General features: G+C 71.8%; 57 protein-coding genes, 1 tRNA gene and 3 pseudogenes (2 of these 61 running past the window's edge). 41 read left to right on the forward strand and 20 right to left on the reverse strand.

Annotated features, from left to right (window positions below):
• The 4 genes in view from lanM to ACZ5WC_RS09610 are tightly spaced (at most 38 nt apart) and all read left to right on the forward strand, a layout consistent with a single transcriptional unit that may run on beyond the window.
• On the forward strand, positions 1-303 hold the 3' end of the coding sequence (gene lanM / locus ACZ5WC_RS09595) for a type 2 lanthipeptide synthetase LanM (protein ID WP_468540272.1). The gene continues 2,547 nt to the left of window position 1, outside the view; only the last 303 of its 2,850 coding nucleotides appear in the window; its start codon lies off the left edge, out of view; its stop codon occupies positions 301-303.
• Positions 304-314: 11 nt separating this feature from the next.
• Positions 315-2,465: a peptidase domain-containing ABC transporter gene (locus tag ACZ5WC_RS09600; RefSeq protein ID WP_468540273.1), complete on the forward strand. Its 2,151-nt coding sequence runs from the start codon at positions 315-317 to the stop codon at positions 2,463-2,465.
• Between the two features lie 38 nt (positions 2,466-2,503).
• Positions 2,504-3,244 carry an ABC transporter ATP-binding protein gene (locus tag ACZ5WC_RS09605; protein WP_468540274.1) on the forward strand — a complete coding sequence of 247 codons (741 nt, stop codon included), beginning with the start codon at positions 2,504-2,506 and terminating at the stop codon, positions 3,242-3,244.
• Entirely contained in the window at positions 3,241-4,089 is an 849-nt protein-coding gene (locus tag ACZ5WC_RS09610) for an ABC transporter permease (protein WP_468540275.1), read from the forward strand. Before ACZ5WC_RS09605 ends, ACZ5WC_RS09610 begins: the two co-directional genes overlap by 4 nt.
• Positions 4,090-4,193: 104 nt before the next feature.
• Here ACZ5WC_RS09610 and ACZ5WC_RS09615 read toward each other — a convergent pair whose 3' ends face one another.
• The 4 genes from ACZ5WC_RS09615 to ACZ5WC_RS09630 form a co-directional block, all read right to left on the reverse strand.
• On the reverse strand, positions 4,194-4,388 hold the full coding sequence (locus tag ACZ5WC_RS09615) for a hypothetical protein (RefSeq protein ID WP_468540276.1): 195 nt from the start codon (positions 4,386-4,388) through the stop codon (positions 4,194-4,196).
• Positions 4,389-4,438: 50 nt separating this feature from the next.
• A complete protein-coding gene (locus tag ACZ5WC_RS09620; protein ID WP_468540277.1) occupies positions 4,439-5,062 on the reverse strand; it encodes a helix-turn-helix transcriptional regulator in 624 nt (207 codons plus the stop codon).
• 260 nt (positions 5,063-5,322) lie between these two features.
• Complete coding sequence (locus tag ACZ5WC_RS09625) at positions 5,323-6,504, reverse strand: sensor histidine kinase (protein ID WP_468540278.1); 1,182 nt, start codon at positions 6,502-6,504, stop codon at positions 5,323-5,325.
• Positions 6,501-7,151 carry a response regulator gene (locus ACZ5WC_RS09630; RefSeq protein WP_468540279.1) on the reverse strand — a complete coding sequence of 217 codons (651 nt, stop codon included), beginning with the start codon at positions 7,149-7,151 and terminating at the stop codon, positions 6,501-6,503. The genes ACZ5WC_RS09625 and ACZ5WC_RS09630 overlap by 4 nt, the downstream gene beginning before the upstream one ends.
• 457 nt (positions 7,152-7,608) lie before the next feature.
• On the opposite strand from ACZ5WC_RS09630, the gene ACZ5WC_RS09635 reads away from it, so the two are divergent.
• From ACZ5WC_RS09635 to ACZ5WC_RS09700, 14 genes are all read left to right on the forward strand, one after another.
• Positions 7,609-8,937: an ATP-binding protein gene (locus ACZ5WC_RS09635; RefSeq protein WP_468540280.1), complete on the forward strand. Its 1,329-nt coding sequence runs from the start codon at positions 7,609-7,611 to the stop codon at positions 8,935-8,937.
• Positions 8,934-9,338 carry a roadblock/LC7 domain-containing protein gene (locus ACZ5WC_RS09640; protein WP_468540281.1) on the forward strand — a complete coding sequence of 135 codons (405 nt, stop codon included), beginning with the start codon at positions 8,934-8,936 and terminating at the stop codon, positions 9,336-9,338. Before ACZ5WC_RS09635 ends, ACZ5WC_RS09640 begins: the two co-directional genes overlap by 4 nt.
• Positions 9,335-9,709 carry a DUF742 domain-containing protein gene (locus ACZ5WC_RS09645; protein ID WP_096626484.1) on the forward strand — a complete coding sequence of 125 codons (375 nt, stop codon included), beginning with the start codon at positions 9,335-9,337 and terminating at the stop codon, positions 9,707-9,709. The genes ACZ5WC_RS09640 and ACZ5WC_RS09645 overlap by 4 nt, the downstream gene beginning before the upstream one ends.
• Positions 9,684-10,274, forward strand: coding sequence for a GTP-binding protein (locus ACZ5WC_RS09650; protein ID WP_311120357.1), 591 nt, complete (start codon positions 9,684-9,686; stop codon positions 10,272-10,274). Before ACZ5WC_RS09645 ends, ACZ5WC_RS09650 begins: the two co-directional genes overlap by 26 nt.
• Positions 10,275-10,339: 65 nt before the next feature.
• Entirely contained in the window at positions 10,340-11,755 is a 1,416-nt protein-coding gene (locus ACZ5WC_RS09655; RefSeq protein WP_468540282.1) for a cytochrome P450 family protein, read from the forward strand.
• Positions 11,756-12,036: 281 nt separating this feature from the next.
• Positions 12,037-13,167 (forward strand): cytochrome P450, encoded by a 1,131-nt coding sequence (locus ACZ5WC_RS09660; RefSeq protein WP_468540543.1) that lies wholly within the window; start codon positions 12,037-12,039, stop codon positions 13,165-13,167.
• Entirely contained in the window at positions 13,164-14,009 is an 846-nt protein-coding gene (locus tag ACZ5WC_RS09665; protein WP_468540283.1) for an enoyl-CoA hydratase/isomerase family protein, read from the forward strand. Before ACZ5WC_RS09660 ends, ACZ5WC_RS09665 begins: the two co-directional genes overlap by 4 nt.
• 31 nt (positions 14,010-14,040) lie before the next feature.
• Complete coding sequence (locus ACZ5WC_RS09670) at positions 14,041-15,042, forward strand: TerC family protein (protein ID WP_468540284.1); 1,002 nt, start codon at positions 14,041-14,043, stop codon at positions 15,040-15,042.
• Between the two features lie 60 nt (positions 15,043-15,102).
• Complete coding sequence (locus ACZ5WC_RS09675) at positions 15,103-15,303, forward strand: hypothetical protein (RefSeq protein ID WP_468540285.1); 201 nt, start codon at positions 15,103-15,105, stop codon at positions 15,301-15,303.
• Between the two features lie 86 nt (positions 15,304-15,389).
• Positions 15,390-16,193 carry a VOC family protein gene (locus tag ACZ5WC_RS09680; RefSeq protein WP_468540286.1) on the forward strand — a complete coding sequence of 268 codons (804 nt, stop codon included), beginning with the start codon at positions 15,390-15,392 and terminating at the stop codon, positions 16,191-16,193.
• Positions 16,194-16,383: 190 nt separating this feature from the next.
• Positions 16,384-16,779, forward strand: a complete 396-nt coding sequence (locus ACZ5WC_RS09685; RefSeq protein ID WP_103509654.1) for a TOBE domain-containing protein — start codon at positions 16,384-16,386, stop codon at positions 16,777-16,779.
• A gap of 79 nt (positions 16,780-16,858) precedes the next feature.
• Positions 16,859-17,668, forward strand: coding sequence for a molybdate ABC transporter substrate-binding protein (gene modA / locus ACZ5WC_RS09690; protein WP_468540287.1), 810 nt, complete (start codon positions 16,859-16,861; stop codon positions 17,666-17,668).
• 84 nt (positions 17,669-17,752) lie between these two features.
• On the forward strand, positions 17,753-19,699 hold the full coding sequence (locus ACZ5WC_RS09695; protein ID WP_468540288.1) for an ABC transporter permease: 1,947 nt from the start codon (positions 17,753-17,755) through the stop codon (positions 19,697-19,699).
• Positions 19,700-19,832: 133 nt separating this feature from the next.
• Positions 19,833-20,198: a PH domain-containing protein gene (locus ACZ5WC_RS09700; protein WP_096626497.1), complete on the forward strand. Its 366-nt coding sequence runs from the start codon at positions 19,833-19,835 to the stop codon at positions 20,196-20,198.
• 17 nt (positions 20,199-20,215) lie between these two features.
• On the opposite strand, the gene ACZ5WC_RS09705 is transcribed toward ACZ5WC_RS09700, so the two are convergent.
• The gene (locus ACZ5WC_RS09705) at positions 20,216-20,986 is read right to left on the reverse strand and encodes a peptidoglycan recognition protein family protein (RefSeq protein ID WP_468540289.1); all 771 of its coding nucleotides are present in this window, start codon (positions 20,984-20,986) and stop codon (positions 20,216-20,218) included.
• 172 nt (positions 20,987-21,158) lie between these two features.
• On the opposite strand from ACZ5WC_RS09705, the gene ACZ5WC_RS09710 reads away from it, so the two are divergent.
• Positions 21,159-22,694, forward strand: coding sequence for an APC family permease (locus ACZ5WC_RS09710; RefSeq protein WP_468540290.1), 1,536 nt, complete (start codon positions 21,159-21,161; stop codon positions 22,692-22,694).
• A 1-nt stretch (position 22,695) separates the two neighbouring features.
• Complete coding sequence (locus ACZ5WC_RS09715) at positions 22,696-23,121, forward strand: universal stress protein (RefSeq protein ID WP_468540291.1); 426 nt, start codon at positions 22,696-22,698, stop codon at positions 23,119-23,121.
• Between the two features lie 23 nt (positions 23,122-23,144).
• Here the strand turns inward: ACZ5WC_RS09715 and ACZ5WC_RS09720 are convergent, their stop codons facing one another.
• On the reverse strand, positions 23,145-24,371 hold the full coding sequence (locus tag ACZ5WC_RS09720) for a cation:proton antiporter (RefSeq protein ID WP_468540292.1): 1,227 nt from the start codon (positions 24,369-24,371) through the stop codon (positions 23,145-23,147).
• Between the two features lie 195 nt (positions 24,372-24,566).
• On the opposite strand from ACZ5WC_RS09720, the gene ACZ5WC_RS09725 reads away from it, so the two are divergent.
• Entirely contained in the window at positions 24,567-25,652 is a 1,086-nt protein-coding gene (locus tag ACZ5WC_RS09725; RefSeq protein WP_468540293.1) for an acyltransferase family protein, read from the forward strand.
• Between the two features lie 8 nt (positions 25,653-25,660).
• Here ACZ5WC_RS09725 and ACZ5WC_RS09730 read toward each other — a convergent pair whose 3' ends face one another.
• The 4 genes from ACZ5WC_RS09730 to ACZ5WC_RS09745 form a co-directional block, all read right to left on the reverse strand.
• A complete protein-coding gene (locus tag ACZ5WC_RS09730) occupies positions 25,661-25,864 on the reverse strand; it encodes a hypothetical protein (protein WP_468540294.1) in 204 nt (67 codons plus the stop codon).
• A gap of 132 nt (positions 25,865-25,996) precedes the next feature.
• Positions 25,997-27,583, reverse strand: a complete 1,587-nt coding sequence (locus tag ACZ5WC_RS09735) for a DEAD/DEAH box helicase (protein WP_468540295.1) — start codon at positions 27,581-27,583, stop codon at positions 25,997-25,999.
• 201 nt (positions 27,584-27,784) lie between these two features.
• Positions 27,785-27,988 carry a cold-shock protein gene (locus tag ACZ5WC_RS09740; RefSeq protein WP_015609674.1) on the reverse strand — a complete coding sequence of 68 codons (204 nt, stop codon included), beginning with the start codon at positions 27,986-27,988 and terminating at the stop codon, positions 27,785-27,787.
• Between the two features lie 302 nt (positions 27,989-28,290).
• Entirely contained in the window at positions 28,291-28,644 is a 354-nt protein-coding gene (locus ACZ5WC_RS09745; protein ID WP_468540296.1) for a MerR family transcriptional regulator, read from the reverse strand.
• A gap of 413 nt (positions 28,645-29,057) precedes the next feature.
• Here ACZ5WC_RS09745 and ACZ5WC_RS09750 point away from each other — a divergent pair.
• The 4 genes and pseudogenes from ACZ5WC_RS09750 to ACZ5WC_RS09765 all read left to right on the forward strand — a co-directional run bounded on the left by ACZ5WC_RS09750 (position 29,058) and on the right by ACZ5WC_RS09765 (position 32,180).
• Positions 29,058-29,614 (forward strand): annotated as a pseudogene (locus ACZ5WC_RS09750) (hypothetical protein).
• Positions 29,615-29,624: 10 nt separating this feature from the next.
• On the forward strand, positions 29,625-30,212 hold the full coding sequence (locus ACZ5WC_RS09755) for a uroporphyrinogen-III synthase (protein WP_468540297.1): 588 nt from the start codon (positions 29,625-29,627) through the stop codon (positions 30,210-30,212).
• Between the two features lie 67 nt (positions 30,213-30,279).
• Positions 30,280-31,542, forward strand: coding sequence for an MAB_1171c family putative transporter (locus ACZ5WC_RS09760; RefSeq protein ID WP_468540298.1), 1,263 nt, complete (start codon positions 30,280-30,282; stop codon positions 31,540-31,542).
• On the forward strand, positions 31,539-32,180 hold the full coding sequence (locus ACZ5WC_RS09765; RefSeq protein WP_468540299.1) for a hypothetical protein: 642 nt from the start codon (positions 31,539-31,541) through the stop codon (positions 32,178-32,180). Before ACZ5WC_RS09760 ends, ACZ5WC_RS09765 begins: the two co-directional genes overlap by 4 nt.
• Positions 32,181-32,240: 60 nt before the next feature.
• On the opposite strand, the gene ACZ5WC_RS09770 is transcribed toward ACZ5WC_RS09765, so the two are convergent.
• The gene (locus ACZ5WC_RS09770; RefSeq protein ID WP_468540544.1) at positions 32,241-33,791 is read right to left on the reverse strand and encodes a ParB/Srx family N-terminal domain-containing protein; all 1,551 of its coding nucleotides are present in this window, start codon (positions 33,789-33,791) and stop codon (positions 32,241-32,243) included.
• A gap of 281 nt (positions 33,792-34,072) precedes the next feature.
• Here ACZ5WC_RS09770 and ACZ5WC_RS09775 point away from each other — a divergent pair, with 281 nt between their 5' ends.
• The gene (locus ACZ5WC_RS09775) at positions 34,073-34,318 is read left to right on the forward strand and encodes a hypothetical protein (RefSeq protein ID WP_468540300.1); all 246 of its coding nucleotides are present in this window, start codon (positions 34,073-34,075) and stop codon (positions 34,316-34,318) included.
• A gap of 106 nt (positions 34,319-34,424) precedes the next feature.
• On the opposite strand, the gene ACZ5WC_RS09780 is transcribed toward ACZ5WC_RS09775, so the two are convergent.
• Complete coding sequence (locus tag ACZ5WC_RS09780; RefSeq protein ID WP_468540545.1) at positions 34,425-36,146, reverse strand: PP2C family protein-serine/threonine phosphatase; 1,722 nt, start codon at positions 36,144-36,146, stop codon at positions 34,425-34,427.
• Between the two features lie 186 nt (positions 36,147-36,332).
• On the reverse strand, positions 36,333-37,061 hold the full coding sequence (locus ACZ5WC_RS09785) for an alpha/beta hydrolase (protein WP_468540301.1): 729 nt from the start codon (positions 37,059-37,061) through the stop codon (positions 36,333-36,335).
• 80 nt (positions 37,062-37,141) lie between these two features.
• Here ACZ5WC_RS09785 and ACZ5WC_RS09790 point away from each other — a divergent pair, with 80 nt between their 5' ends.
• The 3 genes from ACZ5WC_RS09790 (at position 37,142) to ACZ5WC_RS09800 (ending at position 39,819) form a co-directional block, all read left to right on the forward strand.
• Positions 37,142-37,645 carry a peroxiredoxin gene (locus ACZ5WC_RS09790; protein WP_468540302.1) on the forward strand — a complete coding sequence of 168 codons (504 nt, stop codon included), beginning with the start codon at positions 37,142-37,144 and terminating at the stop codon, positions 37,643-37,645.
• A 105-nt stretch (positions 37,646-37,750) separates the two neighbouring features.
• The gene (locus tag ACZ5WC_RS09795; RefSeq protein WP_468540303.1) at positions 37,751-38,257 is read left to right on the forward strand and encodes a hypothetical protein; all 507 of its coding nucleotides are present in this window, start codon (positions 37,751-37,753) and stop codon (positions 38,255-38,257) included.
• Between the two features lie 110 nt (positions 38,258-38,367).
• Positions 38,368-39,819, forward strand: a complete 1,452-nt coding sequence (locus ACZ5WC_RS09800) for a flotillin family protein (RefSeq protein WP_468540304.1) — start codon at positions 38,368-38,370, stop codon at positions 39,817-39,819.
• Positions 39,820-40,002: 183 nt separating this feature from the next.
• Here ACZ5WC_RS09800 and ACZ5WC_RS09805 read toward each other — a convergent pair.
• The 4 genes and pseudogenes from ACZ5WC_RS09805 to cbiE all read right to left on the reverse strand — a co-directional run.
• A pseudogene (locus tag ACZ5WC_RS09805) lies at positions 40,003-40,488 on the reverse strand (nucleotidyl transferase AbiEii/AbiGii toxin family protein); the annotation flags it as partial.
• Complete coding sequence (locus ACZ5WC_RS09810; protein ID WP_468540305.1) at positions 40,485-40,832, reverse strand: transcriptional regulator; 348 nt, start codon at positions 40,830-40,832, stop codon at positions 40,485-40,487. The pseudogene ACZ5WC_RS09805 and the gene ACZ5WC_RS09810, both read right to left, overlap by 4 nt.
• A 183-nt stretch (positions 40,833-41,015) precedes the next feature.
• Positions 41,016-41,765, reverse strand: coding sequence for a precorrin-4 C(11)-methyltransferase (gene cobM / locus ACZ5WC_RS09815; protein WP_468540306.1), 750 nt, complete (start codon positions 41,763-41,765; stop codon positions 41,016-41,018).
• Positions 41,762-43,045 (reverse strand): precorrin-6y C5,15-methyltransferase (decarboxylating) subunit CbiE, encoded by a 1,284-nt coding sequence (cbiE, locus tag ACZ5WC_RS09820; protein WP_468540307.1) that lies wholly within the window; start codon positions 43,043-43,045, stop codon positions 41,762-41,764. Before cbiE ends, cobM begins: the two co-directional genes overlap by 4 nt.
• 209 nt (positions 43,046-43,254) lie before the next feature.
• Here cbiE and ACZ5WC_RS09825 point away from each other — a divergent pair, with 209 nt between their 5' ends.
• The 4 genes from ACZ5WC_RS09825 to ACZ5WC_RS09840 all read left to right on the forward strand — a co-directional run bounded on the left by ACZ5WC_RS09825 (position 43,255) and on the right by ACZ5WC_RS09840 (position 47,420).
• A complete protein-coding gene (locus tag ACZ5WC_RS09825) occupies positions 43,255-43,647 on the forward strand; it encodes a YciI family protein (RefSeq protein WP_096626537.1) in 393 nt (130 codons plus the stop codon).
• A 40-nt stretch (positions 43,648-43,687) separates the two neighbouring features.
• Entirely contained in the window at positions 43,688-44,935 is a 1,248-nt protein-coding gene (locus ACZ5WC_RS09830; protein WP_468540308.1) for an RNA polymerase sigma factor, read from the forward strand.
• 95 nt (positions 44,936-45,030) lie between these two features.
• Positions 45,031-45,750 (forward strand): HhH-GPD-type base excision DNA repair protein, encoded by a 720-nt coding sequence (locus ACZ5WC_RS09835; protein ID WP_468540309.1) that lies wholly within the window; start codon positions 45,031-45,033, stop codon positions 45,748-45,750.
• Between the two features lie 143 nt (positions 45,751-45,893).
• Positions 45,894-47,420, forward strand: a complete 1,527-nt coding sequence (locus ACZ5WC_RS09840) for a M28 family metallopeptidase (RefSeq protein WP_468540310.1) — start codon at positions 45,894-45,896, stop codon at positions 47,418-47,420.
• A 127-nt stretch (positions 47,421-47,547) separates the two neighbouring features.
• Here ACZ5WC_RS09840 and ACZ5WC_RS09845 read toward each other — a convergent pair.
• Positions 47,548-48,044, reverse strand: a pseudogene (locus tag ACZ5WC_RS09845) (helicase HerA-like domain-containing protein); the annotation flags it as partial.
• A 200-nt stretch (positions 48,045-48,244) separates the two neighbouring features.
• Here ACZ5WC_RS09845 and ACZ5WC_RS09850 point away from each other — a divergent pair.
• Together ACZ5WC_RS09850 and ACZ5WC_RS09855 are read left to right on the forward strand one after the other, a co-directional pair.
• Positions 48,245-48,541 carry a type II toxin-antitoxin system VapB family antitoxin gene (locus ACZ5WC_RS09850; protein ID WP_096626547.1) on the forward strand — a complete coding sequence of 99 codons (297 nt, stop codon included), beginning with the start codon at positions 48,245-48,247 and terminating at the stop codon, positions 48,539-48,541.
• Between the two features lie 176 nt (positions 48,542-48,717).
• Complete coding sequence (locus ACZ5WC_RS09855) at positions 48,718-49,317, forward strand: LytR C-terminal domain-containing protein (RefSeq protein ID WP_468540546.1); 600 nt, start codon at positions 48,718-48,720, stop codon at positions 49,315-49,317.
• Positions 49,318-49,354: 37 nt separating this feature from the next.
• Here ACZ5WC_RS09855 and upp read toward each other — a convergent pair whose 3' ends face one another.
• Positions 49,355-49,990 carry a uracil phosphoribosyltransferase gene (gene upp, locus ACZ5WC_RS09860; RefSeq protein WP_096626551.1) on the reverse strand — a complete coding sequence of 212 codons (636 nt, stop codon included), beginning with the start codon at positions 49,988-49,990 and terminating at the stop codon, positions 49,355-49,357.
• 102 nt (positions 49,991-50,092) lie between these two features.
• On the opposite strand from upp, the gene ACZ5WC_RS09865 reads away from it, so the two are divergent.
• The 6 genes from ACZ5WC_RS09865 to ACZ5WC_RS09890 all read left to right on the forward strand — a co-directional run bounded on the left by ACZ5WC_RS09865 (position 50,093) and on the right by ACZ5WC_RS09890 (position 52,607).
• Complete coding sequence (locus ACZ5WC_RS09865; protein WP_096626553.1) at positions 50,093-50,344, forward strand: hypothetical protein; 252 nt, start codon at positions 50,093-50,095, stop codon at positions 50,342-50,344.
• 239 nt (positions 50,345-50,583) lie between these two features.
• Complete coding sequence (locus ACZ5WC_RS09870; RefSeq protein ID WP_468540547.1) at positions 50,584-51,138, forward strand: tRNA adenosine deaminase-associated protein; 555 nt, start codon at positions 50,584-50,586, stop codon at positions 51,136-51,138.
• Positions 51,139-51,286: 148 nt separating this feature from the next.
• On the forward strand, positions 51,287-51,715 hold the full coding sequence (gene tadA, locus ACZ5WC_RS09875; protein WP_468540548.1) for a tRNA adenosine(34) deaminase TadA: 429 nt from the start codon (positions 51,287-51,289) through the stop codon (positions 51,713-51,715).
• A gap of 90 nt (positions 51,716-51,805) precedes the next feature.
• Positions 51,806-51,893 (forward strand) — tRNA-Ser (locus ACZ5WC_RS09880).
• 158 nt (positions 51,894-52,051) lie between these two features.
• On the forward strand, positions 52,052-52,342 hold the full coding sequence (locus ACZ5WC_RS09885) for a hypothetical protein (RefSeq protein WP_468540311.1): 291 nt from the start codon (positions 52,052-52,054) through the stop codon (positions 52,340-52,342).
• Between the two features lie 88 nt (positions 52,343-52,430).
• Positions 52,431-52,607 carry a hypothetical protein gene (locus ACZ5WC_RS09890; RefSeq protein WP_468540312.1) on the forward strand — a complete coding sequence of 59 codons (177 nt, stop codon included), beginning with the start codon at positions 52,431-52,433 and terminating at the stop codon, positions 52,605-52,607.
• A 59-nt stretch (positions 52,608-52,666) separates the two neighbouring features.
• On the opposite strand, the gene ACZ5WC_RS09895 is transcribed toward ACZ5WC_RS09890, so the two are convergent.
• On the reverse strand, positions 52,667-53,796 hold the 3' portion of the coding sequence (locus tag ACZ5WC_RS09895; RefSeq protein WP_468540313.1) for an MFS transporter. Its footprint extends 52 nt past the window's final position; the window shows 1,130 of its 1,182 coding nt (coding positions 53-1,182); its start codon lies beyond the right edge, outside the window; its stop codon occupies positions 52,667-52,669.

Raw genomic sequence — 53,796 nt, forward strand, 5'->3', positions numbered from 1 at the left:
CCCACCGGAACCGAAACCGGCACCGCGCCCGGCCCCGACCTCAGCCTCTGCCACGGTCTCGCCGGCCGCATCGCGGTCCTGTGCCACCTGGCGGACCTGCTCGGCAGGCCCGACCTGCGCGACGGGGCCGCCGCCCTGCACACCGGCTTCCTCGACCGGTACGGAGAGGGCGGCTGGTCCTGCGGGATCGGCACCGAGCCCCTCCTGCCCTCCTACTTCCTCGGCCTCTCCGGCTGGTTCGCGGCACAGCAGATGCTCGGCCACCCCGGAACGGGCCTCCCCCGCTGCCTCGGAGGCCGCTGATGGCATGGCGTATGCGCAGAGTCCGACGGGTCCGCGAGGTCCAGCAGTTCGCCCAGGCCGAGTGCGGCCTGTGCTGCATCGCGATGGTGCTCTCGGCCTACGGCTCCCGCGATTCGGTGGCCGCCCTGCGCCGCGAGCACGAGGTGGGCCGCGACGGCCTCACCATCAAGGAGATCGCGAGCATCCTGCGCGGCCGGGGCTTCCAGGTACGGGCGTTCCGGGCCGGGGTGCAGCGGCTGGAGCAACTGGCCCTGCCGCTCATCGCGTACTGGGACGACAGCCACGTCGTGATCGTCGAGGAGATCGACGAGCGGCAGGTCACGGTCGTCGACCCCGGCGGCGGGCGGCGCAAGTACAGCACGGAGGAGTTCGCCGAGCACTACTCGGGCCTGGCCCTCGAAGCCGTACCGACGCCGGAGCACCAGCCGGAACGGCACCGAGAGCCCAGCGTCTGGCGGGAGTTCGCCCGGTCGCTGACCGGCGCCCGGCGCCCGCTGCTCCAGGCGTTCCTGATGTCACTGGTGCTGTACTCGTTCACGATCTTCATGCCGATCGCGACCCAGTACGCGGTCAACGACTACGCGGGCTATCTGGAGAAGGCCCCGATCGCCCTCGTCCTGGTGGCCTTCACCGCCCCGATGACGGTGTTCTTCGTGCTCTCGCTGCTCAGAACCGTGGCGCTGGCGTCCGTGATCCGGAGCCTGGGCGAGGCGATGATGGGGAAGACGTTCAAACGGCTCCTCGACCTGCCCTACAAGTACTTCGCCAACCGCTCGCAGGGAGAGCTGTTCTACCGGCTGTCGAGCATCACGTCCGTACGGGACATGATCTCCAGCCAGTTGTCGGTCGTGCTGCTCGACCTCGGCAGCCTGATCGCGATCTTCAGCTACATGTTCTACCGCTCGTTCACCCTGGGGGCGACGGCCTTCGCGGTGTTCCTGACGATGCTGGCCGTCGCGGTGGCGACGTACCGGCCGATCCGGCGGATCACCGAGCGGGAGATCAGCGAGACGACGAAGTCCTCGTCGCTCCAGATGGAGGCGCTGTCCTCGATCGAGACGCTGAAGGTCTCCGGGATGACCGGCACGTTCTTCCGGGACTGGCAGAAGGTCTACGCGGCGGGGATGGAGCAGACCCGGCGGCGGATCGTCCTCCAGGGCGTGGCGACCAGCGGCTACGCGGTGTTCCAGGTGTTCGGGCCGCTGCTCGTGCTGGCGGTGGGGCTGTGGCTGGTGCTGAACGGTTCGCTGGACCTCGGTTCGGCGGTGGCGGCGCAGACGCTGACCGCGACGAGCCTGGGCATGGTGATGTCGCTGTCCGGCGCGTTCACCCAGCTGATCACGGCGAACGCGCAGGTGGCCCGGGTCGGCGACATCCTCCACCAGCCGGACGACCCGGGGGCGTTCGGCGACCGCCCGGCCCACGTGCGGGGCGCGGTGCGGTTGAGGAACGTGGGCTTCTCCTACCCCGGCTCCCGCACCCCGGCCCTGACGGACGTCTCGTTCGACATCCGGGCCGGGCAGCGGGTCGCGGTGGTGGGCAGTTCGGGCTCGGGCAAGAGCACGCTCGGCAAGCTGCTGATGGGGCTGTACCCGATCCAGTCCGGGGACGTCGACTACGACGGGGTGTCGATCCGCGAGATCAGCGCGGAGACGTTCTACCGGAGCGCCGCGTACGTCCCGCAGGACATCGTCCTCAGCAACCGCAGCATCGCGGACAACATCCGCTTCGGGGTGCCCGACGCCACGATGGAGGCGGTCGTGGACGCCGCGCGCCAGGCGCATGTGCACGACGACATCGCGGCGATGCCGCTGGGCTACCACACCCCGGTGCGCGAGATGGGCGGCAGCCTCTCCGGCGGCCAGCGCCAGCGGATCGCCCTCGCCCGCGCCCTGGCCCGGCAGCCCCGCGTCCTCGTGCTCGACGAGGCGACGAGCGCGCTGGACACGGTCACCGAGTCCCGGATCGCGGCCGCGCTGGAACGGCTGGAGTGCACGCGGATCATCATCGCCCACCGGCTGTCGACCATCGTGGACGCCGATCTGGTGGTGGTGCTGGAGCACGGCCGGGTCGTGCAGACCGGCCGCCACGAGGAGCTGATCACCGAGCCCGGCCCGTACCGGGAACTGGTCCGCTCGCAGGTCGACCTGAACACGGTCTGAAGAGCCGGAAGAGTCCGCAGAGAAGGAGGCGCCGACGCATGACACAGGAAGCACAGCGACAGCAGGTGATCTCGGTCCGGGATCTCCAGAAGGAGTTCCGGGGAACGAGAGCCGTCGACGGGGTCTCCTTCGACGTACGGCCGGGCCGTGTCACCGGCTTCCTCGGCCCCAACGGCGCCGGGAAGACGACGACCCTGCGCATGATCCTCGGGCTGGTCCGCCCCACCGGCGGCAGCGCGCTGCTGTGGGGCCGCCCCTACGGTGAACTGGTCGCCCCCACCCGGCGGATCGGCGTGGGCCTGGACGGCGGGGCGTTCGTCGGCCGCCGCACGGGCCGGGGCCATCTGCGCTGCTACGCCCCGGCCGCCGGGTGCACAGCGCAGCGGGTGGACCAGCTGCTGGCGGACGTGGGGCTGACCGGGGCGGCGGACCGGCCGGTCGCCGGGTACTCGACCGGGATGAAGCAGCGGCTGTCCCTGGCCTCGGCGCTGCTGGGCGATCCGGAGCTGCTGATCCTGGACGAGCCGGCGAACGGCCTGGACCCCGAAGGGATGCTGTGGCTGCGGGAGTTCCTGCGGGACTTCGCGGCCTCGGGCCGGACGGTGCTGCTCTCCAGCCATCTGCTGGGCGAGATGGAGCAGACGGTCGACGACGTCCTGCTGATGCACCACGGGCGGCTGCTGAGCAACGGCCCCCTCGACGGTCTGCTGGAGCCGGGCGAGCGCCTGGAGTCGGCTTTCCTGCGGCTGACACGGGCCGGGAACGGAGTACGGATATGAGCACGGGTACAAGCGCGGTGGCACCCGCACGTACGGGCACGGAGGCCGGGGCCGTCTCCCCGGCCGCTCTCCTGCGGTCCGAGGTGCTGAAGCTCACCACGACCCGGCTGTGGTGGGTCCTGCTGCTGGCCGTCGGTCTGTGCAGCGCGGCCCTCACGGCACTGATCGTCTTCGGCGCCCTCAACGCGCCCCGCAGCCCGCTGAGTTTCGGTACGGCGGGCGACGCCGTGCCCGCGTACAACCTGGCGGTGGCGCTCGCGTACGTCTTCCCGCTGGCCATCGGCGTCATCGTGGTCACGCAGGAGTACCACTCCCGTACGATCTCCGCCACGCTGCTGGCCGAGCCGCGCCGGGCCCGGGTCTACGGGGCGAAGCTCCTGGTGGGGCTCGGCACGGCGTTCGTGTACGGGACGGTGGCCGTGCTCTCCGGCGCTCTGGTGGCCGCCGCCCTGCTGTCGGGGCACGGGAAGCCCACGTACCTCACCGACGGCACGGTGCTCGGCGCGCTCGGCGGCAGCATCGTGGTGCTCACCCTGTGGGGCGCGATCGGCGTCGGGGTGGGGGCGCTGGTGCGCAACCAGGTGGCCGCGATCGTCGGCATCCTGCTGGTCACCCAGTTCCTGGAGCCGACCCTGCGCATCCTCGCCTCCTCGCTGGGCAACGCGGAGCTGGGCAATCTGCTCCCCGGCGGGGCGGGCGACCTGGCGGTCGGCGGCACGATCATGACGGCCGCCGCCGAGGCGGACGGCGGCTCGCAGGGCCTCGGCTTCCTGGTCCTCGCCCTGTACGCACTGGCCATCGGCGCTCTCGGCGCGGTGCGGTTCACCCGCTACGAGGCGACCTGATCGACGCCGGACGAACAGACGGAGACGCCGGGGCCGCCGCACGTATCGTGCGGCGGCCCCGGTGTTGTCGGCTCTCGTGCCCGGGCGCTCCGGGCGCCCCGGGCTCACTCGGCGCTGCCGGCGCTGCCCTTCTTCACCGCGTTCTTCTGCATCGCGACATTGGTGCACGCGAGCGTCACCGCGAGCAGAAGCGGAACCACGACGCCGGTGGGGTTGTCGCCGAAGAGCGGAGCGATCAGCGCGAGCACCACCAGAATGCCCACCGGGGCCCAGCGCAGCGCTTCCTTCTTCTTTTCCATGACAGTCTCCTAGACGTTTGGTATGTACCAGTGGCGTTGGTGCGTGCCGGTCAGCCGGCCACCGGCATACGCGCCACGAGCTGGCTGCGGTCCCGGAATCCGGTTTTCTGCAGAATGTTCGACATATGGAACTTCACGGTGCTCTCCGCGATATAGAGGGCGCCCGCGATCTCGCTGTTGTTCATTCCCCGCGACACCAGCGAGACGACTTCGTACTCCCGTGCCGTCAGGGCCGGATCGGGTGTCCGCCCCCGCCCCTGCGGGAGCACGGGGACGGCCGCCGGTGCCGGGGCCGCCACCGGTGCGGGCGCCTGGCCGCGCAGCAGGGGGCGGACGAGCGTGGGCGAGATCCACCCGTGCCCGGCCGCCACCTCCTGCACGGCCTCCAGGAAGGCCTCGTCCAGGTCGTCGCGGTCGACGACGGCCCGGACATCGGCCTGCACCGCTGCGAGATCGCGTATTTCCGAACCGTAGGTCAGCGCAACGACGGGCGCGGAATCCCGTATCTCGTCGAGCCGGTCGATATCGGCGACCAGGACATCGAAGGGCAGGAGCCCCCCGGCCCCCGCCTTCTCGGCCGCATTCCACCCGCGATGGGCGAAGAGCCTGCTGAGTCTCCGCCGCAACGACAATCTGGCGACCATCAACCCGACAGCTATACCGTCATCTGCCATTACTGCCCTACTTCCCCCGTACGGCCGCCGTCAGGGCAATCGTCACAACGGCCCCCGCACGGCGTGCGCTGGTCAAGGCGCACAGCGATCCTAGCTTTCCCAGGGAAATGACAGCAACCAGCCAATCACTTAAGCGAGATCGGCCCGAATTATCCGGCCAATCGACGGGGAGACCCCCCGCCGGTCGGCGGGGGGCAGGGTGACGGATCTCCTCCTGGAGAGGGACCGCACGGGCCGTTCCGGCAGGTGCGGACACCCCTTCAGAAAGCCCCCCGGCGGGGAAACACCGCCAGGATCCGGAATCCGCCGCCCGGCTCGCGCTCCGAGCGGAACGTACCGCCGAGCAGCTGCGCGCGCTCCCGCAGACCGGCCAGCCCGTGACCGCCGCCGGGGAGGTCCGAAGGGGCCGTGGCCCCGTCGGCCGGGGTGTTGCGGATCTCGACCCCGAGGCCGCCGTCGAGCGGCTGGACCTGTATGTCCACCTCGGCGCCGGGGGCGTGCTTGCGTACGTTGGTGAGGGCTTCCTGGACCGTGCGGTAGGCGGCCCGCTCCACCGCCCGGGGCCAGTGCCCGGCGGTCTCGGGAGCGGTGAGGGTGGCGCGCAGCCCGCTGTCGCGGACCAGGGCGGGGAGGTCGGCGAGGCGGGGCTGCGGGGCGGGGGAGGGCGGTGCGGCCCCGTCGGCGCGCAGCACGCCCACCATGTGCTGGAGCTCGGTGAGGGTCTTCGCCGAGAGGTCCCGGACGACCCCGGCGGTCGTCCGTACGGTGGCCGCGTCCGGGTCGCCGACCTGGAGCGCCCCGGCCTGGAGGCTGATCAGGCTGACCTGGTGGGCGACGACGTCGTGCATCTCACGAGCCAGCCAGGCCCGTTCGGTGGACAGGGTCCGCTCGGCGAGGAGACGGTGCTCGCGCTCCCGGGCCTCCACGATCTCCCGCTGCCGTTCGCGCCGCAGCCGTGCCGTCCGGCCCAGGACTACGGCCCCCGCGCCCAGGACACAGGAGTCCAGCGCCGCGATCAGCGTCTCCCGGTCCGGAGCGAGCTCCGGGAGGCCCGCGATCGGGTACGGCAGGAACTGGGCCAGGGCGACCGCGGCGGCCCCCACGACGCCGACGGCCACGCCGCGGCGGCGGTCGGCCAGGCAGTACAGCGCGATCAGCGGTGCGAAGGCGAGGTGGCCGACGTACATGCCGGGCAGCCCGACGAGCAGCACCAGCTCGGGCCAGCGCCGCCGCAGCACCAGCGCGCCCGCGGCGACGAGCGCCACCCAGAGGCCCGGGCCGGGCCCGAGCCCGTTGACGAGGAGCCCGTCGACCACGGCGATGCCGACGGGGACGGCGGCCCGCCCGGCGGCGCGGAGACGGCGGGAGACATGGAGCCGGGGCAGGCGGAGGCCGGGCAGGCGGAGGTGCTTCACAGCGCCGAAGGGTGTGTTGCCGGTCATACCGGGCCGACACCCCCGAGCAGTCCCGCCCGGTCCGCGATCACGGCGGCCTGGACGCGGTTGACTCCGCCCAGCTTGCAGAGCACCGAGCTGACGTGGTCCTTGACCGTGCCGTGGGACAGCCGCAGCTCACGGGCGATCTCGCGGTTGGAGAGGCCCGCGCCGACCAGGGCCAGCACCTGGCGTTCGCGGTCGGTCAGCGCCACCGTGCTGTCGGGCGTCCCCCGCGCGGCGGAGAGGTAGCCCTCGACCACCAGGCCGGTCGCCTCGGGCGCCAGAATCCTGCCGCCGGAGGCCAGGACGCGGACCGCTTGGACGAGCTGTTCCGGGGCGGTGTTCTTCATCAGTAAACCGGCCGCCCCCGCACGCAGCGCGTCGCCGACGTACTCGCCCGCGTCGAACGTGCTCAGCATCGCCACCGCGGGCGCGGACGGCAGGGCGGCCACCCGGCGCAGCACGGTCAGCCCGTCCACCTCGGGCATCCGGATGTCCAGCAGCAGCACATCGGGGCGCCCGTTCCGTACGCGGTCGACGGCCTCGGCGCCGTCGCAGCAGGCGACCACCTCGATATCGGAGGCCGCACCCAAGATCAAATTCAGCCCGGACCGGACCAGCTGCTCGTCATCCACGACGGCAACCCGAATCACGATGCGCCCCTTCACCCGGCCGACCATGCGAAGGGTACGGCAGGAGGCGGGGCCCGTCGACGGAGGCCGGAATGTCGCATTCCGGGGGTGCGGCACCCCGCGACCAGGGGTGCGGCACCCCCGACCAGGGACGCGGCACCCCGCGGCCAAGAGCGTGGCGCCCTACGGGGAGGGCACGGGCGGCGTCCTTCACATCTCCCGGATGTGAACGTTCTGCGTCAAGTGGCAACCGGCATGGCGCTCTTGACATTTCAGCGCGCGGCCGATGATAAGATCATCTCACTTCCAGTGGGCTGATGGCATATGGGGGCATTCCGGGAGGAATGGATTCCTCGGCCCCACCTTCGGAGGGGCACCTCCCGAAGCGGCGCACGGCCCCGGCGAGATCCGCCCCGGTCGCGTGCCGCCTGACGGGGTGTCAAGCCGTTTCCCAGCCATGGCACTTGAAGTGAGTCTCATGACCTTTCCACAGGGCCCCGTCATCTGGGCGCTGGCTGTCGTAGCACTGGTCGCCGTGGGTGCCGTCCTGCGGGCTCGCGCGACCAACGTCAAACTGCGCAGACAGACCACCGAGCTGCGGGGTGAGCGCGACGCGCTCCTGCGCCAGCGGGACGAGCTCCACGTCGTCCACAACGGTCTGCTCCAGCGCCAGGCCGCCGAGCTCGCGGAGGTCCGCAAGGACGCGGAGGAGGAGACGAAAGCGGTTCTCAAAGCCGCCGTCCGCACCCTCCAGGGCCTCGCCGACGAGCAGCAGGTCGTGATCGAGAAGGCCCAGCGCAAGTACGGCGACGACCCCGGCATCCTCGCCGACCTGATGGCCGTGGACCACGCCAACAGCCAGTTCGGCCGCCGCGCCCAGGGCATCGCGGTGCTCTGCGGCGGCTGGCTCGGGCGGCGCGAGACCGTGGCCTCCGTCTTCGACGTGGCCCGCAGCGCCCAGGGCCGTATCCGGCACTTCGACCGGGTCCGGGTCAACGGCCAGGTGAACTTCTCGGTGGTCAGCCGGGCGGTGGAGCCCGTCGCCGTGGTCCTCGCCGAGCTGCTCGCCAACGCCACGAACTACTCCGCCCCCGGCACCCCGGTGGAGATCAACATCCAGGCCGTGCCGACGGGCGTCTGCCTCATCGTCGACGACGCCGGTCTCGGCATGGGCCAGGAGGAGAAGGACCGCGCGGCGGCCCTCCTCTCCCCCCAGGCGGCGATCAGCGTCTCCAGCCTGGGCATCCCGCCGCAGTTCGGGTTCGCCGTCTCCGGGATGCTCGCCGCCCGCTACGGCTTCCGGGTCTCGGTGGACTCCGTTTCCCCCTATGGAGGCGTACGCGCGGTGGTCCTGATCCCCGACGAACTGCTCACCACCGAGGCGCCGCCCGCCGCGGCACCCGCCGAAGCCCCCGAAGCACCTCAGGCCTCCGGGACGTCCGAAGCCGCCGGGGCCCAGCAGTTCCCGCAGCCCCAGCAGTTCGCACAGCCCCAGCAGCTCCAGCGGCCGCAGGCGCACCAGGCGGCGGACCACCGCCAGGGCCCCGCCCCGGCCGCCCCGGCGCCCACCCCGCTCTTCCCGCCCGCTCCCCGGCCGGACACCGCCACCCAGCCACTGGCCCAGATCAGCACCACCACCGGGGGGCTGCCGAAGCGTCGTCGCAAGAGCCCGGTCGCCGCGGTGCCATCGGCCGAGCCGCAGCCCGTGCGCACCAACGAGGAGACCGCCTCCCGGCTCGGCGCGTTCCAGCGCGGCACCCGGTCCGGGCGGGACACGACGACCACGGAAGGACCCGAGTTCCAGTGAATCCCGATCTGTCCTGGGTGCTCAACGACCTGCTCCAGGTGCCCGGCGCCCGGCACGCGATCCTGGTGTCCGCCGACGGCCTGCTGCTCGCCAACTCCAGCGAGATCGGCCGGGACGACGCGGAGACCGTCGCCGCGGCCATGAGCTCCATGCAGTCCCTCAGCCGTGCGGTCGCCCCCTTCATCGGGACCCGTAACCCCGGCCGCTGGCGGCAGACGCTCCTGGAGTACGAGGACGGCTGGATCTTCCTCATCGCCGCGGGCAGCGGCGCCTATCTGGCGGCGACCGCGGCCGCCGACGTGGACATGGAGGCGATGTCCTTCCGGATGCAGCAGCAGGTCACCGCGCTGGGGAAGGCGATGACCACGCCGCCCCGCCAGAGCGCGGGCAGCGAGATATGACCGCGCCGGGCGAGGAGCAGCAGGTCAGCAGCGGGTTCGTCCGGTCCTATGTCATCACCGGGGGGCGCGGGCTGCCCGACGCGGAGGACCTCTCCCTCGTCACTCTGGTCACCCTCGCCCCCGACCGCCAGCCGCCGCCGAACCCGAGCCCCGAGGTCAAGGCGATCTGGGAGCTGTGCTCCGGCGGCTATCTGTCGGTGGCCGAGGTCGCCGGACACCTCGGCCTGCCGGTCGGGGTGGCCCGGCTGCTGCTCCAGGACTTAAACCAGCAGGGACACCTGCTGCGCCGGAAGGCGCCGCCGCCGGCCCAGCTCGTTGACAGGAAGATCCTCGAAGAGGTGTTGCATGGACTTCAGCTCCGGTTCGGCTGAGAGCATCTATGTGCCGGACGCGGTGCGGCGCGCGGCGAAGATCCTCGTCGTCGGGCACTTCGCCGTCGGCAAGACGACGCTGATCGGCACACTGTCCGAGATCACCCCGCTGCGCACCGAGGAGCGGATGACCCAGGCCGCGGCCCAGGTGGACGATCTGCGCGGGGCGCCCGACAAGAAGACGACCACGGTCGCCCTGGACTTCGGGCGGCTCACCCTCAGCGACGAGCTGGTGCTCTATCTGTTCGGTACGCCGGGGCAGCAGCGGTTCGTGGAGCTGTGGGAGGACATGGCGCGCGGTTCGCTGGGCGCGCTGCTCCTGGTCGACCCGGCCCGGCTCGCCGACACGTTCCCGGTCATCGACCTGGTCGAGACGTACGGCCTGGAGTACGCGGTCGCCGTCAACAGCTTCGACCCGTACACCCAGCACGCCGAGGACGAGCTGCGCGAGGCGCTCGACCTGCTGCCGGACACCCCGGTCGTCTTCTGCGACGCCCGGGACCAGAAATCCTCCGCGCAGGCCCTGATCACTCTCGTACGCCATCTCCTCGCGCACGCGGCCTGACGCACCACAGACGTATACCGAAGCCGGGGCCGTCCGGGCCCCGCGATCACACCGAGGAAGCCGACATGGACCCGTCGCCGGGAGCCACCCCGTACAGCCCGCCCGCCGGGTGCCCCGCGCACCAGCAGCAGACATCGCTGTACGGACCGGAGTTCGCCGCCGATCCGCACCGCGTCTACGACACCTTCCGGACGCACGGCCCCGCCGCCCCGATCGAGCTGGCCCCCGGAGTGGACGCCACGCTGATCGTGCAGCACGAGGCGGCGCTGCGGGTGCTCCAGAACCCGGCGCTGTTCGCCCGGGACTCACGGCGCTGGGCGGCGCTGCGCGAGGGCGCCGTACCGATGGACAGCCCGGTGCTGCCGATGATGGTGTACCGGCCCAACTGCCTGTTCACCGACGGCGCGGAGCACCTGCGGCTGCGCAAGGCGGTCACCGAGTCGCTGTCCCGGCTCAACAGCAGCAGACTCAGCCGGGACGTCGAGCGGATCGCCGACTACCTGATCGACCAGTTCATCGAGCGCGGCACCGCCGATCTGCTCAACGAGTACGCCAAGCTCCTGCCGCTGCTGCTGTTCAACCAGATCTTCGGCTGTCCCGGCGACATCGGCGACCGGCTGACCCGCTCGATGTCGGCCATCTTCGACGGCGAGGACGTGCTGCGCGCCAACGCCGAGCTGACGGAGTGCCTGATGGAGCTGGTCGCGATCAAGCGCCGCCAGCCCGGCGAGGACATCACCTCCTGGCTGATCCAGCACCCGGCGGGGCTGCGGGACGAGGAGCTGAAGGACCAGCTGGTGATGCTGATGGGCGCGGGCGTCGAGCCGGAGCGCAATCTGATCGGCAACGCACTGCTGCTGATGCTGGCCGGGGAGCAGCCGGGCGCGCCCGAGCGGCGCGGTTCGGGGATGCTCGTCGAGGACGCGCTGGACGACGTGCTGTGGAACAACCCGCCGATCGCCAACTACGCGACGCACTACCCGGTGCGGGACATCGAGCTGGACGGGGTGACGCTGAAGGCGGAGACTCCGGTGCTGATCAGCTTCGCCGCCGCGAACAGCGACCCGTCCCTCACCGACGCCCGCCAGACCCTGAGCAAGGGGGCCCATCTGGCCTGGGGCGCGGGCCCGCACGTGTGCCCGGCCAAGTCGCCGGCGACGCTGATCGCGCTGACCGCGATCGAGAAGATCCTCAACACCGTCCCGGACCTCTCCCTCGCCGTCCCGGCCTCCGGGGTCGCCTGGCGGCCGGGCCCCTTCCACCGCGCCCTGGTCGCGCTGCCCGTACGGTTCACCCCGACGGCCGCCCGGCGCGCGGCGGCCGGGGTGCAGCCGCCGGCCCCGGCGCAGACCTCGGCGCAGCTGCCCGATCCGTACCGGACCGCGGCGCCCGCCGCCGCTCCGGCGCACCGTCACGCTGCGGAGCCGGCCAAGAAGGCCAAGGGCTGGTGGAGTTCGTTCCTGGATGTGTTCCGCGTCTGACCGACGTTTGGCTCACAGGCCGACAATTCACTGGTGAAGACGGGCATTTGTGAACGATTGCATGTGACGGGGGCAACAGGGATCGATGCTTGGCGCAGATATCCGGAGGGGTAGGTTCAGGGCGGTAACCACGGGCCTAGGTCAAGGAACTCTGCGTGAGTATCACAGGCGGCAAGGACAGGACCCCCGACGGCCGACGCGCGGTGGTCGGCCTGCTCCGCAGACTCAACTCCGCGGAAGGGCAGGCCGATCCCTACGGAATACTCGCGGAGCTACGGACGATGGGTGACGTCGTCCGAGCTCCGTGGGACGGGTATTTCGTCACCGGATTCGACACCTGCGCCAAGGTCCTGCGCGGCCGCGACTGGCTGACCCCCGACTTCGCCTGGCAGGAGCGGCAGGAGGACAGCGAGCGCTGGGAGGCCGTCGCCACCCGGGAGATGACCGGCACGCTCTCCCGGCTCAACGCGCCCGAGCACACCTGCCAGCGGCGCAGCCTCGGCAACCTCTTCGACCGCTCCACCATCGAACGCCTCACCCCCGACGTCGAGGGCCACGCCGACCGGCTGCTGGACGAGCTGGCCGACAAACTCCGCTGGGGCGAGGCCGACTTCGTCTCCACGGTCAGCGAGCAGCTGCCGATCAGCACGGTCGGCTCCTGGCTCGGCATACCGCCCGAGGACTATCCGCGGATCCTGGAGATGACGCACAGCCAGGTGTACGCCCAGGAGTTACTGCCGACCAAGTCGCAGCTCGCGGTCTCCGCCGGGGCGACCGTACAGCTGCGCGCCTACTTCAACGGCCTGATCGCCCGCCGCCGGGCCGAGCCGCGCGACGACGTGCTGACCGGCTGGATCCACACCTGGGACGCGATGGAAGCGGACCGGGAGCGGGCGGACGAGGTCCTCTACCGCCTCACCATGTTCGTCACGATCGCCTCGCTGGAGACCACCGCCACCCTGCTCTCCGCGATGACCTCGCTGCTGCTGGCCGAGCCCGGCCGCTGGGAGTGGCTGCGGGAGCACCCGGAGCACATCGACGCGGCCGTCGACGAGGTGCTGCGCTACGACCCGCCCATCCACATCAACACCCGGATCGCCGCCGAGGACACCGTCCTGGCCGGGGTCCCGATCGAGAAGGACAGTATGGTGCACGTCCTGTACGGAGCCGCCAACCACGATCCGCGGCGCAATCCGGACCCCGGCGCCTTCGACATCCTGCGCGGCGGCAGCCACCTCACGTTCGGCGGCGGGGTGCACTACTGCCTGGGCGCCGCACTGGCCAAGCTGGAGGCCCGGACGCTGCTGACGCGCATGCTGGACCGTTTCCCCACGCTGCACACCACGTCCCCCGCGGTGTACGCCACCCGTATGGTCTTCCGCCGGGTCACCTCGCTGGGCGTGGCGCTGTGAAGCTCTCGCTGCCCGACTTCCTGAGCTCCTCCTCGCCCGCTCCCCCGCCCTCCTCGTCGGACGAGCGTCCCGCGACGGTACGCACCCGGCGCGAGGGGGCCGTTCTGCACGTGGAGCTGCACGCGCCTGCGAGCGGCAACGCGGTGACCGAGGCGATGCTCGACGAGCTGCTGGACCTCTACACCGCCCCGGACCCCGAGGTGCGGGTCGTGGTGCTCAGCGGCGCCGGGGACGACTTCTGCCTGGGCGGCGACCGTACGGAGTTCGCCCAGTGGCTGGAGGAGGACCCCGCCGGCCGGGGCATCCGGGTCTCCGGGGAGAAGGCCCGCCGGGTCTGCGAGGCGATCTCCGGCAACCGGGCGGTGACCATCGCCCGGGTCCAGGGCAAGGCCGTCGGCGCGGGCTTCGCGCTCGCCCTCGCCTGCGATCTGCGGGTCGGCGCGGACACCGCCTCCTTCCGGCTGCCGGAGCTGGCGCTCGGGCTGCCGACCGCCTGGGGCGGGCTGCTGCCCCGGCTGATCCACGAGGTCGGCGCGGCCCGGGTCCGCGAGCTGATCCTCACCGGGCGTTCCTTCGACGCCACCGAGGCGCACGGGTTCTCCGTCCTCCAGCGTGTGGTGGCCGAAGCGGAGCTGGACGAGGCGGTCGCCGCCTGGGCGAAACCGGTGGTCCGCCGCCCGGAGGCCGCCCTGCGGGTGACCAAGGCGCTGCTCAACTCCTACGCCGCCGCCACCCGGCTGGCCGACCCCTCGTTCCTCGACGCGGAGCTGATGGCCTCGGTCGCTGCCGTGAATCCGCGTTCTCCGGCGCGCAGTAGCGGCCTTGGCGGGGCACACTCTTAAGAACCCAACGGGCGAAGGGGAGGTCTCCGGCGTGGATGTACCGGTGTGGCTCTGGATCGTGTTCGCGGTAACCGTGGTCGTCTCGCTGGCGGTCGACCTGCTGGCGCATCGCAAGGCGCATGTCATCGGCTTCAAGGAGGCCGGGCTGTGGAGCGCGCTGTGGGTCGGCCTCGCGCTGGTCTTCGGCGCGGTCGTCTTCCTGACCCTCGGGACGACGGCGGGCACGGAATACACCACCGCCTGGCTGCTGGAGAAGAGCCTCTCGGTCGACAACCTCTTCGTCTTCGCACTGATCTTCGCCTATTTCAAGGTGCCCCGGGAGTATCAGCACCGGGTGCTGTTCTTCGGCGTCATCGGCGCTCTCGTCTTCCGGGCGATCTTCCTGACAGCCGGTGTCGCGGTGGTGAACCGCTTCACGTTCGTGCTGTTCCTCTTCGCCCTGGTCCTTTTCTACAGCAGCTACAAAATCCTCAGCGGCCAGGAGGAGAACTTCGACCCGGGGAAGAGCTTCGCGGTACGGATGCTGCGGAAGATCATGCCGGTGCAGAACGAGTACGCCGGCACGCACTTCGTCGTGCACAAGGAGGGGCGGCGGATCGGCACCCCGCTGCTCGCGGTGGTCGCCGCGATCGAGGCGGCCGACCTCATCTTCGCCGTCGACAGCGTCCCGGCCGTGCTCGCGGTCAGCGACGACCTCTTCATCGTCTACACCAGCAACGCCTTCGCGATCCTGGGGCTGCGGGCCCTGTTCTTCCTGCTGGCGGGGCTGCTGGACCGGTTCCACTACCTGAGCCACGGGCTGGCGATCATTCTCGCCTTCATCGGGGTCAAGCTCATTCTCCAGGCCTGCCACAAGATGATCAGCACCTCCATTCCGGAGATCCCCTCGCCGGTGAGCCTGGCGGTGATCGTCGTCATTCTGGCGGTGTCGGTGACCCTGAGCATCCGCCGCCCGCCGAGGCCCCCGGGCGAGGCGGGCGGTGCGGCCGGAACGGGCGGCACGGACGCCGGTACCGCCAATACCGACAAGTAAAGCAGCGGCAAAGCAGAGGGAAAGCCTTTCCAAAGCCCCGGTCGGGCCTATCGTGAGGAAATGGCCAGCAAAGAGCGTGAGACCCGGCAGCGGGCCGCTTTCATGTGCCCGACCTGCAAGGAAGCCGTCCCGTCCGAGATCCACCGCCACAAGACCCTGGGGATCTTCGTCCCGGTCTGGCGTCCGGGCCCCTGCCAGAACCCCGACTGCCCGGACTACGCCCCCGAGGAGCGGCAGCACCGGCACCGGTCGCGCCACTGATGTCCCGACGCGCGGTCTCACCCCCGGCTGGCTAGCGTTGGCCGTACGGGTGGGGCCGACGACCGGACGCAGGGAAGGACCGCGCCATGGCTGTACGACCGGAAGGCACTCCGTGCTGGGCGGACGCGATGTTCGCCGACACCGAGAGGGCCAAGAGCTTCTACGCGGATGTGCTCGGCTGGACGTTCGGCGAGGCCGCGCCGGAGTTCGGGGACTACACGCAGGCGTTCGCGGACGGCAAGGCGGCCGCCGCCGTCTCCCCGCCCATGCCGGGCGAGGAGGAAAGCCCTTCGGCGTGGTGTCTCTACCTCGCCTCCCCGGACGCCGCCGCGACCGCGGACAAGGTCCGCGACAACGGCGGCGAGGTGCTGGTGGAGCCGATGCAGGTCGGCGACTTCGGCACGATGGCGCTGGCCCGCGACCCGGGCGGCGCCGTCTTCGGCATCTGGCAGGCGAACAGCCACGAGGGGTTCGAGACGGAGATGGGCGCCCCCGGCGGGTACTGCTGGGGCGAGGTCTTCACCCGGGACCCGAAGGCCGTCGACGCCTTCTACCCGGCGGTCTTCCCCTACACGGCACGGAAGTTCGACGACGAGTCGATGGACTTCGCCATGTTCGACGTCCAGGGGCAGACGGTCCTCGGCCGGATGGCGATGGGCGACGACTTCCCGCCCGACGTGCCCTCCTACCTGAACGTGTACTTCTCCGTCCCGGACTGCGACGCGGCGGTGGCGAAGGCGACCGAGCACGGCGGAGTGCTGCGGTTCGGGCCGATGAACAGCCCGTTCGGCCGGTTCGCCGCGCTCAGCGATCCGCAGGGCGCCTCGTTCTCGGTGATCGACGTGACGACCACCGAGGGCGAGATGCCGGCGACGAGCCCGGTGACCTGACCGGGACTGTCACCCGCCGACCGAAACGACCGGCACCGACGGGCCGCGACCGGGGAGAACGGCGCGGCCCGTCGACGTGCCCGGCAACGCCCGCCCCTCCCCGTACGTTCCTCCGAGAGCCACCGCATCTGCGATGGACCATCGTCCAGAGAATGGCAGATACCAGCCTGATTGGCCTAGCGTGCCGCACATGCAGTCCTACACAATCGGCCAGGCAGCACGACTTCTCGGTGTCAGTCCCGACACCGCCCGCCGCTGGGCGGACGCCGGGCGGGTCGCGACCCATCGCGACGAGGCCGGGCGCCGTCTGATCGACGGCCGCGCGCTGGCCGCCTTCTCGATCGAGGTCGGCCAGGGTGCGGGCGGCGAGGACGAGGCCCCCTACACCTCGGCCCGCAACGCGTTCCCGGGCATCGTCACCGCGGTGAAGCTCGGCGATGTGGCGGCCCAGGTCGAGATCCAGGCCGGTCCGCACCGGCTCGTCTCGCTCCTGACCAGGGAGGCGGTGGAGGAGCTGGGCCTGGAGGTCGGCATGCGGGCGACCGCCCGCGTGAAGTCGACCAGCGTGCACATCGACCGCACCTGAGGCCAACCGGACCGACCGGCCGGCGGCCCGCCGCTGCCCCCGTACCGCACCGCCTACGCACGCAAGGAGCCTCAGCCTCGTGTCCCTCCTGCTCACCCGCCGCCGCGCGGCCGCCGCCCTGGCCACCGCGCTCCTCGTCCCGCTCGCCGCCTGCGGCGACGACGGTTCCGGCACGGACGAGGACAGCGGCGCGAAGCCGTCCGGCTCCGCCTCGCGCGCCCCGGCCGCCGACCTGACCGTGCTGGCCGCCGCCTCGCTCACCGACGCCTTCGAGGAGGCGGGGGCGGCGTACGAGAAGGAGAACCCGGGCACGAAGGTCACGTTCTCCTTCGCGGGCTCCCAGGAGCTGGCCGCGCAGGTGAGGCAGGGCGCCCCCGCCGACGCCCTGGTCACCGCCGATACCAGGACGATGGACGGCCTCTCCGGCGAGACCGGCACCCCGACCGTCATCGCCGGGAACCGCCTCGTCATCGCCGTCGGCGAGGGCAACCCGGAGAAGGTCGAGAACCTCAAGGACCTCTCCGACCCCCGGCTGAAGGTCGTCCTGGCCGCCCCCGAGGTGCCGGTGGGCCGCTACGGCAAGCAGATCCTCGACGCGCAGAGGGTCGAGGTGAAGCCGGTCTCCCAGGAGCCCAGCGTCCGCGCGGTCCTCAGCAAGGTCGAGCTGGGCGAGGCGGACGCGGGGCTCGTCTACGGGACGGACGCCGCGACCGCCACCGACAAGGTCGACGCGATCGACATCCCGGACGCCGAGAACGCCGTGGCCTCCTACCCGGCCGCCACGCTGAAGGCGTCCCGGCACAGCGAGGCCGCCGCCGCGTTCGTCGCCTGGCTCACCACGCCCGCCGCACAGAAGATCCTCCGGAGCGCGGGCTTCCAGCAGCCCTGACCGCACCCCGCACACCCCGGCAGGCCCGTTCCGTCCGACGGGCGAGCCGGGCACCGCACTTCCCGCCGCCCGACGAGGTCACTCATGAAACGACCGGCACCGCGCCCTACGCCCGGAGGCCGCGCCCCGCTCCTGCTGACGGTGCCCGCGCTGCTGGCCGTGGCGTTCCTGATGCTGCCGCTCGTCGGCATCCTGGCCCGTACCTCCTGGGGCGAGCTCGGGGCTCACCTCACCGCCGAGCCGACCACCCGGGCGCTCCGGCTCTCCCTGCTGGTCTCGCTCTGGTCGCTCGGGCTCTCGCTGCTGTTCGGGGTGCCGCTGGCCTGGCTGCTGGCCCGGGTGCCGTTCCCCGGCAAGGCGTTCGTCCGCTCGCTGGTGCTGCTGCCGATGGTGCTGCCGCCCACGGTCGGCGGGGTGGCCCTGCTGCTGGCCTTCGGCCGGCGCGGGCTGCTCGGGCCGTGGCTGGAGGACACCTTCGGCATCACGCTCCCCTTCCACACCGCGGGGGCCGTGCTGGCGGCGACGTTCGTCGCGATGCCCTTCCTGGTCATCTCGCTGGAGGGCGCGCTCGGCGGACTGCGCCCCCGGTACGAGGAGACCGCCGCGTCCCTCGGCGCCCCGCCGGTACGGGTGTTCCTCACCGTGACGCTGCCGATGGTCGCCCCCGGGCTCATCGCCGGAGCCGCCCTGACCTGGGCGCGGGCGCTCGGCGAGTTCGGCGCGACCATCACCTTCGCCGGGAACCTCCCGGGCACCACGCAGACCCTGCCGCTCCAGGTGTACCTGCTGCTCCAGGACTCCCCGGAGGCCGCCACCTCGGTGTCGCTGCTGCTCCTGGCCATCGCGATGATCGTGCTGATCGCCCTGCGCGGCCGCTGGACCGGTACCCCGGGCGACCACCGCGAACGGACCGCCCGCCCGGAGGAGCCGGCGAGCACCCCACCGGACGTCCTGCCCGAACCACCCCCGTACGTACGGGAGAAGGCCCCCCAGGAACGCTGGTCCCTGCACGCGGACGTCACCGGCTTCACCCGCCTCGCCCTGGACGCGGACCCCGGCACCACCATCGCGGTCGTCGGCCCCAACGGCGCGGGCAAGACCACCCTCCTGCGGGCCCTCCTCGGCCTCACGCCCCGCGCCCGCGCCCGACTGCTCCTGGGCGACAGCGACGTGTCGGAACTCCCCCCGCACCGCCGGGGCGTCGCCTGGGTCCCCCAGGACGGGGCGCTCTTCCCGCACCTGAGCGCCCTGTCCAACACGGCGTACGGGCTCCGCGCCCATGGCGTGCCGCGCGCGGAGGCCCGGCGCGAGGCCCAGGGCTGGCTGGACCGGCTCGGGGTGGGCCACCTCGCCGAGCGCAAGCCCGCCCAGCTCTCCGGCGGGCAGGCCCAGCGGGTCGCCCTGGCCCGCGCGCTGGCCGCCCGCCCGCGCCTCCTGCTGCTGGACGAACCGCTCGCCGCCCTCGACCAGAGCACCCGGGCCCGGGTGCGGCACACCCTGCGCGGGCACCTCGCGGAGTTCGGCGGGGTCTGCCTGATCGTCACGCACGACCCGGTCGAGGCGGTCTCGCTGGCCGACCGGGTCCTGGTGCTGGAGGACGGCAGGGTCCTCCAGGACGAGCCGCCCGCCGAGGTCACCCGGCACCCGCGCTCGCCGTGGGTGGCCCGGATGCTGGGCCGCAACGCCTGGCCGGGCACCGCCACCGCCGACGGCCTCGCCCTGGAGGGCGGCGGGCACCTCGTGATCGCCGAGCCCCTCCCGGCGAACACGGACGCCCTCGCGGTCATCGCCCCGGAAGCCGTCTCCGTACACCGGGAGCGGCCCACCGGCAGCCCGCGCAACGTCTGGCCGGGCACGGTCCGCGAGATCACCTCGGGCGGCAGCAGACTGCGGCTGCTGATCACCTCGGCCGAGGCCCCGGACCTGGTCGCGGAGATCACCCCGCAGGCCGCGGCCGAGCTGGGCATCGCCGAGGGGACGCCCGTCTGGACGAGCGTGAAGGCGACGGAGGTGACGGCCGTCCCCCTGTAGCGGCCCCTCGGCGGCCGGGAACCTTCGCCCCCGTCGGCACGTAGTTCCTACGACGGCCGGGAGAGGCGCGAGGCGATGCTTCGGCACGACGGCCGGAAGACGCACAGACGCACAGACGCACCCCGGGGGACCCATGGCACTGTTCGGCAACGCCCACACGATCAATCCGGCCACCGCCCAGCAGGACTACGCCCGGCTGCTCGGCCAGGGCGAGCAGGTCCACGCCGCGTTCCTGCTGATCCGCGACACGATCCTGTTCACGGACCGGCGGCTGATCCTCGTCGACAAGCAGGGCATCACCGGCAAGAAGGTGGAGTACCACTCCGTCCCGTATCGCAGCATCACCCACTTCGCCGTGGAGACGGCCGGGACGTTCGACCTCGACGCCGAGCTGAAGATCTGGATCTCGGGCAGCGCCACCCCGCTCCAGAAGACCTTCACCAAGGGCGTCGACATCTACGAGGTGCAGGCGATACTGACGCAGTTCGTCGCCCGGTAGCCACCCCGGCGCGGCGCTCAGAAGTACGGCCGCAGCCGGGCCGCCTCCGAGTGGCCCGGCACGGAGGCGCGCAGCCTCGCCGTGCGCTCCCGCAGCTGGGGCAGCAGCCCGTACAGCGCCTCCCCGGGGCAGCGGGTCTCATAGCTGTCGCGGTGGCCGGAGATGACGTGCAGCCGGGCCACCTGGCCCTCGTCGAAGCGGCTCTCGTCGTTCGTCGAGACCAGCTCGACCGTGCCCAGCGGGTCCGCCCCGGGCCGCAGCTTCCAGGCGGCGAGCCGCACCAGCGCGTCCATCATGGGCTTCGGCACCTCGGCGCCCTCGCCGAAGTCGCCGATCGCCGCGACGCCGACGGTATCGGTGTTGAACCCCTTGGTGTGGGCCCCGAGCACCGCCCGGGCGACCCCGCCGCCCCGGCCCTCGTAGATCGTGCCGCAGCGGTCGACGAGGAAGTTGTAGCCGATGTCGTCCCAGCCCTCCTGCTCGATGTGGCCGCTCTGGACGGCCCGGATCAGTTCGGGGGCGTCCGCGCAGTCGTAGTGGTTGGGGTTGCCGGTGTGGTGCACGAACAGCGCCTTCGCCGCACCGGTGTAGTGCGGCTCCTCCTTCACCAGCTCCTCGTCCGCGTGCCACTCCCGGCGGCTGACGACCGCGGGCTGCGGGAGCCCGCGCGGCGGCCGGGGCCCGGTGGCCAGCTCCGTCCGGGGCGCGTGGACCGCCGGGCCGTCCCCGAACACCAGGAGGGCCAGGGGCAGGACCAGGACGCCCAGGACGAGTCGGCGGGACCACATGGTCTCCACCCTGCGCCCCGGCCTCCGGCTTCGCAGAGGAGCGGGCCGATCGGGTGACCCCCGTCCGGCGGGGGCGTTTCGTCCGGAATGCACACCGGGGCGGGCGTTCTTACGATGAGGTCCGGATCATCCGCCGCACCCTGCGGGGGGAGCCCGGCCGGATCGAGGAACCATGGCCCACGACCGTATGCAGGACGAACCCGCGGTCGGCCTGAAGCCGAACGCCATCGGGTTCGTCGACGCCCTCGTCATCGGCCTCAACTCGACCTCCCCGGCCTATTCGCTGGCCGCCGTGATCGGCCCGATCGTGGCCCTGGCGGGGATCTACGCCCCGGGCGTCATGTTCGCCTCGTTCGTGCCGATGCTGCTGATCGCCTCGGCGTTCTACTACCTGAACAAGGTCGACCAGGACTGCGGCACGACGTTCTCCTGGGTGACCCGGGCGATGGGCCCGTGGGCGGGCTGGCTCGGCGGCTGGGCGATCACCATGACCGGTGTGCTGGTGGTCGGTTCGCTGGCCGATGTGGCGGTGAGCTTCACCCTGCTGGCCGTCGGCCTGGACGGCTGGGTCGAGAACGACTTCGTCCGCCAGCTGCTGACCGTGCTGCTGATCATCGTGATGACCGGGCTCTGTGTGATCGGCACCGAGCTGTCGGCCAGGGTGCAGAACGCGCTGATCCTTCTTCAGGTCGCGTTCCTGCTGGTCTTCGTCGCGGTGGCGCTGTACCGGGTGTACGCGGGTACCACCGGCTTCGACTCGATCGAACCGTCCCTGAGCTGGCTGCATCCGTTCGGCGCCGGTGGCGCCGCGCTGACCGGCGGGCTGCTGCTCGGGGTGTTCATCTACTGGGGCTGGGAGTCCGCGGTCAACCTCACCGAGGAGACGGAGAACTCGGCGAGCGCCCCGGGCAAGGCGGGCCTGTGGTCCACCGTGGTGCTCCTGGTGACCTATCTGTCGGTCGCCATCGCGGTCGTCGCCTTCGCGGGCACGGCGTTCCTGGCGGAGAACGCGGGCGAGGAGGAGTTCGTCTTCGCCCGGCTCGCCGGGGACGTCCTGGGCGGCTGGGACTGGATCCTGCTGCTCGCGGTGGCCACCTCGGCGATCGCCTCGACGCAGACGACGATCATCCCGGCGTCCCGGACCGCGCTGTCGATGGCCCGGCGTCAGGCACTGCCGCAGCACTTCGGGCACATCAGCCCCCGGTTCCGTACCCCGGACGTCAGTACGTGGTGGGTCGCCGCGATCGCGATCGCCTGGTACCTGGTGGTGAACCAGATCAGCACCGAAGCGCTGTTCGACTCCCTCACCGCCCTGTCCCTGCTGATCGCCTTCTACTACGCGCTCACCGGGGTGGCCTGCGCGGTCTACTACCGGCGTCATCTCACCGAGAGCGTGCACAACTTCGTCCTCATCGGCCTCGGCCCCGTGGTCGGCGCCGGGCTGCTGACCTGGCTGCTGGTGCGCTCGGTGATGGACATGTCCGACCCGGCCAACTCCTACAGCGGCACGTCCTGGTTCGGGCTCGGCCCGCCGCTCGTCATCGGCATCGCGATCTCCGTGGTCGGCGTGGTCCTCATGGTGGTCTGGCGGCTGCGCGACGCGGTGTTCTGGCAGGAGCGGCCCTCGGTCCCCGACCCGGACCTGGTGCACGCCACGGTCACCAGGTCCGGTGAGCCCGCCGGCTCCGGTGACGGGAAGGGGCTCTGAGATGTCGGTTGTGCTCGGTTACGACGAATCCCCCGGCGCCGCCCGCGCCCTGCGCATCGCGATCGAGGTGGCGGCGGCGTACGGGGAGGAACTGATCCTCGTGTACGGGGCGGCCGCCCCGGGCCTGCGCGACGGGGCCGAATACCGCAGCCACTACGACGCGATCCGGCAGGCCGGGCGCACCGGACTGGAGCACGCCCTGACGGAGGCCGAGGCGGCGGGCGTACCGGCGAGTGTGGAGGTGCTGGACGAGAGCCCGGCCCAGGCGCTCCTGGACGCCGCCCAGCGGCACGGGGCCCGGGTCATCGTGGTCGGCACCTGGGGCGAGAGCCCCATGCGCGGCGCGCTCCTCGGCTCGACCCCGCACAAGCTGCTGCACATGTCTCCCGTCCCGGTGCTGTGCGTCCCGACGGAGGGCGCGCCCTGAGCACCGGAGGAGGGCGCGGGACCTCACCACGCCTCGCCGCTCTCCGCCGCGCGGGTCGGCGCCCCCGGCCCCGCGCCGTCCTCCTCCCTCCGCAACAACCGGAACGCCAGCAGGGGGAACGTCAGCACCGACACCAGTGCCGCGGCGACCAGAGCTGCGGCCTCGCCGGTACCGATCACCTTGTCGTCCAGGCCGATGGCGGTGATCGCGACCACCAGCGGCAGACAGGTGGAGGAGAACAGCGCGAGCGCGGAGCGGGGAGCCCGCCCGGTCAGGTCGCGCGGGGCCAGGAGGTACGCCGGTACGCCCCGCACCAGCAGGAACAGCAGCAGGAAGACCGGCACGAGCAGCAGCGGGCGGCCGCCGTCCAGGAGCGCCGCGAGGTCGAAGTCGATGCCCGTGACGACGTAGAAGAACGGGACCAGAAACCCGAACCCGATGGCCTCGATCCGCCCCAGGACCTCCCCGCTGCTCTCGGGCACCGACCCCTGGAGGACCAGCCGGGTCAGCATCCCGGCGGCGAACGCGCCGAGCAGGGTGTCCAGGCCGAAGACATGGGCCAGGCCCAGCATCCCGGCGAGCAGCAGCATCACGAAGCGGACGGCGAACTGGCCGCTGCTGTGCAGGGTCATGGCGATGATCCGGGCGAACCACGGGGGCCTGGGCCGCATCGCCCAGAACACCGCGCCCACCGTGATGGCGGCGAACCCCGCCAGGACCACGCTCGCCGCCCCCGGACTCCGCCCGCTGAACAGCAGGGCCATCGCCACGATCGGCCCGAACTCGCCGACCGCCCCGAACACCATCACCACCGACCCGAACCTCCCCTCCAGCCGCCCCGAGTCCCGCAGGATCGGCAGCACCGCCCCCAGGGCCGTGCTGGTGAGCGCGGTGCCGATCACCAGGCTCTTGGCCAGGTCCGCGCCGCTGAGGAGCAGGGCGACCCCGAGCCCGGCGGCGAACGAGAGGACCCAGGCCCCACCGCCCCGGCGCAGGGTGGCGCCACGGACCTCGGCGAACCGGATCTCGTACCCCGCGAGGAAGATCAGCATCGAGAGGCCGAGGTCGGACAGGGCGTCGATGACCTGGTCGTGATGGGCCCAGCCGAGCACATCCGGCCCGACCAGGATGCCGAGCACGATCTCGAAGATGACGACGGGGACGGACAGCCACCGCCCGGTCGCATAGCCGAGCAGCGGGGCGAGAACCGCCAGGGCCATGATCAGGACGAGGGTCCCGGGGTGCTCCATCGCTCGTGTATAGCAAGGAATGCGCCGTAATCACCCGTATTGACACCGAAAGGGCACTGCTGAGACGTCGGTCAGTCCGGGCCCTGCGTGCCCGCGCCGGGCGACCGTCGCGCACGCACTGGAGGTCGCCACCGAACGAAAGTGAGACAGAACACAGCGACCGGAGGGAACGCCTCCACCGCCTAGGGTGTCAGGATGCCTTCCCCCGTCACCTGGAAGCTGCCGCGCCCCACCGCCGCCGCCTCGCCCGGGACCGGCGCGACCGCCGCCGATGGCCGGGACCACTTCTTCGACAACGCGAAGTACCTGGCGATCGTGCTGGTGGCGATCGGACACGCCTGGGAGCCGCTTCCCTCCGGCCGTCTGGTGGAGGCGGCGTACACCTTCGTCTACACCTTCCACATGCCGGTGTTCATCCTGATCGCGGGCTACCTCTCACGGAACTTCGAGCTGCGGCCGGACCGGGTGTGGAAGCTGGTCACCAGCCTGCTGGTGCCCTACTTCGTGTTCGAGGTGCTGTACACGCTCTTCCACCGGGCGTTGCGCGACCCGGATTTCTCCCTGTCGCTGCTCTCGCCGTACTGGCTGCTGTGGTTCCTGCCCGCCCTGTTCTTCTGGCGGCTGTCCACGCCGATCTGGCAGGCCGTGCGCTTCCCGGTACTGGTCTCCCTCGCCATCGCCGCCCTGGCGACGGTGTCACCGGCCGCCGACGGGTCCCTGCCGGTCCAGCGCACCTTGCAGTTCCTGCCGTTCTACGTGCTGGGTCTGCGGCTGGGCCCGCAGCACTTCGCGCTCGTCCGCCGTACCTGGGTGCGTGTGGTCTCGGTGCCGGTGTTCGCGATCGGGATGCTGGTGGCGTACTGGCTGGTGCCCAGGACCTCCACCTCGTGGTTCTTCCGCAAGAACAGCGCCCAGGAGATGGACACCGCCCAGTGGACGGGCCCGGCGGCCACGCTCCTGCTGTTCGCGGCCGCCATCGTGCTGGGCGCCTGCTTCCTGTCCTGGGTGCCCCGGGGCCGCACCTGGATGACCGCGCTGGGGACCTGCACGCTGTACGGGTACCTGCTGCACGGCTTCGTCGTCCGCGGGCTGTTCTACGAGGGCTTCTACGACCGGCAGGTCTTCGACACCACCACGGGCACGGTCGTCGTCACCGTGGGCGCGGCCGTCATGGTGACCCTGTTGTGCTCTCCCCCCGTGCGGCGCCTGCTGCGCCCGCTGCTGGAGCCCCGCATGACCTGGGCCAGACAGCGCACCCCCGCCCGGCCGGCCAAGGACTGAGCGACGGGTCAACGGCTCAGCACGGAGCTCCGGCCGAGGACCGTCGCGTGCTCCAGGACGTCCTCCAGCGGATCGTCGATCTGGCCCGTCGCGATCAGGGCCACCTGCGGGCCGTTGTGGGAGTGGGTGTGGGACTCGTCGGCGTGCGCGGTTGCGGCGGGCAGCACGGACGCCGCCACCGTCACCCCGAGCGCGGTCAGCTTCCTCTTCATGGTGCGGATTCTCGTGCGGGCCGAAACCCGCGGGGCGCACCGACGCCCGGGCCCGGCGCCTTGTTACAGACGGTCACCTGACCGAGTGCCCCGGGGCCGCGAGGGCCCCGGGAAGACGCCGGCCCGTACGGGTCACGCGGCGCGGTTGCTCCGGCGCTGCGCGGCGGCCGCACGGGCCTCGCGCGTCGGCAGGTCCGGGCGACGGCTCCGGGCGGGAGCCCCGCCGCCGCGCTTGGTGCCCCGGCCCATGAACGCACCGCCACCGCGGCTGCCGCGCTCCTTGGGCGGGGCGGTGATGACGACCGGGACGCCCGAGGGCGCCTGCGCACCGGTGATCCGGCTCAGCTCGGCCTCGCCGGAGCGGACCTGGGCGATCTGCGGGGTGATCCCGGCGTCCGCCATCAGTCGGCTCATCTCGCGGCGCTGGTTGGGCAGGACGAGCGTGACGACGCTGCCGGACTCCCCGGCGCGGGCGGTGCGGCCGCCTCGGTGCAGGTAGTCCTTGTGGTCGCTCGGCGGGTCGACGTTGACGACGAGGTCCAGGTTGTCGACGTGGATGCCGCGCGCCGCGACGTTCGTGGCGACGAGGACCGTGACGTGCCCGGTCTTGAACCGCTCCAGGGTGCGGGTGCGCTGCGGCTGCGACTTGCCGCCGTGCAGCGCCGCCGCCCGGACCCCGCTCTGCAGCAGGTGGTCGGTGAGCTTGTCCACCGCGTGCTTGGTGTCCAGAAACATGATCACGCTGCCGTCGCGGGCCGCGATCTCCGTCGTGGTGGCGTACTTGTCGGAGCCCTGGACGTACAGGACGTGGTGCTCCATCGTCGTCACCGCACCGGCGGCCGGGTCGACGGAGTGCACGACCGGGTCGTTCAGGTAGCGCCGCACCAGCAGGTCGACGTTGCGGTCCAGGGTGGCCGAGAACAGCATCCGCTGCCCGTCCGGGTTCACCTGGTCGAGCAGCTCGGTGACCTGCGGCATGAAGCCCATGTCGGCCATCTGGTCGGCCTCGTCGAGGACGGTGATGGTGACGCGGTCCAGCTTGCAGTCGCCGCGCTCGATGAGGTCCTTGAGGCGGCCCGGGGTGGCGACGACGACTTCGGCGCCGCCGCGCAGCGCACTGGCCTGGCGGCCGATGGACATCCCGCCGACGACGGTGGCGATGCGGAGCTTGAGCGATCGGGCGTACGGGGTGAGCGCGTCGGTGACCTGCTGGGCCAGCTCCCGGGTGGGGACGAGGACCAGGGCGAGCGGGCGCTTGGCGTCGGCGCGGCGGCCCGCGGTGCGGGCCAGCAGGGCGAGCCCGAAGGCCAGCGTCTTGCCCGAGCCGGTGCGGCCGCGGCCCAGGACGTCCCGGCCGGCCAGCGAGTTGGGCAGGGTGGCCGCCTGGATCGGGAAGGGCACGGTCATGCCCTCGGCGACGAGCGCCGCCTTCAGCGGTGCGGGCATCTCCAGCTCACCGAAGGTCTCGGCGGCGGGAAGGGCCGGGGTGACGGTCACGGGCAGGGCGAACTCGCCCTTCACCCCGGACGCGGAGCGGCGGCCGTAGCCACCGGACCGGCCGGAGCCGCCCGATCCGCCCGGGCCGCCGGAGCCGCCGGACCGCCTGGGTCCGCCGCCGAACCCCGCGGCCCGGCGCTCACCGCCGGAGTGCCGGGGGGCGCCGCCGGAGCGGGTGCGGGAGAACCGGTCGTTCGAGCGGGGCGTACGTTCGCGATTCATGTAGAACCTTTCCTCGATGAGGCACGTGGGGCACGTATCGAGGGATTCTCAGAATCGCAAGAACGAGCCGATGAAATGACGATGAAATGACAAAAGAAAAACGAATGGGCCGCCCCCGGGAATCAGTTCCCCGGAAACGACAACGAGCTGGGGCCCGCACCCCAAGGTGCGGGCCCCAGCTGCGCAGTACGACCTGAGTGATCAGGCGGGGGTGATGTTCTCGGCCTGCGGGCCCTTCTGGCCCTGCGTGACGTCGAAGTTCACCTTCTGGCCCTCCTGCAGCTCACGGAAGCCGCTGGCGGCGATGTTGCTGTAGTGGGCGAAGACGTCGGCGCCGCCGCCGTCCTGCTCGATGAAGCCGAAGCCCTTTTCCGCGTTGAACCACTTCACGGTGCCAGTAGCCATGTCATATCTCCTTAGGGGCAGAGCCCGCGGGCCCACACTGTGCGGGCCCCACGTCGCCGCGATGATTACCCCATCCGGAAAGAACACCGGAAATACAAAAGTGCACCCGCCGACATCCGACCGGCAAGAGCACTTGAAGTCTTTGGGAACCACAACTGCAACTGAGATCAACAGTAGCACGATGGAGCCCGAAGAGCCCGTGCCTAATATCACCGCGCCGACCGGAACAGAAAAGCCTCACGGCTCATTACGCGAAATTCTGTGCCCACGAAAACAGATATTCTCGGGGCGGGACGGGTCCGTCAGCGCCGCCCCGCCGGACCGCCGCCGGCCCGGGCGGACCGGTCGCGCAGCTCCTCGTTGAGGCGCAGCGCCTCTTCGAGCTGGTCCTCCAGGATGACGATGCGGCAGGCGGCCTCGATGGGCGTACCGGCGTCGACGAGCTCACGGGCGCGGGCGGCGATGCGCAACTGGTAGCGGGAGTAACGGCGGTGGCCGCCCTCGGACCGCAGCGGGGTGATCAGCCGGGCCTCGCCGACCGCCCGGAGGAACCCCGGCGTCGCACCGATCATCTCCGCGGCTCGCCCCATCGTGTAGGCGGGGAAGTCGTCGTCATCAAGACGGTCGGCGGCGTGCGAGGGGGTTTCCGGGGGCAATCTGCACCTCTCCTGTCACGCGGCACCGGAGGAGCCGGGCGCCGTACGCCTGCGGGGTACCCCTCTGCGCGTACCGCTGTGTCACGTGACTTCACCAGAAATCCTAATGGCCCGGGAAGGCCATGTCTATCGCGACCGGAACAGATTCGGGCCACCGGAGCGGGCGCGGCGGACCTGCCGCGGAGGGCCGCTGACCGACTGGTCAGTTGTCGTCGGGAGGACCGCGGGGCCATAATGCACGCGTAGCCCTTCACGCATCCCCCGTCGTGAAGGGCTACACCCCTGTCCGGAGCCCCTTCCGGCGGGCGCGACGGCCTTCACGGGCAAGGGACTCCCCTCGTGGTCCCCTGCCCGTGTTTTTTCGAGTTAACAGTGACGTAGAGTGTTTACGCAAGCTCAGTTCCGACTCCGAGGTGCTCGGGAGGCCCGGATAGCCATGGACGACGGCGACGAACGCGGCCCGGAGCCTGCCGACCCCACCGCCCCGGACGAGCTGCCCCGCCTCGGCTCCCTGCGGGAAAAGGTCGAGTACATGGTCGAGAAGACCTTCCCCGGCCAGAGGATCTCGGGCCGGGTCTTCGCCGAGCTGGTCCGCGACCGCGGCGGTTCGCTGTCGCACAGCTACTTCTCCAACATCCTCGCGGGCAAGGTCACCCAGCCCTCCGAGGACATCCTCAAGGCCCTCGGACTGGGCTTCGGCGTGGACTGGCGCTTCTTCAAGGAGGAGTCCGAGGTCGTCGACGACGTCGTCGCCGGGCTCCAGTTCCTCGCCAAGCGCCGGACCGGGGAGATCAGCGGAGTGGCCGGGAGGGGGCTGAACGAGGACGGACTCCCGCCGGAACTGCTCCAGTTCGCCCTGTCCCTGCTGGAGGACGCGGCCCGCGAGAGGGAGGGGACCGGGGGCCCGGCCGGGGAGGACGGCGGAAGAGATTCCGCCGCGACCCGCCGCTCCGCGGGCCCGGCAGCGTAGCGTCTTCGCCATGTCCCTGCGGAAGCTGCGGAAAGAGTGCGAGGCCGGGCTCGCCGACCTGCCCATCCCGGTTCCCTTCTCGCTGGACGGCCTCGTCGCGAACATGGAGCAGGCGAGCGGGCGCACCATCCGGCTGCACGAGATGCCCGACCGCCTCGCCCGCGCCAACGCCGCCTGCGGACTGCGCCTGAAGGCGGGCGGCACCAGCCTCGTCCTCTACCGCCGCAGGCCGACGGCGTACCAGACCCAGCACGTCATCCTGCACGAGCTGTGCCACGAGTGGTTCGACCACGGCACGACGCTGGACGCCGAGCAACTGCGGGCACTCCTCCCCGTCTTCGACACCTCGCTGATCGCCCGGATGATCTCTCCCGCCGCCGCCGAGGCCTTCGCCTCCGGAGGCGGGACCGTCCAGGCCCGTGCGCAGTACGACACCCACGACGAACGCATGGCCGAATTCGGCGCCTCACTGATCCCCCGGATGGCGCGGGGCCTCACCACCGATGACATGGTGGGGCGGCTGGACAACTCCCTGTCCCGCCCGGTGGCCCACCGGCGGCGCGGGTTCTTCGGACGAAGACGACCCGACGGCGCCTGACACGTGCCACCAGCCCTCACCGCGGGCCCTCTCCCCCGCGTTCCCGACCCCGAGGACGAACACCGCCGTGACCCCCCTCGATCTCGCCGGCTACCTGGTAGCAGGCCTGATGACGGCCGTTGCCCTGTGGCGTATGCCCGCCGCCCTGTGGGGCGACGAGGAGGACCGCAGGCGAAGAGCCCTGTGGGGCTGCTACGCCGGATTCGCCGTCGCCCTGTGGACGAAGACAGAGGCGGTGCGCATCGGCCTCAACAACAGCGCCGTCACCGACCTCGCCGTCCTCATCAAGCACTACACCGCCACGGTGGCGATTCTGGCCATCCTCAGCTACATCGTGGCCATCTACGGCAGCTACCCCGAAGAGGGCGCCGTCCCCCGCCACGTACGGTTCGCCCGGCTCGTACAGCGGCTCGCGGCCAAGGCGTCCGTCGCCACGCTGATCCTGCTGACCGTCCTCTTCTTCACCGTGGTCGACCGCTCCGAGCCCTCGGACCGCTTCGTCTCCGACCACGCCGGGGAGTGGGGCGCCACGCTCTACATGAGCGTCTTCTACCTCTACCTCGGGGCCGCGTCCGCCGTCTGCGCCTTCCAGTGGGCACTGGCCACCGCCGACGCCCGGCGGCGCCATCTGCGTATCGGGCTCGGGATGATGACGTTCGCGATGTTCATCGGCGTCGGCTACACCGTCAGCCGCACGCTGTTCCTGTGGATCAGCGTGGTGGAAGAGCCGAGCGAGGCGTTCGCGCTGCGCTTCGACCAGATCACCGAGGCGGCGCAGCTGGTGCTGTTCGCCTTCTTCGCCCTCGGCGCCTCCATCCCCGCGTTCGCGGCCGGTGCGCGGCGGGCGAGGCTGTGGCGGGCCCAGGTGAAACTGCACGCCCTCTGGTACGAGTTGATGGCCGCCTTCCCCGACCAGCCCTTCGACCCGCCCGCATCCCTGCCCCGGGAGCTGATCCGGTTCAACGTTCCGGCGGACCTGCGGGTCGACCGCTGGGCCGCCGACATCGCGGACGCGGTGGAGAAGCTTCGCCACTACGTCCCCGACGGGCTGCTCGCCGCCGCCGAAGAGGCCGCCGCCACCGGCCCCCGAAGAGGGGAGGCTCTCGCCGACGCGTACTGGATCAAGGCCGCCCTCCTCGCGAAGGCCTCCGGCGCACCCGCCGGGGCGGCCGCGACGGTCGCCACCCAGCACGCCGCCGACCAGGACGGCGAGGTGGCCCGGCTGGTGCGGGTCGCCGCCGCGTACCGCACGGTCGGCGAGGAGCGCGCCCGCGCGGTCCTCACGGCCGCGACGGCCGACACATCCCGTACGACGGAGAAGACCGCATGACCGGCAGCACCACCGAAGACACCGGCAGGACCACCGAAGACAACCGGGCCGCGGACGCGGGAGGGGCGACGGCCTCCGTGGCGCGCACCGTCACCGACGTCCTCCAGCCCCGCAACGTCCTGCTGGCGGGCATGCTCGGCATCGGCCTGGCGGCGGCGGGCGGTGAATGGACCGGGCTGCTCTGGGGCTTCCTCGGGGCGCTCTGCGCCGGGCTGATCCCGGCGGGGTACATCGAGTGGGAGCGCGGACGCGGCACCTGGGGCGACCGCCACGTCGTGGACCGTACGAAACGGGCGCCGATCTTCTTCGTGATCCTGGGCTCGATCGGCGCCGGTTCGGTGGTCATGGTGCTGGGGAACGCGCCCAGCGGAATCCTCGTCGCGATGCTGGGACTGTGGGTGATGACGATCGGACTGCTGGCCGTCAACACGGTGTGGAAGATCTCGGTCGACTCGGCCGTCGCCTCGGCGGCGGTCGCCCTCCTGGCCGTGGTCCACTCCCCCTGGTGGCTCCTGGCCTACCTGCTGACGACGGCGGTCTGCTGGTCGCGGGTGGCTCTCGGCTACCACACCGTCGCCCAGACCGTGGCGGGTGCGGGTCTGGGCGCGGCGACGACAGCGGCGTACGTGTTCGTCTGAGCCGGGGCCACGTCCGAGCCGGGGCTGCCTCCGAGCCGGGGCTCGGGCGCCAGGCGGGTTTCAGACCCCGGCGCACTGCCCGGTCCGGGGCCCGCGCACGTCGTTGGGCCGGCCGGCGGCGTCCGGGGCGGGCCGGTTGGCGGAGCAGGCGAGCGGCCCGGTGACGGTGTTGGCGGCGAGCTGTACGCCACCGGTGTTGCCGGTGAGGTGGACGACCCCGGTGACGGCGTTGGCGGTGCAGCCCGGCCCGCCCAGCCGTACGGGACCGGAGGCGCGGCTGACGGAGACAGGGCCGGTGACCCGCGATCCGCAGAGGTGGACGGCTGCCGCGCCGTCGGCCTGGAGCGGGCCCTCCACCGTGGAGGCGGTGACCACGAGGGCGGCGCCCGGGCGGACGGTGACCGGCCCGCGCTGGGCGGCGCGCTCCAGGCAGGTGACGCCGCTCGTCACGGTCAGCGGGCCGTTGCGGGGCCCGGTGAGCGTCGTCGTACAGGCGGGGGCGGGCAGGATGCGGGCCTTGAAGTCGAGGGACCCGGCCAGCTTGCCCGGCTTGGGAGCGCTGATCGGCCTGGCCAGCTTGGCGAACGCACCGCCGGTCTCCTTCTTGCCGCCGTTCCACTCCGCGATCCGGCCCAGCTGGGCGGCGGTCCGCCCGTCGTCGACAACCGCGTCGGCCTCCAGCGCGGCCATCGACTTCGAGGCCGCCTTGACGAGATCGAGGTAGGGGCCGGGTTCCGTCAGGTCGTACGCGGACACGTCGTGCTCGCCGCGCAGCCAGGAGCCCCACGAGAACTCCAGGAACTCGGTTGCCCCGTCGGGGACTTCGTAGCCGATGCCACGCGTGAAGTAGACCAGGCTGCGGTAGCGGTCGTCGCGGAAGCCGCTGATGCCCAGGCGGTCCGGCAACTGCTCCACGGCCAGCGGCCGGTTGTTCTCGTCGCGCAGCCACACCTTCTTCTCGGCGGTCATCCGCTGCCAGAACGCGGCGGTCGACAGGGAGCTGAAGTTGTCGGTGACGCGGAGCCGGACCGGCAGCCGGGTGGAGCCACCGGGGCCCTCCAGGAAGGACGTCAGCGTGTGGTGCCCGTCGGTGAGGTAGAGCTTCCCGCCCGGCCCGACGACGGCCGTCTTCATCGGGGCGACGGTCTCCGGGGTCTCCTGCCCGATCGGTACGGTGCAGGAGAAGCTCGCAGGATCGTCCAGCCGGGCCCCGTCACTCACCGAGGCGGCCTCGCCCTGGCCGTTGGCCTCGCACCAGTCGTCGAAGCGCTTGTTGAAATCGCCCGCCGCCTCGTCGCGGTCGCTGCCGTAGCGGCCGAGCTTGTAGAAGACCTGGTCGAAGCCGAGTACGGCCTGGGTCGGGTGCAGCTCCCCCAGGGTGACGCCGATCAGGTCCCCCGGCCGTGCGCAGCGGTACGCCGCGGAGCCCGCGCTCCCGGCGCACGCCTGCTCGGCATCCGCTCCGACGACGGCGGTTCCCCTGCCCGCTCCGACGCCCGCTCCGACGGCGGCGGTTCCCGTACCCGCACCGGTGACGACCGCGCCCGCGGCCAGCGCCCCGGCCAGCAGCAGGGCCCCGCGCCGAGGCAGCCCCGTACCCGATCCGTTCATCGACTTCATCGACCGACGTCCCCTCCGGGCCGCGGCTCTTCCGCGTCCTCGGCAGGGACGATGGCAAGGCGCGGCGACGGGGTCGGGGACAGGACGTGAACGCACGATGACGCTGTCGTGCCACGGCGGGTCGGTGACTTCCCCGATGCCCTGACGGGACCGACCGCCGACGGTGCCGACCGCTTGCGGTGCCGTCCGTTCTGCGGGGTCGTCCGTTTGCGGGGTCCGCGGACACCCGGTTACGTGGAGTACGCGACGCTCCCGTACCCGGAGGTACCCCGATGGCGAAGAACCGGTCCGCCCCCGCCAAGGGCCTGCGCGGCAGCAAGGCGGGGCTCGTGCTGAGCCTGGGCAGCAGCGTGCTCGCGGTCATCAGGGCGTCCAAGCAGGTCCGCCGGGCCAAAGGCACGCACGACAAGCTGAACACCGCCGACGCGGTGGCCGGGCTGCTGCCGCTGATCACCTCGGCAGCGCTCGTACTGCGGCAGCTGCGGGGCCGCAGGCGGAAGACCCCCGAAGCGGCGTGACCCGCACGGTCGGGTCCTCAGGCCGGACGGTCGGGCCCCCAGGTCGGCATGACCCGCGCGGTCGAGCCCCCGGGGCCGGCATGACCCCGCGGTCAGGACCCCACGGTCAGGACCCCGGGGTCGGACGCAGCACCGGCGGGCCCTCTCGGATCCGGGACGCCAGGACGGCGATGTCGTCCTCGGCGTTCTCGCCGAACCGGTCGAGGACCTGGTCCAGCAGCTCGTCCAGATGCCCGCTCGGCGGCAGGGCCAGTGAGGCGAGCCGCCGTACGGACACGTCGATGTCCTCGCCCCGCCGCTCCACCAGACCGTCGGTGTACATGAACAGCACGGTCCCCGGGCCGCAGGGCACGGACGCGGTCCGGTAGCCGCCGAAGCCGGTGCCCAGCGGCGGCCCCACCGGCACCGGGACGACCCGGCCCCCGGCTTCGCCCGGATCGATGAACACCGGGGGCAGATGGCCCGCGCTGGCCACCTCGCACACCCCGCCGAACCGGTCGACGACGGCGAGCAGACAGGTCGCGGCCCGGTCCAGCCCGGACCGCTCCACCATGGCGTCGAGCTGCGCCAGGATCCGGTCGGGCGGCAGGTCCTCGCCCGCGAGGAGCCGCAGCAGCGAGCGGTAGTGGCTCATGGCGACGGCCGCCTCGACGCCGTGCCCCATGACGTCGCCCATCGCCTTGAGGTGGCGGCCGTCCTGGAGCGGTACGACGTCGAACCAGTCCCCGCCGACCAGGACGCCGCGGTCGGCGGGGAGATAGCGGGTGGCGATCTCGACGTGCGGGTGGGGGCCGTAGGGCTCGGAGAGCAGGGAGCGCTGGAGTTCGCGGGCGATGCTGTGCTCGTGGTCGTAACGGCGGGCGTGGTCGAGGGAGACACCGGCCCGTACGGCGACCTCGCGGGCGACGACGACGTCCTGGCCGGTGAAGGCCGGGGAGTCCTCGGCCCGTACGAGGGTGAGCGCGCCGAGCGTCTGCCCCCGGGCGGTGAGCGGGACGGCGAGCGCCTCGCGCAGCCCGAGGGCCCGGGTGGCGGCGATCCGCTCCGGGGCGGCGGCGCCTCGGCCCTTCGTGTAGCTCGCCCAGTCGTCGAGCACCGGCTCGCCCTCCGCCAGGCAGCGGGTCACCGCGGAGTCCGCGGTGAAGTCGACGTACTCCCCGGGGTGGCCGAACCGCTGCACCTGATCGTCGAGATCGCCCTCGCCCCGCAGCGCGGCGCGCCTCAGCCGCAGGACGCCGGGCTCGGGGCGGCGTACGGAGTGGCCGACCACGGGCGGGAGGACGTCGACGGCGGCGAAGGCGGGCACCACGAACGCGGCGAGCTCCCGGCAGGTGGTGTCCATGTCGAGTGTCGTACCGATCCGGACGGCGGCCGTACTGAGCAGGGCGACATGCCCCCGGGCCTGTTCGAGCTCCTCGCGCTGGCGGGCGATGTCGGTGATCTCGACGACGATCGCCATCAGTCCGCAGGCCGCCCCGTCGGCCTCCAGCCGGTGGTACGTGGCACGCCAGAACCGCTGGCCGACCCGAGAGGCGGCCCAGGTCTGCCCTTGAATCGTCTCCTCGCGGGGCTTCCCGTCGGCCAGGACGTCACGCAGGGCGGCAGCCTGTCCGTGCAGTTCGGGCAGCACTTCGGTGAAGGTCCGGCCCATGTGGGAGGCGGCGGGGAGGCCGTTGAGCCGTTCCAGGGCCGGGTTGACGTAGGTGTAGCGGAGGTGGGGATCGAGAACGGCGACTCCGGCGGGGTTGCCGTCGAAGAGAGCCGCGACGGTCCCGGGGTCGAAGGACGACGGCATGCCGTCGTCGCACGTTTCGGCCTGCACGGGCATGCCTCCCGCCATGATCGCCACAGTCGACGTGCTCGCCACGGTCGCTGTGATCGCCACAGTCACCGTGAACGCCGCGGTCGCCGTGATCGCCGTGAACGGCCTTCCGGACCTCCATGGTCGGCCGCCGCTTCGGACGGCGCATCCGCAGCACGCGAGCACAGGGGTTCGCAGGAAGGCTCCGGAGCCTCAGGGCCTGGCCGGAGCGGCCCCCTCCATCGCGGCGCGCAGCCGGTCGAGGTCGAGGGTGCCCTCGGTGGCTTCGGCGGTGGGCGGCAGGTCGAGGGCCGCCCGGACCGGGCCCGGCAGACTGCCGGACCCCAGCAGTCCGGAAACCAGCGCGGTGGTGAGGCCGTGCCAGGCCGGGGCGCGCCGGATCATGGCGTGGTCGCCGCCTCGCACGGTGACCATGCACGTCCGGGCACCGGCGCGACGGGCCCGCGCGGTGAGGGACTGGGAGGCCTGGGGGCTGGTCATCCGGTCCCGGCTGCTGTGGACGAGGACGATGTCGCGCCCCGCGAGCTGACTCACCGGGTCCCCCGGCGGACACCAGGGCGCGAGCCCGACGACGCCCCGCACGAGGGGGTGCCCGGCGGCGCACAGGGCGGCGCGGGCGCCCATGGAGTGGCCGAGGAGGACCACCGGTACGTCCCCGGCCTCCTCGCCGAGGGCGTCGAGAGCGGCCAGGGCGTCGTGGAGGGGGTCGGCGCGGGGCCCGTTCCACCCCCGGTGGGTGTACCGGACCTGCCGTACGAGCATGTCGTCGGCGGCCCCCCGGCCGGCCCGGCCGATGGCGCGGACGAAGGGCCGCATCCGCAGACCGGGCAGGTTCAGCGGACCGGGCGGCGGGGGCCCCGTACCGCTCTCGCGCCCGCCGTGCAGGACGAGAACCGCGGCCGACGGCGGTCGTTGGGCCACACGTGCCTCCAGGGTCCGGATGTGGACCGTTCACTGTACGGTCACGGGATCACCCCTGTACGCGACACCAAGGAGACGCCATGGCCGCAGGACCTCAACTGGGCTGCGAGGCACCGGACTTCACACTCCCGGGCGGACTCCTGCGGTCGGCTCCGGAATCCGCGGGGAGCACCTTCGAACGCGCCGACCACCGGCTCTCCGCCGCCCGCGGCCGGGCGGTGGTGCTGGCGTTCTACCCGGGGGACAACACCACGGTCTGCACAAAGCAGCTGTGCGCGTACTCGTCGGGAATGGAGGCTTTCGAGGGGCTCGACGCCGAGGTCTGGGGCATCAGTCCACAGGGTGTGGACAGTCATGAGTCCTTCGCCCGCGCCCACGGCCTGCGCATGCCGCTGCTGGCCGACGAGGGCCGGGAGGTCGCCAGGTCGTACGGGGTCACCGCGCCGGGCATCGGGGTGCGGCGGGCGGTCTTCCTCATCGGCCCGGACGGCGTTCTGCGCTGGAAGCACGTGGCGCTGCTCGGAGCGACCTTCCAGTCACTCTCCACACTCACCGACCGTTTGTCCGGCATCAAAAGCACATAAAGATTGCCGGAACCCGGCAGTGACCGGGCGGCCTGGCGTATGGGATCATCCAGCCAGATCGACGGAAAGCACTCGGGGGAAGTCGACAAACAGGGGAGTGATCGCGTGACCTTCTTTCTCGGTCTCGGCATTGCGGGGATCGTCCTGCTGGCCTTCTCCCTGATCTTCGACGGCCTGCTCCAAGGGCTGCTCGGCGGGATCGACGGCCTCTTCGACGGACTGCTCTCGCTGCCGGTGATCGCCGGGTTCATCTCGATGCTCGGTTTCGGCGGGGCCATCACGCTGGGCACGACGAGCGCGGGACCGTTCGTGGCGACGCTCATCGGTACCGCCTCCGGCGTCGCCGCGGCCTGGCTGACCTGGAAACTCAGCAGGGCACTGATGCGGGACCAGACCCACGCGACCCCGCGCGAGTCCGACCTCGTCGGTTCCTCGGGTTCCGTCGTGACGGCCATCCCGGCCGGCGGGTACGGCGAGGTGCTGCTGAACCTGGGCGGTCAGCCCGTGAAGTACGCGGCCAAGTCCGCCACGCCCGTCGCACGCGGGACGGAGATCTGGGTGGAAGAGACCCTGTCGACCACGTCGGTGGCGGTCCGCCCGGTGGAGCGCTGACCCTGCCCCACCGCACTCCTGGATCCCCACCCCATCCACCTGAACACCGCAACCCGCACCCGTAATTCGCAATCTGCCGTCCCCACCGGGAGGCAGGGGGGACACGTTTCATGAGTCCAGTCGTCATCGCCGTCATCGGCATCGTCGTACTCCTGGTCCTGCTGGGCCTGGTCGTCATCACGCGCTACAAGGTCGCCGGGCCCAGCGAGGCGTTCATCATCACCGGCCGCCGGGGCAAGAAGTCGACGGACCCGGTCACCGGACGCATCAGCGTCGACAACAGCGGCCAGAAGGTCGTCGTCGGCGGCGGCGTCTTCGTCGTGCCGTTCGTCCAGCAGAAGTTCACCCTGGACCTCTCCAGCCGCCACATCCCGATCTCCGTGCGCGGCGCGGTGACGCTGCGCGGCGTCAAGTCGAACCTCGAAGGCGTCGCGATCGTCAAGGTCGGCGGCAGCGAGGACGCGATCCGCGCGGCCGCCCAGCGCTTCCTCCAGCAGCAGGACGGCATCGTCGGCTTCACCCAGGAAGTGCTCTCGGGTGCGCTGCGCGCCATCGTCGGCCGGATGTCGGTCGAGGACATCATCCGGGACCGGGCCGCGTTCGCCGGGCAGGTCGCGGAGGAGGCCGAGGCCAGCCTCTCCGGCCAGGGCCTGATCCTGGACGCCTTCCAGATCCAGGACATCACCACCGAGGGCTCCTACCTTGAGGACCTCGGCCGCCCGGAGGCCGCCCGCGCCAAGCAGGAGGCCGACATCGCCGAGGCCATCGCGAAGCGCGCCTCGGAGCAGGCCCGGCTGAAGGCGGCCGAGGAAATCGCCATCGCCGAGCGGACGTACTACCTGAAGCAGGCCGAGATCAAGGCCGAGACCGAAGCCGCGGCCGCCAAGGCCAACGCCGCCGGTCCGCTCGCCGAGGCCGCCCGCCAGCAGGAAGTCCTCCAGGAGCAGGAGAAGGTCGCCGAGCGCCAGGCGGCGCTGACCGACCGCGAGCTCGACACGAAGGTCCGCAAGCCCGCCGACGCCGCCCGCTACCAGGCCGAGCAGGAGGCGGAGGCCCGCCGCATCGCCCAGGTCAAGGAGGCCGAGGCCGACGCGGAGCGCTCGCGCCTGACCGGTCAGGGTGAGAAGCTGCACCGTTCGGCCCTGGCCGACGCGGTCCGCATCGAGGGTGAGGCGGAGGCCGCGGCCATCGCCGCCAAGGGTTCCGCCGAGGCCGAGGCCATGCAGAAGAAGGCCGACGCGTTCGCCCAGTACGGCGACGCGGCCGTCCTCCAGATGCTGGTCGAGGTCCTCCCGGACGTCGTCGCGAAGGCCTCCGAGCCGCTGAGCGCCATCGACAAGATGACGGTCATCTCCACGGACGGCGCGAGCCAGCTGGCCCGCACGGTCACGGACAACGTCGCCCAGGGTGTGGAACTGCTCAACTCGACAACGGGCGTGGACCTCGGGGCTCTCCTGGAGAACCTGAAGTCCCGCACGATCCCGGGTACGCAGAGCCAGAGCCCGGAGGAGCCCGCCGGGGACTCCTCCTCGCAGAACAGCGAGATCGAGATCAAGGGCTGACGCGCAAGGTTTCGCGCAGCACCCCTGTTCAGTGCCCGGGAGCGCCCTGTCGGCTCCCGGGCACTGCCATGTCCGAGCGGGCTTTCCCCATGAATCCGGGCCCGTGCCTTGATCACCCTGTCGTCTTCCACGGGGCGAGGAGCTACGGGCCGAGCAGAGTCATTGTCGGTGCCCGGCGACCGCCGCATGGCGGCGGCCGAGTTCTTCGAGTTCCACGGGGCTCCAGTGGTCGGTGGCGGCCCGTACATCGATCAAGTCCCTGGCGAGCCCGCGATCGGCCAAGGCCCGGACCTTGGTCCCGACAACATCTTCGAGGGACAGCACCAGGCCGTGCTCGGTCTGTACGGGTTGCCGCCAGAGTGCTTCCTTGAGGATGTCGACCTCGCACTCTTCACGGCTGGCGGGGTCGGTAACCATCAGACGTGCGGACAGCGGGTCCGTCTCCAGGGCTTCGACGCACCATCCGCGCTGCTCCAGTCCGGTGCGCACGACAGTTGCGATGTCCTCCATACGATCCGGGTTCTCGGTCGCGACATCCAGGTCCTGGCTGAGCCGGTCGACCAAGCCGTGCGCCTGAACCGCGTAGCCGCCGGCGAGCGCAAGGGGGTAAACGCCACCCACGTCGAGCACGTCCGCGAGCAAGCGGCGGTGCAGCTCTGTGAGGTTCACACAGCGGCCCGGACGCTGTCGGCCAGTTCGGCGAAAGCGTCCTCCCAGGCCTCGCGGACATCACGACCGATCAGGGTGCGCAGCACGGGCCAAAGACCGACGAGGAGATCCCTGTCGAGGTACTGGACCAGGTCGTCGTGCTGCCCCTCGGCCAGGACGATCCGGTAGTAGCTCATCCGCAGCCGCGGCCGGTCAAGATCGAACGTGGTCAGCCCCGACCACGCAAGGTGCGGGGGCAAGGACACCGTGCCGTGCTGGGGACCGGCAAGCTCGGAGAGCGCTGCGGGCAGTCGCCGGACGAACTTGGCACGACGAAGATCGGAAAGGCCGGGCTGAGATGCCATACAGGGATTATCCAGGAAGATCAGGCAGTGAGCTGCTCGGTCCGCAGGTAACGCTCCTGCGGGCAGGAGACTGGGTCCCGAGGATCGGCACCCGATCAGGGTAGCTCCATCGAAGGCACCGGGTTCGGGGGCGAGGAAGCCCGCGGTATCGCGTGAGGGCGGCCTGCCCTCATCCGACGGCCGTCAGCACCCGCCCCGCTCCCGCCCCACCGAGTAGAGGTGGCTGTCCCGGAACTGGTCGGAGCCCAGCGTCCGCCCCACCATGATGACCGCCGTCCTGATCACGCCCGCCGCCTTCACCTGCTCGGCGATCGAGTCCAGGGGGCCCCGCAGGATGATCTCGTCCGGGCGGGACGCCATCGCCACCACCGCCGCCGGGCAGTCCGCCCCGTAGTGCGGGAGCAGTTCGGACACCACGCGGTCCACGTAGCGCGCCGCCAGGTGGAGGACGATCAGTGCGCCGCTGCGGCCCAGGGTCTCCAGGTCCTCGCCCTCCGGCATCGCCGTGGCTCGCTGCGCGACGCGGGTCAGGATGACCGTCTGGCCGACCGTGGGGACCGTCAGCTCACGCTTCAGGGAGGCGGCGGCCGCGGCGAAGGCGGGGACGCCGGGGACGATCTCGTACGGGACGTCCGCCTCGTCCAGGCGCTTCATCTGTTCGTTGACCGCGCTGAACACCGACGGGTCGCCCGAGTGCAGGCGTGCCACGTCGTGGCCGTCCGTGTGGGCCTGGACGAGTTCGGCGGTGATCTGGTCGATGTCCAGGTTCGCCGTGTCGATCACGCGGGCGTCCTGCGGGCACTCGGCCAGCAGTTCCACCGGGACCAGGCTGCCCGCGTACAGGCAGACCGGGGCGGTGGCCAGGATGCGGGCGCCTCGCACCGTGATCAGGTCGGCCGCTCCCGGGCCCGCGCCGATGAAGTACACGGTCATGGTCTGTCTCCAATGTGCGAACTTGCCTCTGCCCCGAAGGGTTTACGTACCGACCACTGCGTCACCGGCATCGCCTGCCGCCAGCCCGTGAACCCGCCCACCGGCACCGCGTGCGCCACCGCCAGGCGCACCAGCTCGCCCCCGTACGCCCGGTGCCGCTCCCCCAGCAGCGCCTCCGACTCCAGCGTCACCGTGTTCGCGACCAGCCGGCCCCCGGGGCGCAGCGCCTCCCAGCACGCGTCCAGCAGGCCCGGCGCCGTCAGGCCCCCGCCGATGAACACCGCGTCCGGCGGAACCGGAGACGGAGCCGGGGAGGAGAGGGAAGCAGGGGCCGTGCCGGTGACGACCTCCAGCCCGGGCACCCCCAGCCGTTCCGCGTTCCGCGCGATCCTGGCCGCCCTCGCCGGGTCCCGTTCCACGCTCACCGCCCGGCACGACGGGTGCGCCCGCATCCACTCGATCGCGATCGAGCCCGATCCGCCGCCCACGTCCCAGAGCAGTTCCCCGGGCGCGGGAGCCAAGGCCGCGAGCGTGGCCGCCCGGATGTGGCGCTTGGTGAGCTGGCCGTCGTGTTCGTACGCCTCGTCCGGGAGGCCGGGCAGCAAGCCCAGGCGCAGGGCGTCCGCCCCCGCCCGGCACTCCACCGCGATCACGTTCAGGCGGTCCCCCGGCCGGTGCTCCCAGGTCTCCGCTGTGCCCTCGGCGTACGTCTCCGCCTCGCCGCCCAGCTGTTCCAGGACGCGCAGGCGGCTCGGGCCGAAGCCATGGGCGGTGAGGAGGGCGGCGACCTCGGCGGGCGTGTTCGCGTCCGCGCTCAGGACCAGAAGCCTGCGGCCCTCGTGCAGCGCGGCGACCAGGCGGGACGGCGGGCGGCCCACCAGCGTCACCACCTCCGTGGTCTCCAGCGGCCAGCCCATCCTCGCGCAGGCGTACGAGAGCGAGGACGGGTGCGGCAACACGTGCAGCCCCTCCGGCCCCAGCTCCTCCGCCAGTGCCCGGCCGATCCCGTAGAACATCGGGTCCCCGCTCGCCAGCACCGCGGTCCGGCGCTCCCGGTGCTCGGCCAGGAGGCGGGGCACGGCGGGGCGCAGCGGCGTGGGCCAGGCCGTCCGTGCGCCCGCGCACTCCGGCGGGAGCAGGTCCAGCTGGCGCGGCCCGCCGATCAGCACCTCCGCCTCGCGGAGCGCCGCCCTCGCCGGGTCCGACAGGCCGGGCCAGCCGTCCGCGCCGATCCCCACCACGGCGACGGGGTACCTGGGTGTGGGCGGCTTGGCAGGCACGGAGGGACCTCATGGTTCGTCGTTCAGGGCCGGGGGGAAGTCGTTCGGCACTTTACTGAACCGTCCGCTCCGGGCCCTCCGGCGGGTGAATCCCCGGGTGAATCCGGAGAAGAACCGCGCGTGGTGTCGAGAACCCCGCCCCGGCTCCGACGTCCCCTGTGCAAGCGGAAAGAAGGAACCGACGGAAAACCGGCACGGAGGTTGCGGTCATGAAGTATCTGGTGATGGTCCAGGCCAGCCAGGCGGACTACGAGGCGATGGCCAAGGCCTGGGACGAGAAGGCGATGCAGGAGATGTTCGCCTACATGGGCAAGATCAACGACGATCTCGCCGAGTCGGGTGAGCTGGTCACCGGCTACGGGCTGGTCGAGCCCGCGCAGACCCGGTTCGTCAGCCTCGACGCCGAGGGCCGCCCGGTGGTCTCGGACGGGCCGTACAGCGAGACGAAGGAGCTCCTCGCCGGGTTCTGGGTGCTCGACTGCGAGACCCTGGACAGGGTGACCGAGATCGCCGCCCGCGTGGCGCGCTGTCCGCAGCCGCCCGACGCCCCCGAGTACCCGGTGGTCATCCGGCCCCTGGACGGTGGCGGTCTCAACGAATAGCGGAGGGACGCCCGGGCCGACCGGGCATGGAGGTGCCCGGGTGGGCCCTGTGACGGGCGACATCGAGGACCTGCTGCGCCTGCACGCGCCGCAGGTCCTCGGCGCGCTCGTCCGCCGCTACGGGCACTTCGACCCGGCCGAGGACTCCGTCCAGGAAGCCCTGATCGCGGCCGCCGCGCAGTGGCCCGAGGACGGGGTACCGGACAACCCGCGCGGGTGGTTGATCCGGGTCGCCTCCCGACGCCTCACCGACCGGCTCCGCAGTGACGCCGCGCGCCGGAGGCGGGAGGAGACCGCGGCCGCCCTCACCCCGGCCGACGCGTTCGTCGCCCCGCCGCCCGGGGAGAGCCGGGCCCCCTCCGAGGACGACACGCTCACCCTGCTCTTCCTCTGCTGCCACCCCGCGCTCTCCCCCGCCGCCCAGGTGGCACTGACCCTGCGCGCGGTCGGCGGCCTGACGACGGCGGAGGTCGCCCGCGCCCTGCTGGCGCCGGAGGCGACGGTGGCGCAGCGCATCAGCCGGGCCAAGCGGGCGGTGCGCGGCGCGGGGTTCCGGGCGCCGGAGCCGGCGGACCGTGACCGGCGGCTCGCCGCCGTCCTCCAGGTGCTCTACCTGATCTTCAACGAGGGCTACACCGCCACCTCCGGTCCCGACCTGCACCGCACCGATCTGGCCCGCGAGGCGATCCGGCTGACCCGTTCCGTACGCCGGCTGCTGCCCCGCGAAGGGCGTGTGACCGGGCTGCTGGCGCTGATGGTCCTCACGGAGGCGCGCACTCCGGCGCGTACCGGGCGGGGCGGCGAGTTGATCCCGCTCGACGAGCAGGACCGTGCCCTCTGGGACCGTACGGCCATCGCGGAGGGCACCGCCCTGGCGCAGGAGGCGCTCGCCCAGGGGCCCGCCGGGGACTACCAGCTCCAGGCCGCCATCGCCGCCCTGCACGACGAGGCCGAGCGCGCCGAGGACACCGACTGGCCGCAGATCCTCGCCCTGTACGACCTCCTCGTCCGGCGCACCCCCGACCCCGCCGCCGCACTGGGGCGGGCCGTCGCGGTGGCCATGGTCCACGGGCCGCGCGCCGGGCTCGCCGAGGTCGACGCGCTGGCGGAGACCTCCTCGGGCACGGAGGCGGGGAGCTACCGCCTCGACGCCGTACGCGGCCATCTCCTGGAGCGCGCCGGGGAGCCGGACTCCGCCCGCGCCGCCTACCTCGCCGCAGCCGACGCCACCCTCAGCGAGCCCGAGGCCCGCTACCTGCGCGGACGCGCGGACCGGATCGTTCCGTGAGCCGTGACGGCCGGGTTCCACGCCGTACTCCCTTTGGCCGACCGGAACCGCGACCCCGCTCGCCGTCTCCCGCACCGCTCGGGATGATCAGCCCCATGACCACCAGCGACAGCGGCAGAGACCTCGGGCAGGGCTTCGGCAAGGACGTCGCCCTGCGGATCGCCCAGCAGCCGAAGGCCGACGAGCTGCTCGGCCGCAGCCCGCTGGCTGCCCTGGTCGGCATGCTGCTCGACCAGCAGGTGCCGATGGAGTGGGCGTTCACGGGGCCGTACACGCTCGCCGGGCGGATGGGCTCGGACGACCTGGACGCCGGGCTGATCGCCGCCCAGGACCCGGAAGCGTTCACCGCGCTGTTCACCGCCAAGCCCGCCCTGCACCGCTACCCGGGGTCCATGGCCCAGCGCGTGCAGCAGCTGTGCCAGTACCTGGTGGCGGAGTACGGCGGTGACGCGAGTGCGGTGTGGCGGGACGTTCCCTCCGGCTCGGAACTGCTCGAACGCCTGAAGGCGCTGCCGGGGTTCGGCGAGCAGAAGGCCCGGATCTTCCTGGCGCTGCTCGGCAAGCAGTTCGGCGTACGGCCCCCGGGATGGCGGGAGGCGGCGGGGCCGTACGGAGAGGCCGGATCGCGCCGCTCCGTCGCCGACATCACCGGGCCGGAGTCACTCGCCGAGGTACGCGCGTACAAGCAGGAGGCCAAGGCGGCAGCCAAGGCCGCGAAGGCGACGAAAGCGGCGAAGAAGGCCCCTGCGGCGCCGGAACGGACCTCGAAAAGGGCCTCCGCCGCGAAGTCCGAGAGGAAGCCGCCCACCCCCTGACGCCCTCCCGAACCGGCCACCCGGCACGGCCCATCGATCAGAACCAGCCACAACGGTTCACAGAAGTCACTCCGCTCGCTAGCTTTCCCAGCACATTCGTTCAGACCGGAAGGACTCCTGTGCACGCAACACGTCGCAGAGCCATGGCTGTTGTGGCCGCCACCGCCCTGGCCACACCGCTTCTCCTGGCCGCGTCCCCGAACCACGGGCGCCCCACGCCGCACGACCCCGCCAAGGAAGCCGCCAAGCTCTCAAGGAAGTTGGTGAAGAGCGCGTCCGCCCACGACGCCTACCGCCACCTCCAGCAGTTCCAGGCGATAGCCGACTCGGCCGGGGGCCACCGCGCCGCGGGGTCGCTCGGTCACGACGCCTCGGCGGCGTACGTCTACCGCCAGCTCCAGCGGGCCGGATACCAGGTCTCGTACGAGAGCTTCCGCTTCACCTACACCCAGACGCTGGCCGAAAAGCTCTCCGTGACCGCCCCGGCGCCCCGCGACGTGACGATCAAGGCGATGACGTACACCCCCTCGACCGAGGTGGGCGGGGTGACGGCGGCGCTCGTCGCGGTGCCCCTCGACGAGACCACCGGCTGCGAGGTGTCCGACTACGCCGCCGCGGACTTCACCGGCGCGATCGCGCTGATCCAGCGCGGCGGCTGCACCTTCGCCGACAAGCAGGCGGCCGCCGCGGACGCCGGTGCGGTCGGAGCGGTCATCTACAACAACACCGAGGGCGTGCTCTCCGGCACGCTCGGCGAGGCCTCCGCGGGCCGTATCCCGACCGGCGGGCTCACCCAGGAGGAGGGCGAGAAGCTCGCCGCCGACCTCGCGGGCGGCGAGGTCACGGTCTCCTTCGAGATCCGCGAGCTCCAGGAGGAGCGGGGCACCCGCAACGTCATCGCCGAGACCCGCGGCGGCAGCGCGGACCGCACCGTGATGCTCGGCGCCCACCTCGACTCGGTGACCGAGGGCCCCGGCATCAACGACAACGGCTCCGGTTCCGCCGGGCTGCTCGACGTCGCCCTGAAGCTGGCGAAGTCGAAGAGCAAGCCCGCCAACAAGGTCCGTTTCGCCTGGTGGTCGGCCGAGGAGAACGGTCTGATCGGCTCGGAGAAGTACGTCGAGGCGCTGAGCGAGAAGCAGCGCAAGCAGATCAAGCTCTACCTGAACTTCGACATGATCGCCTCGCCCAACGGCGCCCAGTTCGTCTTCGACGGCGACGACTCCGACGGGGTCGGCGCGGGCCCCGGCCCAGAGGGATCGGCCCAACTCGAACGTGACATCAACGAGTTCCTCGACCGCAAGGGCAAGCCGCACGAGGGCACGGACTTCACCGGCCGCTCGGACTACGGGCCGTTCATCGAGGTCGGCATCCCCTCCGGCGGTACGGACACCGGGGCCGAGGGCATCAAGACGGCGGCCCAGGCCGAGGTGTTCGGCGGCGAGGCGGGGATCGCGTACGACCCCTGCTACCACGCGGCCTGCGACGACCTGAGCAACATCGACATGGGCCACTTCGACACCAACATCGACGTGATCGCCAACGCCGTCGGGACGTACGCCCACGACCTGAGCTCCCTGACCCGCCCGGTCACCCCCGCCCCCAGCACCGGCACCCCGGGCAGCGGCGGCGGCCTCCGCGAGGGCCACGGCCACGAGGTCACCGAGTGACCGCCCCTTCCCGGAGCGAGTGAAGCCCGTGAGCCCGGTACGGAACCCCGTACCGGGCTCACCGCCTCCGCCGGGCCGTGCCGTGCCGAACAGCGAGCGCGAGATCTCCCGCCCCAGCTGGGTTCCTCTTGAGGTCGACCAGCTCCAGGCCCTTGGCGTCCGCGTAGTGGGAGATCAGCCCGGGCGACTGCTCCTGGGCCCTGTTGAGGCCGAGCACCTTGGCCAGGAGGACCGGGCCGAAGCTGGTGACCGTCGCCCGCGGCGGGACGCCGGGGCCGATGCCGCCGAGCGCGTAGAACTCGCTCGGGAAACCCGTGGCGCGCCACTCCCGCCCCACCTGGGCTGCTCGCTCGTCCACGGCCGCCCCGCCCTCTCCGGGGGCCGATACGCCGGAGACGTCGCCCTTGCTGTCGGCGAGGAGACGGGCACCCCGTGCGCGGAGAGCTGTTCGGCGATCAGCTGGAGGGTCTTGGTCTTGCCGGTGCCGGTGGCGCCCGCGACCAGCCCGTGCCGGTTGAGCACGGCGAGCGGGATGCGGACGGGGGCGGCGGACAGGCAGGCGCCGTCCCACAGCAGGGCGCCGAGGTCGAGGGCGTCGCCGGAGACGGCGTACCCGGCGGCGATCTCCCGCGCGGGGTCCGGGTCCCTGGCGGCGTCCCGATCCGTGCCCCCGCCCGTACCCGCGTCCGTGTTCGCGCTCCCGCTCACCCCGGTGACCCCTGTCCCGGTATCTCACGCTATGCAGCCGTATACGGCCCTTGCGTCAGCATCGCAGTGAGGTTCCCTGGCTGCGCCCGGAGCCCCTTGCCCGGTAGGCTTTCCGTGTGATCTTCAAGCGCATCGGAAATGGGCGGCCTTATCCCGACCACGGCCGGGAAAGCACCCGACAGTGGGCGGATGTCGCGCCGCGTCCGGTCCGCCTGGACCAGCTCGTGACCACCAAGGGCCAGCTGGACCTGGAGACCCTCCTCGCCGAGGACTCCACGTTCTACGGCGACCTCTTCGCCCACGTCGTGAAGTGGCAGGGCGACCTCTACCTGGAGGACGGGCTGCACCGGGCGGTCCGGGCCGCGCTCCAGCAGCGCCAGGTGCTGCACGCCCGCGTCCTCGACCTGGGCTGACGCCCCCGGGAGCCTCGCCCGGCCCTCTTCACCCGCACCCGCACCCGGCCCTCCCTCCCGATTCGGGCCTTTCGGGTGCTTTCGTGCGCATCCGGGTGCCATACGTTGATCATTTAGTACGCATCATCACCGGGTCGCACTACGCTGCCTCCATGAGCATGCTCACTCCCCCCGGCATGGGCGGAAAGTACCGCATCACGGGCGACACCTACCCCCGCATGCGCCGCCCCCGGCGCCGCGGCAGGCTGGTCCTCGCGGGGGTCTGCGCCGTCGTCGCCCTCGGCCTGGCCGGCTGGGGCACGCTCCAGCTCATCGACGTCTTCACCGGCGGCGACAAGAGCGCCAACGCGGTCGGCCACCAGCGGGACTGCCCCACCCCGAAGCCGTCGGCCCCCGTCCGGGCGCTGCCGAAACCGGCTGCCATCAAGGTGAACGTCTACAACGCGACGACCCGCAGCGGCCTGGCCAAGTCCGCGGCCGAGGAGCTCAAGAAGCGCGGCTTCACCGTCGGCGAAGTGGGCAACGCGTCCAAGGAGTACGACAAGAAGGTGCCGGGCACGGCCGTGCTGCTGGGCGCGCCGACCGCGACGAACAGCAGCTTCACCGTGCTCGGCACGCAGCTGGTGGGCACCGTGCAGAAGACCGACGCCCGCAAGACCGCCGAGGTCGACCTGATCCTCGGCGCGAAGTTCAAGGCGTTCAACACCCCGCAGGAGGCGACCGCCGCGATGGCGGCCCTGACGGCGAAGCCGTCCCCGGCCCCGTCCTCCTGCTGAGCCCGCGGGTACCCGGGGTACCCGCGGGCCCCGCGGACTACTCGGCCGTGCCGTACATCCGGTCACCCGCGTCGCCGAGGCCCGGCACGATGTAGCCGTGCTCGTTGAGCCGCTCGTCGACCGAGGCGGTGACGACGGTGACCGGGGTGCCCGCCAGCTCGCGCTCCATCACCTCGACGCCCTCGGGCGCCGCGAGCAGGACGACGGCGGTGACGTCGTCGGCGCCGCGCTTGATCAGCTCGCGGATCGCCGCGACGAGGGTGCCGCCGGTGGCCAGCATCGGGTCCAGGACGTAGACCTGGCGGCCGGAGAGGTCCTCGGGCATCCGCGTGGCGTACGTCTCCGCCTCCAGCGTCTCCTCGTTGCGGATCATGCCGAGGAAGCCCACCTCGGCGGTCGGCAGCAGCCGCACCATGCCGTCCAGCATGCCGAGGCCGGCGCGCAGGATCGGGACGACGAGGGGGCGGGGGTGCGACAGCTTGACCCCCGTCGTGGGCGTCACCGGGGTGTCGATGTCGACCTGCTCGGTGCGCACATCCCTGGTGGCCTCGTAGGCGAGGAGGGTGACCAGCTCGTCGGCGAGCCGCCGGAAGGTCGGGGAGTCGGTGCGCTTGTCGCGCAGCGTGGTGAGTTTGTGCGCCACCAGCGGGTGGTCGACGACGTGGATCCGCATGCGTCAACAGTAACCGTGCCGCCCGGCACTCTGCGCTGGCATCAACCACCTGTTCGGGGGGAAGGTGGGGACATACGGACCCAGCATTGGGGTGGTGTGTCGATGCCGCACGGGGAAGAACAGCGGAACCCGGGCTCACGCGGGGTGGGCGACGCGCTCGACGCGCGCGACCCGCAGGGCGTGACGGGTGATGTCGAGGACGCGCAGGAGAGTGACGCGGCCCGCCGCCGACGACGCGCCCAGTTCCTCCGCGAGCTCCACGAGGCCAAACAGCTGCGCGACCGGGTGCAGCCGCGCCGGGCCCGTGCGGCCCGTATGCGGCAACAGATGCGGATGCGCACGTTCCGCTGGTGAGGCCTCGTGACGCCCCCTCGTACCACCGGCGCACTCCCCCTCTGACCGAGCTCTCACCGGCTCCGTCAGGGCGAGGGCCGACCAGGCACTCCTGGAACTGATGGCCGACGCAACGGTCGAAGACGTCTCGCACGGCGCTTGTTTCTGCCACGATGCCGATTGGGCGGGGCTCAGGGCGGACGGATGACCGGCTGCCCTCCCGTCGGACCGATTCACCTATGACCAGTGGGAGAGTCACGGTGTACTTCGCCGCACTGCTCGCGCGCACCGAAGACGGGTGGGAAGCGAGCGACACAGAGCTCGACGATGTGGAGACCCTGTCCGACCTGACGGATCTGGCCCGGGATGCCTCGGTGGACGAGGACACGGTCCTGGTCTACATCGAGCAGGAGGACGCCTGGTTCGGCGTCGTCCGGGTGGACGGTGAGGAGGACCCCCGTATCTACGTCTCGGACGCGTCCGCCGCCGCCCGCTCCTCGTACGGGGAGATCCTGCTCACCGACGAAATGCTCGGCCGCGAACCAGGGGCCGAGGACGAGATCGCCGCCCTGGAGGAGCTCGTCGACCTCGACGGCACCGAGGACGGCGAGCCGGAACGATCCGCCCCCGAGGCCGCCGCCCCGGACGACGACGCCGCCGACCCGGACGCCGTACCGGCGGGACCGATCGGTGAGCTCGGGGTCCTCGCGGACCTCGGGATGTCCGAGAAGGAGCTGCTGACCCTGCAGACGGACGCGCTCGCGGAGATCGCGGAGGCCGTGGGAGCGTCCGACGTCATGGAATCGGTCCGCTAGGGCAGCGCCGGGGTGCGGTGTCCACCGCCCGCTGTCCGCTGTCCGCTAGGGTCCGCGGGTGATCGCACCGCCTCCGCACCCCTCACCCCCGCCCTCCCCCGGTCCCGTACCCCCGCCCGATCCGGTACGCGACCCCTGGCAGTCACCGATGCGCCGCGCTCTCGCCCAGGCCGCGCAGGCGGCGTCGGCCGGCGATGTGCCGGTCGGCGCCGTCGTCCTCGGCCCCGACGGCGCGCCGCTCGCCGTCGGGCACAACGAGCGCGAGGCCACCGGCGACCCGACCGCGCACGCGGAGATCCTGGCCCTGCGCCGCGCGGCCGCGGCCCACGGCGAGTGGCGGCTGAGCGGCTGCACGCTCGTGGTCACCCTGGAGCCCTGCACGATGTGCGCGGGCGCGCTGGTCCAGGCCCGGGTGGACCGGGTCGTCTACGGGGCCCGGGACGAGAAGGCGGGTGCGGCCGGATCTCTCTGGGACGTCGTCCGCGACCGCCGCCTGAACCACCGTCCGGAGGTCATCGGCGGGGTGCTGGAAGCGGAGTGCGCCGAGCAGCTGACGGCCTTCTTCCGGGCGCTCTGACCCCGTACGGTCGCCTGCTCCCGACCCCTGCGGTCCGGCCGCCGGGAACCGATTTCTTTCCGCGCCCCGGGATGGTCTAAGCTCTCTCTCGGTAGCGTGTCCGAGCGGCCGAAGGAGCTCGCCTCGAAAGCGAGTGTGGCGTAACCCGTCACCGTGGGTTCAAATCCCACCGCTACCGCTGGTAGACGAAGGGCCCGGCTCGATGAGCCGGGCCCTTCGCTTTGCCCTCCGTCTCACCTCCCGTCCCAGTTACTCGTGCTGAGTCTTCCGATTGGCCAGCGGGCAGTCTTCGGAGGCCTCACAATCTGAGGGGCGTCCGGCGGGGGAAGGCGGAGCATGGACCCAGAAGTGACACAGGCGATCGCCACGGTGCTGGTGGCTGCGACAGGTTCGGCCGTCGCCGCGATAGCCAGCGGAAAGTTGCGCGGGCTTCTTCGAGCGATCTTCCGGCGCCCACGAGAAACCTCCGTGATCGTGGAGGTGGACGGCAAGCGTGTCGAGCTGAGCGGTGATCAACTCAGCCCGGAAGCCGTGCAGGCGCTCATCCAGCGCCTGCACGACACACGGAGCGGCGCCGCGCGTGCAGGTGAATCGGAGAAGACCTCGGGGGGCACGACCGGTGAGTGAAGAGGTGATCGGCCCGGCGGAGGATCTCGCAGCGGCGCCCGTTCAAGGTGGCACAGCAGCCGTTACGACGGTGTCATCCCACTTCAAGATGGTCTTCATCGCAGTCGTGGCCATAACCGTCGGTGCTCTGGCGGCGAATCTCTGCATCGCCATCTTCGTGGAGGAGCCGACCGAGGCGGCCAAGTCGGCGATGGACTCGTGCTCGACCATCGCCAACCTCGGCTTCGGGGCCATCGTCGGGCTGCTCGGCGGCAAGGCGGTCTAAGGGCTGTCGTCCGGATCAGGCCGGACCCCGCGAGTCCGGCATGATCCGGACGGCAGGCCTCAAGCGCCCGACGGAGCCTCCGCCAGCGCCTTCCAGCGGATGCGGGTCGCGCAGGCCGACACGAGGAGCGCCGACAGCGCGACCGCGCCCATGCCCCACAGCAGGCTTCCGGCGGCGGCGATGAAACCGATCACCGCGGGACCGGCCAGCAGACCCGTGGTGCCCATGGCGGCGACCAGGGCCAGCGCGTCCGGCCCCTGGCGGGCGGCGGCGACGTAGAGGCACGGGGTCACCGCGGCGATACCGAGCCCGACGCAGGCGAATCCGATCAGTGTCGGCACCACGCCACCGACCAGCAGGGCCACCGCGAGGCCCGAACCGGCCAGCACGCTGCCGACGCGGACGACCCGGCCGTCGCCCCAGCGGGTGCGCCAGCCGTCGGCGAAGAGGCGGGCCACGACCATCATGACCGAGACCACCGCGATGCCGAGCGGGGCAACCTCCGCACCGGCCTTGACCACGTCCTCCAGGTAGAGCGCCGACCAGTCGTTCATGGCGCCCTCCGTGACCGTGCCGAAGGCCATCGCCAGGCCCATCCAGATCGTCACCTTGGTCGGCAGGGTCAGCTTGCGGCGGCCCTTGCCCTCCTCCGCCGCTTCGGGCCGGGGGTCCTCCGTGAGCAGTCCCGGCCGGGAGTAGGCGATCAGCAGCACCAGAACGACCGCCGCCACGCCGAAGTGGGCCGCGAGCGACGTGGTCCACAGGTTCATACCGGACGCCAGGAGCGCGGCCCCCAGCGAGCCCGCGCTGAACGTGGCGTGGAGCTGGGACAGTGCCGTGCGCTCGTAGCGGACTTCGAGCGCGGCCCCCTGGGCGTTCATCGCGACGTTGAGGCAGCCGACGGCGACCCCGTCGAGGCAGATGACCAGCAGGGCGACCGGGTAGTTCGGTGCCACCGCCAGGGCCAGCAGGAGCAGCCCGAGGGCGAGCGCCGAGACGAAGGTGAGGCGCCGGGAGCCCAGCCTCCTCATCAGCGGTCCCACGAGGGGGAACGAGCTCGCCGCGCCCGCCCCGCAGGCCATCAGGAGGAGGCCCACTTCCGCCTCGCTCAGACCGAGTTCCGTCTTGAGGGCGGGGAGCCGTGACGCCCAGGTGGCGTACTGGAAGCCGAGAAAACAGAACAGGGCCG

This window comes from Streptomyces sp. NPDC033165 (genome assembly GCF_055577965.1).

Excerpts from the sequence above, each read along its gene's own strand:
- ACZ5WC_RS09680 (WP_468540286.1), top strand. The coding sequence starts at position 15,390 with ATGGCTGTACGACCGGAAGGCACTCCGTGCTGGGCGGACGCGATGTTC.
- ACZ5WC_RS09835 (WP_468540309.1), top strand. The coding sequence starts at position 45,031 with ATGACCACCAGCGACAGCGGCAGAGACCTCGGGCAGGGCTTCGGCAAG.
- ACZ5WC_RS09715 (WP_468540291.1), top strand. The coding sequence starts at position 22,696 with ATGTCGGTTGTGCTCGGTTACGACGAATCCCCCGGCGCCGCCCGCGCC.
- ACZ5WC_RS09625 (WP_468540278.1), bottom strand. The coding sequence starts at position 6,504 with ATGACCGGCAACACACCCTTCGGCGCTGTGAAGCACCTCCGCCTGCCC.
- ACZ5WC_RS09865 (WP_096626553.1), top strand. The coding sequence starts at position 50,093 with ATGCCGCACGGGGAAGAACAGCGGAACCCGGGCTCACGCGGGGTGGGC.
- ACZ5WC_RS09645 (WP_096626484.1), top strand. The coding sequence starts at position 9,335 with ATGACCGCGCCGGGCGAGGAGCAGCAGGTCAGCAGCGGGTTCGTCCGG.
- ACZ5WC_RS09605 (WP_468540274.1), top strand. The coding sequence starts at position 2,504 with ATGACACAGGAAGCACAGCGACAGCAGGTGATCTCGGTCCGGGATCTC.
- ACZ5WC_RS09735 (WP_468540295.1), bottom strand. The coding sequence starts at position 27,583 with ATGAATCGCGAACGTACGCCCCGCTCGAACGACCGGTTCTCCCGCACC.
- ACZ5WC_RS09635 (WP_468540280.1), top strand. The coding sequence starts at position 7,609 with ATGACCTTTCCACAGGGCCCCGTCATCTGGGCGCTGGCTGTCGTAGCA.
- ACZ5WC_RS09700 (WP_096626497.1), top strand. The coding sequence starts at position 19,833 with ATGGCACTGTTCGGCAACGCCCACACGATCAATCCGGCCACCGCCCAG.
- ACZ5WC_RS09800 (WP_468540304.1), top strand. The coding sequence starts at position 38,368 with ATGAGTCCAGTCGTCATCGCCGTCATCGGCATCGTCGTACTCCTGGTC.
- cobM (WP_468540306.1), bottom strand. The coding sequence starts at position 41,765 with ATGACCGTGTACTTCATCGGCGCGGGCCCGGGAGCGGCCGACCTGATC.
- ACZ5WC_RS09710 (WP_468540290.1), top strand. The coding sequence starts at position 21,159 with ATGGCCCACGACCGTATGCAGGACGAACCCGCGGTCGGCCTGAAGCCG.
- tadA (WP_468540548.1), top strand. The coding sequence starts at position 51,287 with ATGCGCCGCGCTCTCGCCCAGGCCGCGCAGGCGGCGTCGGCCGGCGAT.
- ACZ5WC_RS09765 (WP_468540299.1), top strand. The coding sequence starts at position 31,539 with ATGACCGGCAGCACCACCGAAGACACCGGCAGGACCACCGAAGACAAC.
- ACZ5WC_RS09780 (WP_468540545.1), bottom strand. The coding sequence starts at position 36,146 with ATGCCCGTGCAGGCCGAAACGTGCGACGACGGCATGCCGTCGTCCTTC.
- ACZ5WC_RS09885 (WP_468540311.1), top strand. The coding sequence starts at position 52,052 with ATGGACCCAGAAGTGACACAGGCGATCGCCACGGTGCTGGTGGCTGCG.
- ACZ5WC_RS09675 (WP_468540285.1), top strand. The coding sequence starts at position 15,103 with ATGGCCAGCAAAGAGCGTGAGACCCGGCAGCGGGCCGCTTTCATGTGC.
- ACZ5WC_RS09810 (WP_468540305.1), bottom strand. The coding sequence starts at position 40,832 with ATGGCATCTCAGCCCGGCCTTTCCGATCTTCGTCGTGCCAAGTTCGTC.
- ACZ5WC_RS09720 (WP_468540292.1), bottom strand. The coding sequence starts at position 24,371 with ATGGAGCACCCCGGGACCCTCGTCCTGATCATGGCCCTGGCGGTTCTC.
- ACZ5WC_RS09695 (WP_468540288.1), top strand. The coding sequence starts at position 17,753 with ATGAAACGACCGGCACCGCGCCCTACGCCCGGAGGCCGCGCCCCGCTC.
- ACZ5WC_RS09650 (WP_311120357.1), top strand. The coding sequence starts at position 9,684 with ATGGACTTCAGCTCCGGTTCGGCTGAGAGCATCTATGTGCCGGACGCG.
- ACZ5WC_RS09705 (WP_468540289.1), bottom strand. The coding sequence starts at position 20,986 with ATGTGGTCCCGCCGACTCGTCCTGGGCGTCCTGGTCCTGCCCCTGGCC.
- ACZ5WC_RS09840 (WP_468540310.1), top strand. The coding sequence starts at position 45,894 with ATGGCTGTTGTGGCCGCCACCGCCCTGGCCACACCGCTTCTCCTGGCC.
- ACZ5WC_RS09685 (WP_103509654.1), top strand. The coding sequence starts at position 16,384 with ATGCAGTCCTACACAATCGGCCAGGCAGCACGACTTCTCGGTGTCAGT.
- ACZ5WC_RS09855 (WP_468540546.1), top strand. The coding sequence starts at position 48,718 with ATGGGCGGAAAGTACCGCATCACGGGCGACACCTACCCCCGCATGCGC.
- ACZ5WC_RS09660 (WP_468540543.1), top strand. The coding sequence starts at position 12,037 with ATGGGTGACGTCGTCCGAGCTCCGTGGGACGGGTATTTCGTCACCGGA.
- ACZ5WC_RS09600 (WP_468540273.1), top strand. The coding sequence starts at position 315 with ATGCGCAGAGTCCGACGGGTCCGCGAGGTCCAGCAGTTCGCCCAGGCC.
- ACZ5WC_RS09655 (WP_468540282.1), top strand. The coding sequence starts at position 10,340 with ATGGACCCGTCGCCGGGAGCCACCCCGTACAGCCCGCCCGCCGGGTGC.
- ACZ5WC_RS09740 (WP_015609674.1), bottom strand. The coding sequence starts at position 27,988 with ATGGCTACTGGCACCGTGAAGTGGTTCAACGCGGAAAAGGGCTTCGGC.
- ACZ5WC_RS09775 (WP_468540300.1), top strand. The coding sequence starts at position 34,073 with ATGGCGAAGAACCGGTCCGCCCCCGCCAAGGGCCTGCGCGGCAGCAAG.
- ACZ5WC_RS09725 (WP_468540293.1), top strand. The coding sequence starts at position 24,567 with ATGCCTTCCCCCGTCACCTGGAAGCTGCCGCGCCCCACCGCCGCCGCC.
- upp (WP_096626551.1), bottom strand. The coding sequence starts at position 49,990 with ATGCGGATCCACGTCGTCGACCACCCGCTGGTGGCGCACAAACTCACC.
- ACZ5WC_RS09770 (WP_468540544.1), bottom strand. The coding sequence starts at position 33,791 with ATGAACGGATCGGGTACGGGGCTGCCTCGGCGCGGGGCCCTGCTGCTG.
- ACZ5WC_RS09825 (WP_096626537.1), top strand. The coding sequence starts at position 43,255 with ATGAAGTATCTGGTGATGGTCCAGGCCAGCCAGGCGGACTACGAGGCG.
- ACZ5WC_RS09620 (WP_468540277.1), bottom strand. The coding sequence starts at position 5,062 with ATGGCAGATGACGGTATAGCTGTCGGGTTGATGGTCGCCAGATTGTCG.
- ACZ5WC_RS09730 (WP_468540294.1), bottom strand. The coding sequence starts at position 25,864 with ATGAAGAGGAAGCTGACCGCGCTCGGGGTGACGGTGGCGGCGTCCGTG.
- ACZ5WC_RS09755 (WP_468540297.1), top strand. The coding sequence starts at position 29,625 with ATGTCCCTGCGGAAGCTGCGGAAAGAGTGCGAGGCCGGGCTCGCCGAC.
- ACZ5WC_RS09615 (WP_468540276.1), bottom strand. The coding sequence starts at position 4,388 with ATGGAAAAGAAGAAGGAAGCGCTGCGCTGGGCCCCGGTGGGCATTCTG.
- ACZ5WC_RS09890 (WP_468540312.1), top strand. The coding sequence starts at position 52,431 with ATGGTCTTCATCGCAGTCGTGGCCATAACCGTCGGTGCTCTGGCGGCG.
- ACZ5WC_RS09790 (WP_468540302.1), top strand. The coding sequence starts at position 37,142 with ATGGCCGCAGGACCTCAACTGGGCTGCGAGGCACCGGACTTCACACTC.
- ACZ5WC_RS09610 (WP_468540275.1), top strand. The coding sequence starts at position 3,241 with ATGAGCACGGGTACAAGCGCGGTGGCACCCGCACGTACGGGCACGGAG.